At 71.8% G+C, this 57146-nt stretch carries 50 protein-coding genes and 2 pseudogenes (2 of these 52 cut by a window edge); 34 read left to right on the top strand and 18 right to left on the bottom strand.

The window, feature by feature from the left end; all coding sequences use genetic code 11:
* The 4 genes from ABZV06_RS09355 to ABZV06_RS09370 all read right to left on the bottom strand — a co-directional run.
* Positions 1–120, bottom strand: partial view of a hypothetical protein gene (locus tag ABZV06_RS09355; protein ID WP_355240854.1) — the 5' end (the start) only. It extends 291 nt beyond the left edge of the window; the window shows 120 of its 411 coding nt (coding positions 1–120); the start codon lies at positions 118–120; the stop codon falls past the left edge of the window.
* Positions 117–1262 carry an AAA family ATPase gene (locus ABZV06_RS09360; RefSeq protein WP_355620181.1) on the bottom strand — a complete coding sequence of 382 codons (1146 nt, stop codon included), beginning with the start codon at positions 1260–1262 and terminating at the stop codon, positions 117–119. The genes ABZV06_RS09355 and ABZV06_RS09360 overlap by 4 nt, the downstream gene beginning before the upstream one ends.
* 69 nt (positions 1263–1331) lie before the next feature.
* Positions 1332–2387 (bottom strand): SMP-30/gluconolactonase/LRE family protein, encoded by a 1056-nt coding sequence (locus ABZV06_RS09365; protein WP_355620057.1) that lies wholly within the window; start codon positions 2385–2387, stop codon positions 1332–1334.
* Positions 2388–2478: 91 nt separating this feature from the next.
* Positions 2479–3987 (bottom strand): family 43 glycosylhydrolase, encoded by a 1509-nt coding sequence (locus ABZV06_RS09370; RefSeq protein ID WP_355620060.1) that lies wholly within the window; start codon positions 3985–3987, stop codon positions 2479–2481.
* A 363-nt stretch (positions 3988–4350) separates the two neighbouring features.
* Between ABZV06_RS09370 and ABZV06_RS09375 the strand changes: the two genes are divergently transcribed.
* Both ABZV06_RS09375 and ABZV06_RS09380 read left to right on the top strand, forming a co-directional pair.
* Positions 4351–5058 (top strand): alpha/beta hydrolase, encoded by a 708-nt coding sequence (locus ABZV06_RS09375; protein WP_355620063.1) that lies wholly within the window; start codon positions 4351–4353, stop codon positions 5056–5058.
* Positions 5059–5113: 55 nt separating this feature from the next.
* The gene (locus tag ABZV06_RS09380; RefSeq protein ID WP_355620066.1) at positions 5114–5572 is read left to right on the top strand and encodes a GNAT family N-acetyltransferase; all 459 of its coding nucleotides are present in this window, start codon (positions 5114–5116) and stop codon (positions 5570–5572) included.
* Here ABZV06_RS09380 and ABZV06_RS09385 read toward each other — a convergent pair whose 3' ends face one another.
* Positions 5573–6922 (bottom strand): PLP-dependent aminotransferase family protein, encoded by a 1350-nt coding sequence (locus tag ABZV06_RS09385; RefSeq protein ID WP_355620069.1) that lies wholly within the window; start codon positions 6920–6922, stop codon positions 5573–5575.
* A gap of 412 nt (positions 6923–7334) precedes the next feature.
* On the opposite strand from ABZV06_RS09385, the gene ABZV06_RS09390 reads away from it, so the two are divergent.
* From ABZV06_RS09390 to ABZV06_RS09435, 10 genes and pseudogenes are all read left to right on the top strand, one after another.
* The gene (locus ABZV06_RS09390; protein WP_355620072.1) at positions 7335–8903 is read left to right on the top strand and encodes an anthranilate synthase component I family protein; all 1569 of its coding nucleotides are present in this window, start codon (positions 7335–7337) and stop codon (positions 8901–8903) included.
* A pseudogene (locus tag ABZV06_RS09395) lies at positions 8791–9354 on the top strand (aminodeoxychorismate/anthranilate synthase component II); the annotation flags it as partial. The gene ABZV06_RS09390 and the pseudogene ABZV06_RS09395, both read left to right, overlap by 113 nt.
* A gap of 125 nt (positions 9355–9479) precedes the next feature.
* Complete coding sequence (locus tag ABZV06_RS09400) at positions 9480–10268, top strand: phenylalanine--tRNA ligase beta subunit-related protein (protein WP_355240874.1); 789 nt, start codon at positions 9480–9482, stop codon at positions 10266–10268.
* A complete protein-coding gene (locus tag ABZV06_RS09405; protein WP_355620075.1) occupies positions 10265–11500 on the top strand; it encodes an ATP-grasp domain-containing protein in 1236 nt (411 codons plus the stop codon). The genes ABZV06_RS09400 and ABZV06_RS09405 overlap by 4 nt, the downstream gene beginning before the upstream one ends.
* Positions 11491–12711: an MFS transporter gene (locus ABZV06_RS09410; RefSeq protein WP_355620078.1), complete on the top strand. Its 1221-nt coding sequence runs from the start codon at positions 11491–11493 to the stop codon at positions 12709–12711. The genes ABZV06_RS09405 and ABZV06_RS09410 overlap by 10 nt, the downstream gene beginning before the upstream one ends.
* A gap of 25 nt (positions 12712–12736) precedes the next feature.
* Complete coding sequence (locus tag ABZV06_RS09415; RefSeq protein ID WP_355620081.1) at positions 12737–14041, top strand: TrpB-like pyridoxal phosphate-dependent enzyme; 1305 nt, start codon at positions 12737–12739, stop codon at positions 14039–14041.
* Between the two features lie 60 nt (positions 14042–14101).
* Positions 14102–14800 carry a flavodoxin family protein gene (locus ABZV06_RS09420; protein WP_355240886.1) on the top strand — a complete coding sequence of 233 codons (699 nt, stop codon included), beginning with the start codon at positions 14102–14104 and terminating at the stop codon, positions 14798–14800.
* Positions 14790–15137, top strand: a complete 348-nt coding sequence (locus ABZV06_RS09425) for a cupin domain-containing protein (protein WP_355240889.1) — start codon at positions 14790–14792, stop codon at positions 15135–15137. Before ABZV06_RS09420 ends, ABZV06_RS09425 begins: the two co-directional genes overlap by 11 nt.
* On the top strand, positions 15134–15502 hold the full coding sequence (locus tag ABZV06_RS09430; protein ID WP_355620084.1) for a chorismate mutase: 369 nt from the start codon (positions 15134–15136) through the stop codon (positions 15500–15502). Before ABZV06_RS09425 ends, ABZV06_RS09430 begins: the two co-directional genes overlap by 4 nt.
* On the top strand, positions 15499–16959 hold the full coding sequence (locus ABZV06_RS09435; RefSeq protein ID WP_355240895.1) for a UbiD family decarboxylase: 1461 nt from the start codon (positions 15499–15501) through the stop codon (positions 16957–16959). The genes ABZV06_RS09430 and ABZV06_RS09435 overlap by 4 nt, the downstream gene beginning before the upstream one ends.
* Here the strand turns inward: ABZV06_RS09435 and ABZV06_RS09440 are convergent.
* Positions 16904–18415, bottom strand: a complete 1512-nt coding sequence (locus ABZV06_RS09440) for a PLP-dependent aminotransferase family protein (protein WP_355620087.1) — start codon at positions 18413–18415, stop codon at positions 16904–16906. The genes ABZV06_RS09435 and ABZV06_RS09440 overlap by 56 nt on opposite strands.
* Positions 18416–18438: 23 nt before the next feature.
* A complete protein-coding gene (locus ABZV06_RS09445; protein WP_355240900.1) occupies positions 18439–18933 on the bottom strand; it encodes a MarR family transcriptional regulator in 495 nt (164 codons plus the stop codon).
* A 152-nt stretch (positions 18934–19085) separates the two neighbouring features.
* On the opposite strand from ABZV06_RS09445, the gene ABZV06_RS09450 reads away from it, so the two are divergent.
* Entirely contained in the window at positions 19086–19508 is a 423-nt protein-coding gene (locus tag ABZV06_RS09450; protein ID WP_355620090.1) for a DUF6069 family protein, read from the top strand.
* A 69-nt stretch (positions 19509–19577) separates the two neighbouring features.
* Here ABZV06_RS09450 and ABZV06_RS09455 read toward each other — a convergent pair whose 3' ends face one another.
* Entirely contained in the window at positions 19578–19961 is a 384-nt protein-coding gene (locus tag ABZV06_RS09455; RefSeq protein ID WP_355240905.1) for a DUF6223 family protein, read from the bottom strand.
* A 211-nt stretch (positions 19962–20172) separates the two neighbouring features.
* Between ABZV06_RS09455 and ABZV06_RS09460 the strand changes: the two genes are divergently transcribed.
* The 3 genes from ABZV06_RS09460 (at position 20173) to ABZV06_RS09470 (ending at position 22932) form a co-directional block, all read left to right on the top strand.
* Positions 20173–21291: a histidine kinase gene (locus ABZV06_RS09460; RefSeq protein ID WP_355240908.1), complete on the top strand. Its 1119-nt coding sequence runs from the start codon at positions 20173–20175 to the stop codon at positions 21289–21291.
* Positions 21288–21950, top strand: coding sequence for a response regulator transcription factor (locus ABZV06_RS09465; RefSeq protein WP_355620092.1), 663 nt, complete (start codon positions 21288–21290; stop codon positions 21948–21950). The genes ABZV06_RS09460 and ABZV06_RS09465 overlap by 4 nt, the downstream gene beginning before the upstream one ends.
* A 73-nt stretch (positions 21951–22023) precedes the next feature.
* Positions 22024–22932 carry a hypothetical protein gene (locus ABZV06_RS09470; protein ID WP_355240914.1) on the top strand — a complete coding sequence of 303 codons (909 nt, stop codon included), beginning with the start codon at positions 22024–22026 and terminating at the stop codon, positions 22930–22932.
* Positions 22933–23147: 215 nt separating this feature from the next.
* Here ABZV06_RS09470 and ABZV06_RS09475 read toward each other — a convergent pair.
* Positions 23148–23534 (bottom strand): annotated as a pseudogene (locus ABZV06_RS09475) (helix-turn-helix transcriptional regulator); the annotation flags it as partial.
* 349 nt (positions 23535–23883) lie between these two features.
* On the opposite strand from ABZV06_RS09475, the gene ABZV06_RS09480 reads away from it, so the two are divergent.
* The 7 genes from ABZV06_RS09480 to ABZV06_RS09510 all read left to right on the top strand — a co-directional run bounded on the left by ABZV06_RS09480 (position 23884) and on the right by ABZV06_RS09510 (position 34172).
* Entirely contained in the window at positions 23884–24702 is an 819-nt protein-coding gene (locus ABZV06_RS09480; protein WP_355620095.1) for a basic amino acid ABC transporter substrate-binding protein, read from the top strand.
* Positions 24703–24778: 76 nt separating this feature from the next.
* The gene (locus tag ABZV06_RS09485; protein ID WP_355240919.1) at positions 24779–25573 is read left to right on the top strand and encodes an amino acid ABC transporter permease; all 795 of its coding nucleotides are present in this window, start codon (positions 24779–24781) and stop codon (positions 25571–25573) included.
* Positions 25574–25578: 5 nt separating this feature from the next.
* On the top strand, positions 25579–26418 hold the full coding sequence (locus tag ABZV06_RS09490; RefSeq protein WP_355240922.1) for an amino acid ABC transporter ATP-binding protein: 840 nt from the start codon (positions 25579–25581) through the stop codon (positions 26416–26418).
* 232 nt (positions 26419–26650) lie between these two features.
* On the top strand, positions 26651–27655 hold the full coding sequence (locus ABZV06_RS09495) for a multicopper oxidase domain-containing protein (protein ID WP_355240925.1): 1005 nt from the start codon (positions 26651–26653) through the stop codon (positions 27653–27655).
* 18 nt (positions 27656–27673) lie between these two features.
* The gene (locus ABZV06_RS09500; RefSeq protein ID WP_355620098.1) at positions 27674–31624 is read left to right on the top strand and encodes a ThuA domain-containing protein; all 3951 of its coding nucleotides are present in this window, start codon (positions 27674–27676) and stop codon (positions 31622–31624) included.
* Between the two features lie 8 nt (positions 31625–31632).
* The gene (locus ABZV06_RS09505) at positions 31633–33162 is read left to right on the top strand and encodes a plastocyanin/azurin family copper-binding protein (protein WP_355240931.1); all 1530 of its coding nucleotides are present in this window, start codon (positions 31633–31635) and stop codon (positions 33160–33162) included.
* Between the two features lie 32 nt (positions 33163–33194).
* Positions 33195–34172, top strand: coding sequence for a hypothetical protein (locus ABZV06_RS09510; protein ID WP_355240934.1), 978 nt, complete (start codon positions 33195–33197; stop codon positions 34170–34172).
* 76 nt (positions 34173–34248) lie between these two features.
* Here ABZV06_RS09510 and ABZV06_RS09515 read toward each other — a convergent pair whose 3' ends face one another.
* Positions 34249–34929 (bottom strand): SDR family oxidoreductase, encoded by a 681-nt coding sequence (locus tag ABZV06_RS09515; RefSeq protein WP_355240937.1) that lies wholly within the window; start codon positions 34927–34929, stop codon positions 34249–34251.
* 404 nt (positions 34930–35333) lie between these two features.
* On the opposite strand from ABZV06_RS09515, the gene glsA reads away from it, so the two are divergent.
* From glsA to ABZV06_RS09535, 4 genes are all read left to right on the top strand, one after another.
* Positions 35334–36887: a glutaminase A gene (gene glsA / locus ABZV06_RS09520; protein ID WP_355620101.1), complete on the top strand. Its 1554-nt coding sequence runs from the start codon at positions 35334–35336 to the stop codon at positions 36885–36887.
* Between the two features lie 63 nt (positions 36888–36950).
* Positions 36951–37970 (top strand): glutamine synthetase, encoded by a 1020-nt coding sequence (gene glnII / locus ABZV06_RS09525; RefSeq protein ID WP_355240943.1) that lies wholly within the window; start codon positions 36951–36953, stop codon positions 37968–37970.
* An 80-nt stretch (positions 37971–38050) separates the two neighbouring features.
* On the top strand, positions 38051–39370 hold the full coding sequence (locus ABZV06_RS09530) for an ammonium transporter (RefSeq protein ID WP_355620104.1): 1320 nt from the start codon (positions 38051–38053) through the stop codon (positions 39368–39370).
* 184 nt (positions 39371–39554) lie between these two features.
* Positions 39555–39932, top strand: coding sequence for a MerR family transcriptional regulator (locus tag ABZV06_RS09535; RefSeq protein ID WP_355240948.1), 378 nt, complete (start codon positions 39555–39557; stop codon positions 39930–39932).
* Here the strand turns inward: ABZV06_RS09535 and ABZV06_RS09540 are convergent.
* A complete protein-coding gene (locus tag ABZV06_RS09540; protein ID WP_355620107.1) occupies positions 39908–41065 on the bottom strand; it encodes an ROK family protein in 1158 nt (385 codons plus the stop codon). The two genes, ABZV06_RS09535 and ABZV06_RS09540, sit on opposite strands and share 25 nt — an antisense overlap.
* Before the next feature lie 41 nt (positions 41066–41106).
* Between ABZV06_RS09540 and ABZV06_RS09545 the strand changes: the two genes are divergently transcribed.
* Complete coding sequence (locus tag ABZV06_RS09545) at positions 41107–42327, top strand: MFS transporter (protein ID WP_355620110.1); 1221 nt, start codon at positions 41107–41109, stop codon at positions 42325–42327.
* A gap of 16 nt (positions 42328–42343) precedes the next feature.
* Here ABZV06_RS09545 and ABZV06_RS09550 read toward each other — a convergent pair whose 3' ends face one another.
* On the bottom strand, positions 42344–43729 hold the full coding sequence (locus tag ABZV06_RS09550) for a serine hydrolase domain-containing protein (RefSeq protein ID WP_355620113.1): 1386 nt from the start codon (positions 43727–43729) through the stop codon (positions 42344–42346).
* A 227-nt stretch (positions 43730–43956) separates the two neighbouring features.
* On the opposite strand from ABZV06_RS09550, the gene ABZV06_RS09555 reads away from it, so the two are divergent.
* Positions 43957–45333, top strand: coding sequence for an FAD-dependent monooxygenase (locus ABZV06_RS09555; protein ID WP_355620116.1), 1377 nt, complete (start codon positions 43957–43959; stop codon positions 45331–45333).
* 51 nt (positions 45334–45384) lie between these two features.
* Here ABZV06_RS09555 and ABZV06_RS09560 read toward each other — a convergent pair whose 3' ends face one another.
* Both ABZV06_RS09560 and ABZV06_RS09565 read right to left on the bottom strand, forming a co-directional pair.
* Positions 45385–45861, bottom strand: a complete 477-nt coding sequence (locus tag ABZV06_RS09560; RefSeq protein ID WP_355240962.1) for a heme-degrading domain-containing protein — start codon at positions 45859–45861, stop codon at positions 45385–45387.
* 18 nt (positions 45862–45879) lie between these two features.
* Positions 45880–47325: an SDR family NAD(P)-dependent oxidoreductase gene (locus tag ABZV06_RS09565; protein WP_355240965.1), complete on the bottom strand. Its 1446-nt coding sequence runs from the start codon at positions 47323–47325 to the stop codon at positions 45880–45882.
* 151 nt (positions 47326–47476) lie between these two features.
* Between ABZV06_RS09565 and ABZV06_RS09570 the strand changes: the two genes are divergently transcribed.
* Positions 47477–50656 (top strand): BTAD domain-containing putative transcriptional regulator, encoded by a 3180-nt coding sequence (locus tag ABZV06_RS09570; RefSeq protein WP_355620119.1) that lies wholly within the window; start codon positions 47477–47479, stop codon positions 50654–50656.
* Positions 50657–50662: 6 nt separating this feature from the next.
* On the opposite strand, the gene ABZV06_RS09575 is transcribed toward ABZV06_RS09570, so the two are convergent.
* Together ABZV06_RS09575 and ABZV06_RS09580 are read right to left on the bottom strand one after the other, a co-directional pair.
* Positions 50663–51490, bottom strand: a complete 828-nt coding sequence (locus ABZV06_RS09575) for an ABC transporter permease (protein WP_355240971.1) — start codon at positions 51488–51490, stop codon at positions 50663–50665.
* Entirely contained in the window at positions 51487–52467 is a 981-nt protein-coding gene (locus ABZV06_RS09580; protein WP_355240974.1) for an ATP-binding cassette domain-containing protein, read from the bottom strand. The genes ABZV06_RS09575 and ABZV06_RS09580 overlap by 4 nt, the downstream gene beginning before the upstream one ends.
* A 277-nt stretch (positions 52468–52744) precedes the next feature.
* On the opposite strand from ABZV06_RS09580, the gene ABZV06_RS09585 reads away from it, so the two are divergent.
* From ABZV06_RS09585 to pdxY, 4 genes are all read left to right on the top strand, one after another.
* The gene (locus ABZV06_RS09585; protein WP_355620122.1) at positions 52745–53686 is read left to right on the top strand and encodes a hypothetical protein; all 942 of its coding nucleotides are present in this window, start codon (positions 52745–52747) and stop codon (positions 53684–53686) included.
* A gap of 152 nt (positions 53687–53838) precedes the next feature.
* Positions 53839–54051, top strand: coding sequence for a hypothetical protein (locus ABZV06_RS09590; protein ID WP_355620124.1), 213 nt, complete (start codon positions 53839–53841; stop codon positions 54049–54051).
* Positions 54052–54107: 56 nt separating this feature from the next.
* Complete coding sequence (locus ABZV06_RS09595; RefSeq protein WP_355240982.1) at positions 54108–54893, top strand: serine protease; 786 nt, start codon at positions 54108–54110, stop codon at positions 54891–54893.
* A gap of 160 nt (positions 54894–55053) precedes the next feature.
* A complete protein-coding gene (gene pdxY, locus ABZV06_RS09600) occupies positions 55054–55905 on the top strand; it encodes a pyridoxal kinase PdxY (RefSeq protein ID WP_355240985.1) in 852 nt (283 codons plus the stop codon).
* A gap of 25 nt (positions 55906–55930) precedes the next feature.
* On the opposite strand, the gene ABZV06_RS09605 is transcribed toward pdxY, so the two are convergent.
* Both ABZV06_RS09605 and ABZV06_RS09610 read right to left on the bottom strand, forming a co-directional pair.
* A complete protein-coding gene (locus ABZV06_RS09605; protein WP_355240987.1) occupies positions 55931–56857 on the bottom strand; it encodes an acetamidase/formamidase family protein in 927 nt (308 codons plus the stop codon).
* A 95-nt stretch (positions 56858–56952) separates the two neighbouring features.
* Positions 56953–57146 carry the final stretch of a hypothetical protein gene (locus tag ABZV06_RS09610; protein WP_355620127.1) on the bottom strand. 874 nt of this gene lie beyond the right edge of the window, so the window shows 194 of its 1068 coding nt (coding positions 875–1068); its start codon lies beyond the right edge, outside the window; its stop codon occupies positions 56953–56955.

Raw genomic sequence — 57146 nt, forward strand, 5'->3', positions numbered from 1 at the left:
CACCCGCAGCAGCGTGTCCGCGCGCAACCCGTCCACCACGGCGCCGGACGCGGCCACGGCCGCGGCCGGGAGCGGGACGTCGCGTCGTCGCCACCGTAGGGACAGCGCCTGTGCGCTCATGCGTTAATCGCGGCGACCAGGAGGCCACGGACGTCCCGGAGTGCCTGCGGGGCGTCGGCCAGCACGAACCCGGCGTCGATCTCCCGTAGCGTTCCCTCGACGCGCAGCCGCTCGTCGTGCCCCAGCGGCCCGGTGCCCACCTCGTCGAGCAGCCGACGGCCCGCCTCGACCAGCCGGGCCGCGCGGGCCTGCTGACCCCGGGCGAACTCCTCCGCCGCGTACACCAGGCTGCCGTTCCGTCCCGACTCCACCAGGTCCGCGAGCACGTCCCGGGCGGCGGCCTGGGCGTCGAGGGTCGGCGCGATCAGCGGGAGCACCCAGAGGTCGTCGGCGGAGGCCGTGGTGCGGCCGTCCAGCGCCGCCGCCGCGGACACCAGACGCTGCGAACGCACCGCCCGGCGGTCGCTCAGCGGTACGCCCGCCTGGCGCATCCGGCGGATCGCGGCGGCCAGCGGGCCCCGGACCGCGCCGAGATCACACGTGCGGGCCGCCTCCGACAGGCGATCCACCGTCGGCAGCAGCGCGCCCGCCGTTGGCGCCGGTCGGGAACCCGCGCCCCACCCCACCTCCAGCAGCTCGTCGAGCCGCCCGTCCGCGACCGGGGTGACGAAGACGCGCGCCAGGAAGCGGTCCGCGAACGCGGCGAGGGCCGGGTCGTCGGGCAGGGTGTTGGCGGCACCCACACACACCCGCAGTGGGCACGAGAGGCGCGTCGATCCGCGCCGGAACACCCGTTCGTTCAGAATCCCCAACAGGGTGTTGAGGACCGCCGTCGAACCGAGGAAGACCTCGTCGAGGAACGCCACCTCGGCCTCGGGCAGCATGCCTGCGGTCTCGAACTCCACCAGCCCCTCACGCAGCCGGCGCAGGTCCACCGGGCCGAAGATCTCACTCGGCTCGGTGAACCGTCCGAGCAGGTACTCGAAGTACCGGCCGCCGAGCTGGTCGGCCGTCCGGCGGACGGCCTCGGACTTGGCGGTGCCCGGCGCGCCGATGACGAGCACGTGCTCGCCGGCGACCGCGCACAGCACGACCACCTCGGCGACCACCTCCCGGTCGACGAGACCGGTTCGTGCCCGTGCGATGGCGTCCCGGAGGAGGGCGGCGTCCGTCGACAGGGTGACCGGCTGCGTGGAGATCATCTGCACCGGCGAAGTCTACGGACACCGCCCCGTCCGCCGCGTCCCGCTAACGTCCGGCCAGGGGCCGCGTCAGTACGGGTACCCCGGGATGTTGAGCCGCACGCTGTACAGGCCGGAGTCGCCCCACGGACCCGAGGTGATGTAGAGGGTCTGCCGGTCCGGCCCGCCGAAGGCCACGTTCGTCGTGCCGGAGAAGCCGGGCCGGATCGTGCCGAGCTGGGTGCCCGTGGGGGAGTAGACGTGGACCAGGGAGTCCGCGCCGGAGGTCCAGTACACGTTGCCGGCGCAGTCGATCGTGCCGCCGTCCGGGCCACCGATGTAGTTCACGAAGACGCTGCGCGCGCCGGTGCTGCCGTCGGGCTGGACGGCGTACTTGTAGATCTTGTTCTCGGAGTAGGCGCCCACGTAGAGGGTGCTTCCGTCCGGTGAGAGCGAGATGCCGTTGGGCTGGCGCAGTTGGTCGTCCACCAGGGACACCTGCCCGTTGACGACACGGAAGACGCTGGTGCGCCCGTACATCTGGTCCGGGCGGTTGCCGCGCTGGAAGTTGGGGTCGGTGAAGTAGGTGACGCCGTCCGAGCGGACCGCGACGTCGTTGGGCGAGTTGAACGCCCGACCCTGGTAGTTCGCCGCGACGGTGCTGCGGCTCCGGTCGCTCAGCCGGTACGCGGAGACGTTGCGCTGGTCGTGGGTGGCCGCGACGAGCTGCTGGCCGTCGGCGCTGAGCGCCACACCGTTGCTGCCGGAGTTGGCGATGAACGTGTCGAAGGTCGACGGCGGGGTGAACCGGCGGATCGTGGACGGCTGGACGTTGTACGGCCCGGTCCCGCCGGCCATGTCGGAGAAGAGCAGGTAGCCGCCGTCGGCGACCCAGACGGGCCCTTCGAGGAAGGTGAATCCGCTCCGGATCTTCGTCGCCGTCAGGGAGCTGGACGGCAGCGGCGAGCCGGACCCGGCCCCGGTGAGGCAGACTCCGGGCGGTGTGCCGGGCGGGCCGGCGAGCGCGGCGTGAGCGTTCACCTGGGCGGTGCCCGACATTCGGGCAGTCGCACCAGCGGGGACGGGCGCCGCGCTGACCGCGAGGCAGAGTCCGGCCAGGACGGAGATGGTGGTACGCCGGTTCATCGGATGCTCCAATCGGCGTCGACGGGTCGCGGGGACCCGGCCGACGGTGTCGAGAACGCGAGGCGGGCGCGGTGCGGCCCGTCCGGTTCGGCTATTCGAGGTGGAAGGTGGCGGAGCTGCGCTCGGCGGTCGAACTGACCGCCTCCAGGTAGAGCAGACTGTCGCGGTGGCGTACGTAGCGGCCCGGGTAGTTCTGTGACTCCAGCGAGAGTCCGGCGCTGTCGGCCAGGCCGGACCGGCGTTGGAAGCTCGCGTCGTTGGCGAAGATCGACGAACCGTCGTTCGGCGCGATGGACAGGGCGAAGCCGTAGTGGCGCAGGTAGTAGCCCGGGTAGTTGGTCGACTCCAACGACACGCTTCCGCCGCCGGCCAGGCCGTTGACGATGCGGAACTGGGAGTCGGCGAGGTTGGTGACGTTCGCCTCGACCCGTGCCCGGTAGTCGTAGTGCCGGATGTAGCTGGTGGTCAGGTCGTGCGACCGCAGCCGGACCGGGGTGGCCCCGTCGGGCACCGGGATGCCGAAGTTGGGGGTGCCGTCGGCGTTCCAGTAGACCTTCTGGAGTCTGGTGCGCCGGTTGGGGTCGTTCAGGGGGTCGCCGCTGATGTCGCGGTAGTTGCGGTCGTGGTAGACGAGGATGTCGCTCTGCCCGTCCTCGGAGACGGTGAACGAGTTGTGGCCGGGGCCGTACTGGCCGGTGGCGGCGTTGGTGGCGAAGACGGGGTTGGGGCTCTTGCTCCAGGACGCCGGGTCGAGCAGGTTCGCGGTGGCGGAGGCGCTCACCATCCCGAGGCAGTAGTTGGCGTCCGTGGCGCTGGCCGAGTAGGTCAGGAAGAGACGACCATTGCGCTGGATCACCGCCGGCCCCTCGGCGACCCGGTAGCCGCGGGTCTCCCAGGCGTACGTCGGTACGACGAGCCGGGCCACGGTGCCCGTGATCTGCCACGGGTTGGCGCCCATCCGGGCGAGGTAGACGTTCGAGTTGTTGGAGATGCCCGGCTCCTGCTGCGCCCAGGTCAGGTAGCGCACCCCGTTGGCGACGAAGGTCGAGGCGTCCAGGCTGAAGGTGTCCCAGGGTGTCGTGATCCGGCCGCGTTCGGTCCACGAGCCGGTGAGCGGGTTCGCGTTGGCGTTCTCCAGCACGTACATCCGGATGCGCCACACGTCGTCGGTCCGGCCGGCGGCGAAGTAGACGTACCAGCGGTCGTTGATGAAGTGGATCTCCGGGGCCCAGATGTGCGCGCCCATCTCTCCGCTGGTGTGCCGGTTCCAGATCGTCGTCTCCGCAGCCGTCGACAGCCCCTGCAGGGTGGTCGCACGGCGCAGGACGATCCGGTCGTACTGCGGCACGGTCGCGGTCATGTAGTAGTAGCCGTCGGTGTGGCGGAAGATGTGGGGATCGGCCCGCTGGTTGACCAGCGGGTTGGTGTAGTTCACGGCGGGCGCGGCCTGCGCGGGCCCGGCCATGGGCAGCCCGGCCGACACGGCGAGGAGCACCAGCATCGCGGCCAGGACGGACCGTCGGCGGACGCCGGGACCGGTACGCCCCGGGCCGGCCGCTCGGCGGGCGACGGCAACGCTTCGGTCCGGTGGCAGCGACATCTGTCCTCCGTGAGCTGTGTGCACGGCGCTGGTCGACGCTGCTGCGACGGCCAACCCGCTGCGGTGCCCGCCGAAGGCAGGAACGCCCGTGGGCAGGGGTGTGTGACGGGTGTGTTGCGCCCAGGTAACGGCCTAAGTGTTGGCGCTAACATCGACGAGTGTCAAGATGTTCCGGTAGGCCGCGTGCCCGGCGCCGCGAGCCGCGGTGGCAGCTCGGCGTCGAACGGTGGGGCCGGCCGAACCGAGGCCCCGGCACCCTGCCCCGGTCGCTTGGTAACGGATGTTTCACCATCGTGTGACGGGTACTCAGGCGCACCGGTGCGGCCGGTGGAACCAGTGTCACGAAGCGAGGGAGCGCCTGTCATGCCCGATTCGCAGCCCACCGTCGTCCTGGTGCACGGCGCGTTCGCCGAGTCGGCGAGCTGGAACGGCGTGATCGAGCGGCTGGGGTCCGCGTACGACGTCGTGGCCGTCGCCAACCCGCTGCGTGGCGTCGCCGGCGACGCCACGTACCTGCGGGACGTGATGCGGGGGATCGGCGGCCCGGTCGTCCTCGTCGGCCACTCGTACGGCGGCATGGTGATCACGCAGGCCGCGGCGGGCGACACGTCGGTGCGCGCCCTCGTCTACGTCAACGCGTTGTGCCCGGACACGGGTGAGTCGGCGCTCTCCCTGTCCGCGAAGTTCCCCGGCAGCACGCTCGCGGACACGCTCGTGCAGTACCCGGTGTCCACCGGCGGCAACGAGGTGGTGATCGGCCAGGACGCCTACCACGCCCAGTTCTGCGCCGACGTGTCGGACGACCTCGCCTCGTTGATGGCCCGCACCCAACGGCCGATCACCGAGCAGGCCCTGAGTGACGGTCTCACCGGAGAACCCGCCTGGCGGTCCCTGCCGAGTTGGTTCGTGTTCGGTGACGCCGACAAGAACATCCCGGTCGCCGTACACCGCTTCATGGCCGAGCGGGCCGCGCCGCGCGGGCAGCGCGAGGTGGCGGGCGGGTCGCACGCGATGGCGGCGGCCCGGCCGGGCGAGGTCGCCGAGACGATCATCGAAGCGGTCCGGGGCTGAGCGTCCGACCGGCGGCTCGACATGAGCGGAAAGCCGCCCGCGTAGCCTGCTGAGCGTGGGGGACTGGGAGCTTCGGCCGGCGCTGACGGCGGACGTCGAGGCGGTGGCCGAGTTGCGGTCCGTGGTGCTGCGCGCGGATCTGGAACGGCTCGGACGGTACGACGAGCAGCGGGTGCGGCAGCGACTGCGGGACGGGTTCTCGCCGGCGCACACCTGGCTGATCGAGATGGGCGGCGCGTTCGCGGGCTGCGTGTCCCTGCGGCCGGCCGAGGACGCCCACTGGCTGGAGCACTTCTACCTCGCGCCCCACCTGCAGGGTAATGGCGTCGGCGCGGCCGTGCTGCGCTCGCTGCTGGCGCGGTGTGACCGCGACGGCCTCCGCGTCCGGTTGAACGTGCTGCGCGGCAGCCCGGCCCGGCGGCTGTACGAGCGGCACGGGTTCACCCTCGAAGCCGAGGACCCGGTCGACGTGTTCATGGTGCGCGAGCCGACCCGGGCCGCGCCGGTCGACTGATCAAGCGACCCGTCCGGTCGTCTCCCGGTACGCCGCGGCGATCCCCGCCAGACCGCGGCCCAGCTCCGGGCCGCGTACCCCGGCGTAGCCCAGGACCAGGGCCGGCGGCCGGTCGTCCGGTCGCAGGGCGTAGGAGCGGCCACCGCGCACCAGCACCGAGCGCCGCCGGGCCGCGTGCACCAGCGCCTCCTCCGCGCATCGCTCCGGCAGCAGCAGGTACGCCTGGAGTCCGCTGGTCGCGCCGAAGAGGGTGACGTCGGGCAGGTGCGCGGCGACGAAGTCCCGGACCGTCTGGCGACGTTTCTGTACGTCCGCGCCGAGTCGGCGCAGGTGCCGGTCGAAGGCGCCGGTGTCGATCAGCCGGGCCAGGGCGAGCTGCTCCAGGCCGGAGCAGCCGATGTCCCAGCTGGCCCGGACCCGCTCGACCGGCGCGGTCAGGTCGGCCGGGGTGGCCAGCCAGCCGAGGCGCAGCGCCGGCGTGAGGACCTTGCTGGCGCTGCCGGCGTAGACCACCCGGTCCGGTGCGAGGCTCTGCAGGGCGGGCATCCGCTGTGCCGGCGCGACGAGGGCGGCGTCGAAGTCGTCCTCGATGACGTAGCCGTCCACCTCCTTCGCCCAGGCGGTGAGCTGCGCCCGCCGCTCCGCGCTGAGCGTGACTCCGGTCGGGAACTGGCTGGCCGGGGTGACCAGCACGGCGCGTACCCCGCTGCCTGCCAGCGCGTCCACCCGGAGGCCGTCGCGGTCCACCGGGATGCCCACCGGACGCAGTCCGGCCCCGGCGATGAACTCCCACTCGCCCGGGTGCCCCGGGTCCTCCACCCCGAGCGTGTCGTGGCCACGGTCCTGCAGCACCCGGCAGAGCAGCGCGAGGCCCTGCGCGAAGCCCGAGGTGACCATGACGCGGTCGGGTCGGGTCCGCACCCCGCGTACGCGACCGAGGTAACCGGCGAGGGTGTGCCGGACAACGGCAAGGCCGGACGGCGGGGCGTACGCCAGCTCGCGACGGCCCGCCGAGGTGACCACCGCGCTGACCGCCCGGATCCAGTCCTGGCGGGGGAACGTCGACGCGTGCGGGCTGCCGGTGCGCAGGTCGCAGACCGCCGGTGTGGGCGCGTGGTCGTCCGGGGTGAGCGCCGAGCCGACCTCGGGGCGTGCCGTCGCCGCCACGGAGGTGCCCGAGCCGTGTTGGGAGACGAGGTACCCCTCGGCGCAGAGCTGTTCGTACGCCTCGACGACCACACTCCGGGACACCCCGAGGTCGGCGGCGAGCTGCCGGCTCGACGGGACGCGGGTGCCGGGACGGAGCACACCCTCCTCGATCTGGGTCCGAAATGCGTTACGGAGCTGCACCGACAGTGTTCCGTGCGATTGACCATCTATTGACAGGCTTAGATTGAAGGACAAGTGGTCCGCTCCGCGATCGCCGAAGTGGTATGGACAGCGTGATCCGTGCCTGTGGAAAGTGTTGGTCGGGTACGCAACCGCCCGGTGACCGGCGAATCAGGGCGTACGTTCCGAGCGTGTCCAATGCGGACGCCTCCGCTGCCGGCATCGAGGCGTCCGTGCGAGTCCTTTCGCCTGGGGGAAGGGTCCGACCTGCCGTGTCGTCGGCGGGGTGAGCGCCAACGGCGGCGCGGAATCGGGCTGTTCAGAGGGGGTTCCGCAAGTGTCCCTATTGTCAACCGAACGCGCCACGTGGTCGATCTGGTCACATTCTTCGAGCGGTGCGCATACACCATTGGCGAACTCGATAGAGGTGGAAGTGACATCTGTCACACTGCCATCGATCGATCCGTTGTCGCTCTACGAGGCACTCACCGAAAGCCTTTCCCGCGACGATCTGTATCTGTTCGAAAGTCTGGACGGTCCTGCTCAGGACCGGTATGCCGCAGCCGTCGGCTGGGGCCTTCTCGCCGAGGTGCGATTCATCGCCGACCGCCTGGAGCTGACCGCCGACGGTCCGCTCGGCGACGCCCTGGCCGCCGTGCTCACCGCCATCCTGGGCGAGCCGGTCCGGCAGTCCGCCGCGCGGCGGGTCTGGCCGGTCCCCGGCCCGCCCGAGGTGTGGGCCGCCGTCCGGGCGGTACAGCGGGCGTTCGCCGTGCGCACGACCGTCCCCACCGACAGCTTCGCGTTCGGTTTCCTCACCACCCTGGCCTACGAGGCGGCGCGGGACATGGACGACCTCGGGGTCGACCGGGTGGTCGACGACATCCCCCGGTGCACCCTCGCGCTGTTCCGGCACACCGTCTGGTGGGATCTGCGCGCCGGCACGGTGCGGCAGCTCCGCGCCACCGGCCCGCACCTGCCACCGGACGACGCCCGGCTGCCGGAGCTGCCCGAGCGGCTGGCCGCTGACCACCCGCACGTGCCGGCCGCCCCGCCACCGAGCCTGATCCGGGACACCGTCGACGAGGAGATGTTCGCCGCCCGGGTGAAGCAGTGCCTGCGGCACATCGAGGTCGGGGACAGCTACCAGATCCAGATCGGCCACCGGATCGACGTGCAGACCACGCTCACGCCGCTGGAGGTCTACCAACGGTTGCGCCACCGCAACCCGTCGCCCTACATGTACCTGACCCCGTGGGCCGGCCGGACCGTCATCGGGGCGAGCCCGGAGCTGTTCCTGCGCATCGAACAGGGCCGGCTCTCGATGCGTCCGATCGCCGGCACCGCGCCCCGGGCCGCCGACCCGCAGGCCGACCGTCGGCGGGTGGCCGAACTGGCGGCGAGCGAGAAGGAGCGGGCCGAGCACGTCATGCTCGTCGACCTGTGCCGCAACGACATCGGCCGCGTCTGCGTGCCGGGGACGCTCAGCGTGGACGCCATGTTCGACGTCGAGCCGTTCGCGTACGTGCACCACCTGGTCTCGACCGTCTCGGGGCAGCTCGCCGACGACGCCGACGTGTGGGCCGCGATCTGCGCCACGTTCCCGGCCGGCACCATGACCGGCGCGCCGAAGCTGCGGGCCATGGAGATCATCGACGGCCTGGAGGACGAGCCCCGAGGCGTCTACGCCGGCGCGGTCGGGCTTGTCGACGTCCGCGGGTACGCGGTGCTCGCCCTCTGCATCCGCACCGCCGTGCACGACGACGGGCACTACCGCACCCAGGCCTCCGCCGGCGTCGTGGCCGACTCCACGCCGGGCGACGAGTGGCGCGAGACGCTGGCCAAGATGAGCGCCACCTACTGGGCCCTGACCGTTCGGAGCTGCTGCCGTGAGGGTCCTGCTCGTCGACGCGTACGACAGCTTCACCCACATCATCGACCAGTACCTGCGGACCCTCGGCGCGCGGACCGTGGTGGTCCGCTCCCGGACGCGGACCAGTGACCAGCTCGCGGCCCTGCGGCCCGACGCGGTGGTGCTCGGCCCCGGGCCGGGCCATCCGGCCGAGTCCGGGCACGTCGAGCTGGTGCACGCCTTCGCCGGCCTGGTCCCGCTGCTCGGGGTCTGCCTGGGCCACCAGGCGATCGGTCTCGCCTACGGCGGGACGGTCGCGGTCGCCCGGCACCTGATGCACGGCAAGACCAGCGTGGTCACCCACGACGGTCAGGGGATCTTCGAGGACGCGCCCGCCCCGCTCACCGTCACCCGCTACCACTCGCTCATCGTCGCCGATCCGGCCCCACCGGCCCTGCGGGTCACCGCCCGGTCGTCCGACGACGGCTACGTGATGGGCGTACGGCACCGGACGCTCGCGGTGCAGGGGGTGCAGTTCCACCCGGAGAGCGTGCTCACCGAGGCTGGGCTGCGGCTGTTCGACAATTTCCTGCGGCACGCCTCGGCGGCCGTGGACCGGCCACCCGGATTGGACTCACCGGATCACCCCGGATTGGCCACAACCGGTGGTCGTCCCGCTGCGTACGGTCGGGCGGACAATCGGACCCGACCCTCACGAGGATCACGATGACCCAGCTCAGCGACGGTGCGGCCACTCTCACCGTCCGCATCGACGACCGGGTGCTGACCGCGGTGCCCGACTACGTGCTCGGCGTGCTCGCCCTGCCGGTGGTCGAGGTCGCGCCGGCACCTCCCACCGTGTCGGCGCTGCTGACCGCCTCCGAGGACGCGCTGCACGCCGCCGGCCTGGACAAGGCCGGCGTGGCCGAGCTGCCGGGCATCGCGGCGTGGCGGGAGGCGTACCGGGCGGTGGGTGTCAACCCGAACCGGTTCCCGTGCGCCGCCGAGTCGATCGCACGGAGGGTGGCCAAGGGTGACCGGCTGCCCCGGATCAACGCCCTGGTCGACCTCTGCAACGCGGTGTCGCTCGGCGCGGCGCTGCCGGTGGCCTCGTGCGCGGTCGACGGTGTCACCGACCTCGTCGTGCGGCCGGCCGACGGCACCGAGACCTACCTGCCACTGGGCGCTCCCGATGCGCCCGAGCACCCCGAACCGGGCGAGGTCGTCTACGCCGACGCCGACGGGCGTGCCCACTCGCGGCGCTGGAACTGGCGGCAGGGTCACCTGGTCCGCACCGACCTGGGCCGGCACGCGCTGCTGCTCACCGTCGAGTCGGCCCACCCCGGCGGACGCGCGGAGGTGACGCAGGCGTTGGCCCGGCTCGGTGGCGTCCTCGACGAGATGACCGTCGGCGAACGGCAGGAGGCGGTGCTCGACCGCGACGCGACGAGCGCCGTCCTGCGTACCGCGGGACCGCTGAGCCCCGCGGGCAGCAACAATCGGAGCCGGCCGTGACCGGCGCGATCCTGGTGATCTACCGCCCGGTGGCCGGTCGGTACGCGGCCCAGTTCCGCGCCGTGGTCACCGCCGCCGCCGAGCGGGGTGTGGCCGCCGTCGCGCTGCTGCCGACCGGGCAGCCGTCCGCCGACGTCGCCGGTCTGCCCTGCTACCACGCCGACCTCGACGACCGCGAGGCCGTCCGATCGGTCGTCGCGACGATCGTCGCCGCCCACCCGGTGCGTCGCATCTTCCCGCTCTTCGAGGGTGACGTGCTCACCGCCGCCTACTGCCGGCGTGACCACGGCATCGACGGGCTCGACCCGGAGGGTGCGCTGACCTTCCGGGACAAGAACGTCATGCACCGGCGGGCCACCGAGTTGGGCGTGCCGGTGGCGCGCTCGTGCCGCCCCGAGACGGTGGGGGCGGTCGCCGAGTTCGCCGCCGAGGTGGGCTGGCCGGTGGTCGTCAAGCCGTACGCCGGCTGGGCCTGCGGCGACACCCACCGGGTGGACTCCGCCGAGGACCTGGCCCGGGTGTGGCCGCTGATCGCCGACGACCGGCACGACTACCGCGTGGAGGAGTACGTCCGCGGGGCCGAGTACCACGTCGACTCGCTGCTGCGCGACGGCGAGGTGGTCTTCGAGCAGCTCTCCCGTTACACGTACTCGGTGCTCGAGTTCCGCGACGAGCCCGGCGGCACGGTCTCCCGCAAGCACGACCTGACCACGGCGGAGCGGCACATCCTGACCGCCAGCGCGACAGTGCTGCGCGGCTTCGGGATGCGTACGGGCGTGGCGCACGTCGAGTTCTTCCTCCGCGACGACGGCGAGGTGATCTTCGGCGAGGCGGCTGCCCGGGCCGGCGGCGGCTCGATCGTCCCGGCCATCGAGGCCGGGCGCGGCATCAACCTCGCGGGGGAGTGGTGCCGCCTCGAACTCGACCCGGAGCACGTGCCCGCCGCTGCTCTGGGGCCGGAGATCGGCACCGAGTACCTGTGCTCCGACCGGTACGGCCGGATCACCGCGATCACGTCGGCACAGGACCTGCGGGCGCTCGACGCGGTGCGCGACGCGGACGTGTGGAAGAGCGTCGGCGACGTGCTCGCCGTGCCGACCGCCTCCAACGACGTGCTCGGCTGGTACGTCTGCGAGGGCCGGGACTTCGACGACGTCCGCGCCCGGTTCAAAGTCATCCGGGACTCCTTCGAGGTACGCACCGAGCCGGTGGGGGAGTCCTCATGTGGCTGACCCGGTTCCGCGCCCTGCCGCGCCCGCTGCGGATGCTGGTCTACGCGTCCTTCATCAACCGGGCCGGCATGTTCGTCTTCCCACTGCTGGCGGTCTACCTGGTGCAGAGCCGGCACCTCAGCACCGGCGAGGCGGGCGTGCTGATCTCCGTCGGCAGCACCGGTCTGCTCGCCGGCAGCCTGCTCAGCGGCCCGGTCTGCGCCCGGGCCGGGCGCCGCGCCGCGCTGGTGGCGAGCCTGCTGCTCAACGCCGCCGGCTATCTGGGCCTGGCTCTGGTCGACGGTCCCACCTGGACGTACGCGGTGCTGCTCTTCGTCGCGTTGGTCGGGATGGGCATGTTCTCCCCGGCGGCGAACACGCTGATCGCCGACCTGACCGAGTCGGGTGAGCGGCCCTTCGCGTACACGGTCAGCTACCTCGCCAACAACCTCGGCATGGGGGTCGGGCCGCTGCTCGGCGGGTTCGCGGCGGCCCTGTCGTACGAGCTGATGTTCGCCGGCAACATCCTGCTCGGTCTGCTCGCGGCGGCCACCATCTGGCTCTTCGTACCCGCCGACACCCGGCGCGCCCCCACGGCCGCGCCGGCCGTCACCACCCGGTGGGCCGGGCTGCGGCGGGACGTCGACGTGGCGCTGCTCGTACTGGTCTCGTTCTGCTACGTCGCCCCGCTGATCGGCCTGGAATACACGCTGCCCCTCGCGGTCACCACCGTGCTGCACTCGTCGGTGGCGGTGGTCGGCGCGGTCTACACCATCAACAGCGTCGTCGTGGTCAGCGCCAGCCTGCTGATCGAGAAGCGGATGAAGGCGTACTCCACCCGGGTCCTGCTGATGGTGGCCGGCCTGCTCTGGTCGGCCGGCATGGCCGTCCTGGTGTTCGCCTTCTCGCTGCCCGCGGTCCTGCTCTCCACTGTGGTCTGGACCCTCGGGGAGATCATCGCCTCGGTGGTGGTGCCCACCTACATCGCCGATCACGTGCAGGAGCGCCGGGTCAGCAGCTTCATGGCTTTGAACGCCTTCGTGCTCAGCTCCGCCCGGTTGGTCGTGCCGATGGGTCTCGGCTTCGTCTGGCAGACCCAGGGGCACCGACCGGTCCTTCTGATACTCCTGCTGACCCCGGTGGTCGGCGTGGTCGCGTTCGCGGCGCTGCGAATCCGACCGGCCGTCCGGCCCGTGCCGACGTCCGTCGAACCGGCCACCGCCAGTCCCTGACACCCACCCCTCATCGGAAGAGGCCATGACCACGTCGAAGTTCGTGCTGCCCGAGAGTGACATCCCGACGACCTGGTACAACGTGGTTCCCGACCTGCCCAAGGGCCTGCCCCCGATGCTGCACCCCGGCACCCGGGAACCCCTCACCCCGGCGGACCTCGCACCGCTCTTCGCCAGCGGCATGATCGAGCAGGAGTTCAGCACCGAACGGGACGTGGACATCCCCGGGCCGGTGCTCGACATCTACCGCCAGTGGCGGCCCAGCCCGCTCGTGCGCGCCCACCGCCTGGAGCGGGCCCTCGACACCCCAGCCCGGATCTACTTCAAGTACGAGGGGGTCAGCCCGTCCGGCAGCCACAAGCCGAACACCGCCGTGCCGCAGGCGTACTACAGCAAGCTCGACGGCGTGCAGCGGCTGACCACGGAGACCGGCGCCGGCCAGTGGGGCAGTTCGCTCTCGATGGCCTGCACGTACTTCGGCCTCGACTGCGAGGTCTTCATGGTGCGGGTCAGCTACGACCAGAAGCCGTACCGGCGCGGGCTGATGGAGACGTTCGGCGCGTCGGTCACGGCGAGCCCGAGCGATCGCACCGAGGCGGGCCGGGCGGCCCTCGCCGCCGACCCCGACTCCACCGGCAGCCTCGGGTTGGCCATCTCCGAGGCGGTGGAGGCGGCGATGCTCAGCGGCGGCACCGCCAAGTACGCCCTCGGCTCGGTGCTCAACCTGGTGCTGATGCACCAGACGATCATCGGCCAGGAGGCGCTGCTCCAGATCGCCATGGCCGACGACTACCCGGACGTCGTCATCGGCGCGGCCGGCGGCGGTTCCAACTTCGCCGGGTTGGCCCTGCCGTTCCTGCGCCGGCAACTGGGCGGCGGCCCGGCGGTGCGGTTCGTCGCGGTCGAACCGGCCTCCTGCCCGTCGCTGACCAGGGGCACCTACGACTACGACTTCGGCGACACCGCCGGCCTCACTCCGCTGACCAAGATGCACACCCTGGGCCACGACTTCCGGCCACCGGCCATCCACGCCGGTGGCCTGCGCTACCACGGCATGGCCCCCATCATCAGCGCGCTGCGGGACATCGACCTCATCGAGGCGCGGGCGGTGCCACAGAGCGCCTGCTTCGAGGCCGGTGTGCTGTTCGCCCGCAGCGAGGGCATCGTGCCGGCGCCGGAGTCCACCCACGCCGTCCGGGTCGCGGTGGACGAGGCCCTGCACTGCCGGGAGACCGGCGAGTCCAAGGCGATCGTCTTCTCCCTCTCCGGGCACGGCCACTTCGACATGCAGGCCTACATCGACTACTTCGCCGGAAAGCTGACGGACTGATCTCGCTGGGGGTGGACGCCGTCGTGGCGTCCGCCCCCGCGCCGAGCACCGGGGGTGCCAATGCACAGCGAAGCAGCGACCATCCTCGCCATCAACGGATCGGAACGGGCCGGGGGCAACACCGACCACGCCATCGCGTACGCCGGCCGCCTGATCGCCGAGCGCGGCGCGACCCTGCGCAGCATCGTGCTCCGTGAGCACCGCATCTCGCCGTGCAGCCCGTGCGGCGACTGCAACAGCCGCACGCTGCCCTGCGTGGTGGACGACGACGTCCCCGCCCTGGTGGAGCAGATGGCCGCCGCCGACGGGCTGATCTACGCGGCCCCGGTGCACGGCTTCGGCCTCGCCCATCTCATGCAGGTCTTCATCGAGCGGGCGGGCGTCGGCTATCTGCGGTTCACCCGCCCGCTGGCCGACAAGGTCGGCGGCATCATCGTCACCGGGCGTCGGTACAGCGACTCCTCGGTGCACAACCAGATCGTCAACAACCTGCTGCTCAACCGGATGATCCTGGTGGGCAGCGGATTCCCCGTCCTGCTGCGCAACACCACCGGCAGTCCCGGCCTGACCGACGCCGAGGGCGTCGACGCGCTCGAGCGGATGGTGCACCGGATGCTCGACATGGTGCAGCTGCTCAAGCGGCACCAGCGGGCCGACGGTGGTCCGGTCCTCCCGCGCCGGGACCGCAACGAACGCGTCCCGCGGCCCCGCCGCACCGAACCCGTCCAGAGCAGAGGAGATATCGAGAATGTCCACTGAGCAGGTCGCCGCGCCGGTCGGCATCGACTTCCCGGCAACCGAGTGGCAGAGGTGGGACAAGCCGGGCGCCGAGGGCCGGGTCAAGATGACCTTCGTGGGCGGTCAGCGTCTGCGCCTGTTGGAGCTGCCGCCCGGCTTCGACGAGCACCACTGGTGTCTGCGCGGGCACACCGGCTACGTGCTCCAGGGCGAGTTCACCATCCACTTCCGGGACCGGTCGGTGCCGTGCCGGCCCGGCATGGGCTTCGTCATCCCCGACGACGAGGAGCACCGCTCCCAGGGCAGCGACGCCGAGCCCACGGTCGTCTTCGTGGTCGACGAGGTGCCGCAGCCGTGAGCGACCAGCACCGTGTCGTGTCGCCGGCCGGGTCGACGGGGGCCGGCGACGCCGACGGGCCGGCGCGGATCGCCGAGCTGCGGGTCGCCATCGACGGGCTCGACCGGCAGATCATCGCCCTGCTGGCCGAGCGCACCCGCGTGGTGCGGGAGCTGACCGTGCACAAGACGGACGAGACGACCGTCCGCTCACCCGAGCGGGTGCGGCAGGTCCTCGACCGCGTACACGGCCTGGCCGTCGGGCACGGCATGCCGCCCGAGGTGGCCGTCGGCGCGTACCGAACCCTCATCGAGGAGCTGACCCTGATGCAGCTCGACATGTTGGCGGCCCGCCGCGCCGCCGCACCGCCGACGGACACCAGATGAGCCATCGCTCGCCGATCGACCTGCGGCACGCCCTGGCCAGCCTCGATCCGCTCCCCGGCGAGCTGGTGCGCGTCGCCACCGAACTGCCCGCCCGTTACGGCGTGTCCGCCCACTACGCCCGTTGGGCGGGTGCGCCCGCCGCCCCGCCCACGGGCGCCGGCCCGGCCGTGCTGTTCGACCGGGTACGCCCCGACGACGGGCCCACCCGTGCGGTGCTGATGGGCCTGTACGGCACCCGCCGCCGGGCTGCCGGGCTGCTCGGCTGCACGCCTGCCGAACTGCCGCACCGGCTGCTCGACGCGGTGGCAGCTCCCCGGCCGTCGGTGTCCTGCGCCGACCCGTCGCGCTGGCCCCGCGAGGGGCTGCCGCTGGATCTGACCGCGCTGCCGGTGCCGGTCCTCACCGACGAGGACGCCGGGCCCTATCTGACCCTCGGCGCGGTGCTCGCCACCGACCCGGACACCGGGGTCCGCAACCTCTCCGTGCACCGCATGTGCGTGCAGGGCCCCGACACGCTGACGATCTGGATGGTGCCGGGGCGCGACCTGGAACTCGCGTACCAGGCCGCCCTGCGCCGGGGCCGTCCGCTGCCGGTGGCGATCCACCTCGGCCTGAGCCCGGCGGTGCTGCTGTCCTCCTGCTGCCCGACGTCGCTGGTTCCGTCCGACCTCGACGAGCTGGCGGTGGCGGGTGCGCTCGCCGGTCAGGCGGTGGAGCTGCTGCCCTGCGCCACCGTGGACGCCGAGTTCATCGCCCACGCCGAGTACGTCATCGAGGGCGAGCTGCTGGCCGACCATGCGCCGGAGAGCGCGCACGGCACCGTGGCCACGCCGGAGTTCCTCGGCTACCAGGGTCGGGCACATCCGTCGCTGCCGCTGATCCGGGTCACCGCGATCACCGCCCGGGAGAGCCCGATCCTGCAGGCGGTCTCCGGGCCCGGCCACGAGCAGTCGGTGCTGCTCGGTTTCGGGATGGAGGCCGCCGTGCTGGACGTGCTGCGGCAGCGGGGGACACCGGCGCTCGCGGCGCACTGCCACACCTCCGGCGGAGGCCAGCTCATGGTGGTGCTCCAGTGGCCGGCCAAGCGCGGGCCCGACGACGACGTCGCGGTACGCGCCGCCGCCGAGGCGGTGCTGGAGCAGTTCCGGATGGCCAAGCTGGTGCTGTGCGTGGGCGAGGACGTCGACATCGAGTCCGACCAGGACCTGTGGTGGGCGATGGTCACCCGCTTCCAGGCCGACCAGGACCTCGTCGTGCTGCCCGACCGGGAGGGTTTTCCCCTCGACCCGAGCCAGCACACCGGCTACTCCCCGTCGCTCTCGGCCGACGGGCGCACGGCCAAGGCCGTGTTCGACTGCACCGTCCCGTACGCGCAGAGCGCCCGGTTCCACCGGCCCCGCTTCACCGAGCCGTCACGCCCCGCACCGCGGCGGCCAGCAGCGCCACTCCCTCGGTGATCCGTGCGGCGGGCAGTGCCGCGTACCCGATCAGGAAGGTCGGCTCGGTGGGCGGGCGGGTGACGAAGTAGCCCGAGGCGGGGTAGACCCGTACGCCTCGTGCGGCGGCGGCGCGCACGATCTCGGCCTCGTCGACGTCGGGCGCGCCGCCCAGGGTCACCAGGACGTGCAGCCCGGCCGCCGTGCCGGAGATCCGCACCCCGGCGCCGAAGTGCTCGTACAGCGCCTCCAGCAGCCGGGCCCGCCGTTGGCGGTAGAGGCGGTCCATCCGGCCGATGTGCCGGGCGTACGCGCCGGAGGAGATGAACTCGGCCAGCGCCTCCTGGTTCAACGTCGGGGTCAACCGGTCGGTGATCCACTTGACGCCCAGGAACGAGCGGACGAGGTGCGGCGGCAACACCGCGTACCCGATCCGCAGTGACGGGAAGAGGGTCTTGCTGAAGCTGCCGACGTAGACGACGTCCGCGTCCTGCGGGTCGGCGGCCAGCGACGGGAGCCGCTCCTCGGCGAAGGTGAACTCGTTGTGGTAGTCGTCCTCCAGCACCGTCGCCGCGTGTTCGCGGGCCCAGCGCAGCAGCGCCCGTCGTCGCCGCTCGGACATGATGAACCCGGTCGGGAACTGGTGCGACGGGGTGACGTAGACGAGGCGTACCCGGGCCGGGTCGAGGCCGTGCGCGCGGACCCGGCGGTCGATCTCGTCGACCCGCAGGCCCTCCTCGTCGACCGGCACCGGCACCACGGCGGCCCGCGAGTAGCCGAAGATCTGCCGCAGCACGGTGTGACTCGGGTCCTCGATGACCACCACGTCGTCCGGGCCGACGAGCAGCCGGACCAGGATGTCCATGGCCTGGGTCGCGCCGCTGGTCACGACCGTGTCCTCGCGGCGGGCGTCCAGTGCCCGGCTGCGCCGCAGCAGCGCGGTGATCTGGGTACGTAACGACGGGGAACCCTCCGCCGGGCCGTAGCCCAACGCCACCGCGTCAGCCCGGCTGACCGCGTCGGCGAGCGACTGCCGCCACCGGGTCACCGGAAAGCTGGCCAGCGCCGGTGTGCCGTGCCGGAAGTCGTACGTCCCGTCCGGCCGGTGCATCGGCGCCGGCTCCCAGGGCTTCCACAGTGGGCTTCCGGCGTCGGTGGGGAGCGGGGGCTCGGGTCGCAGGTGCGCGCGGGCGACGTGCGGGGCGGGTGGTGGTGAGCCGGCCAGGGCGGCGCTGATCCGCGTACCGGAACCGCGGCGCGCCGTGAGCACCCCGTTGGCCCGCAGCAGCTCGTAGGCGCGGGTCACCACCGTCCGGGAGACCCCGAGCTGGTGTGCCAGCTCGCGGCTGGGCGGCACCGTGTCACCGGGGCGCAGCCGGCCGGCGCGTACGGATGAGCTGATCTGGTCAGAGAGCTGCTGTTGCAGCGGCACCGGACTCGCGCGGTCCAGCGTGACGAGGAGCCGATCCGAACTCACCTGTCCATGCTCCCCGGTCGAGGTCAGGCTGCCCGGGAGGATCGCCTGCGGGCGGGACGCTCGGCCTGCACGAACGTCGACAGTCGGCCGTCCACCAGTTGCCCGAGCACGTCCAGGAAGGTCGTGCGGTCACGCGCCGGGATCGTGGCGAGGATGTCACCCTGCAGTCGCGTGACGATCTGCCGCGCCTCGGCGACCAACCGTTCGCCGTCGGGCGTGACGGTGACGATGCGGGCGCGTCGGTCGGTCGTCGAGGTGCGGCGTCCGACCAGGCCGGCGCGTTCCAGCTCGTCGAGGGTGACGACCATCGTCGTCTTGTCGATGCCGCACATCTCGCCCAGCTGACTCTGGGTGAACTCGCCGGTGCTGCCGCGGTCGAGCACGCAGTAGGCACGCGTCGAGACGCCCAGTCCGGAGAGGGCGGCGGCGTGCTCCTGCGCCAGCGCGTGGGTGGCCCAGGACATCAGAAACATCAGGTCGGGCGCTACGGCGTCGGCTCCCGAGGCTCGGGTGGTCATGGCGGCAGCCTAGCAATTGGTTCGTGATTCGAACTATCTCGTAGCGGAGCATCCCGATGCCGGCAACAAGTTAAGAACGAGATAGTTAAGAACAGAACCTTCTGGTACGGTTCGATCTCGGCACCCCATCCCTCCACTGAGGAGTCACCCTGATGTCTGCGGAAACCTCTGCCTCCCGGGCCGTCGACGGCGCTTCGCGCGTGCGAGACCGGTCCATCGCCTCCGTGGTCGCCGTGCTCGCCGCCGTGGCCGTGTGGTCGATCGCCACCCTCGCCGGCGCGCAGCTCACCGTCGACCAGGGCGCCGGCCCGCGGGACGTCACGGTGCTCGCCGTCGTCCTGAACGCAGCGGTGGCGGCGCTGCTCGGCTGGGGCCTGCTCGCGGTGCTCGAGCGGGTCTCGGCGCGCGCCACGACGATCTGGACGGGGATCGCCGTCGCCGTCCTCGTGCTGTCTCTCGTGCCCGCGTCCCTGGTCGACGCCACGGCCGGCACCAGGTTCGCCCTCGTCCTGATGCACCTGGTGGTGGGCGCGGTCGTGATCCTGGGCTTCCGCAGAGGCGCGCGGCACGCCTGACGACGGATGGTCCAACAGCCGCTGGTGATCGCCCGTCCTGCTCCCGCGCCGAGCAGGACGGGCGATTGCTCAACCGCGTACGCGGCTCAACGCCAGGCCGCCGAGACCCAGGGCGGCCAACCCCACCACCAGGGCCACGTACGCCCCGCCCCGCCCGTTGCCGGTGCCGATCCCGTTGTCGGAGGTCGCCACCACCAGCGCGCCGAGGCACACACCGAGCAGTCCCGACGTGAGGGCCACGGTGGCGCCGAGCATGCCGGTGCCGGTACCGACGCGACTTCTCGGTCGGGCCAGGGCCACCGCGCCGACGATCACCCCCGCCAGGGCCAGCAGACCACCCACGCTCGCCCCGAGCCGACCGGCGCTCATGGTGGTGACGGTGGCCGCCAACGGCTGTTCAGGGGCGGCGAACCCCTCGATCAGAGCGGACCTGGCAGCGGTGAACACCGACATGTGCTTCTCCCTCTCGTACGTCGTGTCGTTCGATCGTGTCGCCACGTCGGCCGCCGGTCGTCCGGCAGCCGGAGGCTCTTCGGGCTGCCACCATGGGCGCACTCGCCTGCCACGTACGGCGCGTGCGCCGCGTGTCTACCGCGAACGTGGTAGTCGCCGGTCGTTCGCGCGCAGGAGTCGCCGGGGGCGTACCTCGGGCTAGGGTGCGTCCATGAGCACAGGGCGTGCCGGTGTCCGGGACTGGACCATCGCCGTCGGCGTGGCGGTGGTGCTGGTGGTCGCCGGGCTGTCCGCGGAGCAGTCCACGATCGACGTCGACCTGCTCGGTTATCCGCTGCTGGCCGCCGGCGGTCTGGCGCTGGCGGTGCGCCGTCGGTGGCCGGTCGCCGTCCTGGCCGTCACCGGGCTGTGCGCCGTGGGCTACCAGGCGGTCGGTTTCGACGTGCCGGCCGTCGCCTTCCTGGTCGCGGTCTACACCGGTGTCCGGGCCGGCCACCGCGTCGTCACGGTCGTCGCCGCCGTGCTGATGCTCGTCGCGCTGCCCCTCACGGCACTCGCCCCGCCGCAGGACCTGCCGTTGGGCGAGGCGCTCGCACGGGCCCGGGGCGCGCTCGAGGTGGCGTGGCTGATCGCCGCCGGCGCCGCCGGTGAGGCGTTGCGGCAGGCCGAGCGACGGGCCGACGAGGCCGAGCGCACCCGGGAGGAGACCGCGCGTCGACGCGCCGACGAGGAACGGCTGCACATCGCCCGGGAGTTGCACGACTCGCTCACCCACCAGATTTCGATCATCAAGGTGCAGGCCGAGGTGGCCGTCCACGTGGCCCGTCGGCGTGGCGAGGCGGTACCGGAGGCGTTGCTGGCGATCCGCGAAGCCGGCCGTGAGGCCAGCCGTGAGCTGCGCGCGACCCTGGAGGCGCTGCGCGACGACGGCAGGAACCCGCCGCGCGGCCTCGACCACCTGCCGGAGCTGGTGCAGCGGGCGCGGATGGCCGGGTTGGACGCGACGTTGACGGTGCAGGGGCGACGGCAGGCCGTGCCCGTGGCCGTGGACCGGACCGCCTACCGGATCGTCCAGGAGTCGCTCACGAACGTCGCCCGGCACTCCGCCGCGGCCACCGCGTCGGTCCGCGTCGACTACCGTCCGGACGCCCTCGCGATCCGTGTCGACGACGACGGCACGGCCACACCGGCCGCCGTACCGACGCCCGGAGTCGGGCTGCTCGGCATGCGCGAACGGGTCACCGCCCTGGGTGGGCACCTGCACGCGGCGCCCCGCGACGAGGGTGGCTTCACCGTCCGCGCCGAACTGCCGGTCGGGCCGTCCGCGTGATCCGCGTCCTGCTGGTCGACGACCAGGCGCTCCTGCGCAGCGGCTTCCGCGCGCTCCTGGACATCGAGGACGACATCGAGGTGGTGGCCGAGGCCGCCGACGGCCGGGAGGGTGTGGCCCTCGCCCGTCGGCACCTACCCGACATCGCCCTCATCGACATCCAGATGCCGGTGCTGGACGGCATCGAGGCGACCCGGCTCATCGCCGCCGATCCAGCCCTGGCCGGAGTGCACGTCGTCATCCTGACCAACTACGGCCTCGACGAACACGTCTTCCACGCGCTGCGCGCCGGCGCTGCCGGGTTCCTGGTCAAGGACATCGAGCCGGAGGACTTCCTGCACGCCGTACGCGTCGCCGCGCGGGGTGACGCGCTGCTCGCGCCGTCGATCACGCGCCGGCTCATCGACCGGTACGTCGCCGAGCCACGCCATCTGCGTGCCCCGACCGGTCTCGGGGAGTTGACCAGCCGGGAACGCGAGGCCGTCGTCCTGGTCGCCCAGGGGCTGTCCAACGACGAGGTGGCGGCGCGCATGGTGATCAGCCCGTTGACCGCCAAGACCCACGTGAACCGGGCGATGACCAAGCTGCACGTCCGTGACCGTGCCCAGCTCGTGGTCGTCGCGTACGAGTCCGGTCTGGTGGCCCCACGGCACGACTGACCTCGGCTGCTCGGCGCGGCGGGCACGGCTGCGCGGCGCGGGGTCCGCCTCGGCGCGTGCCATGATTGCGCCCATGGGCAAGCAGCAGCACGTCGGCGGGGCCGACCGGAACAGCGGGTCAGGCACCACGACCGACCGTCCGACCGGTGATGGGGCGGACGCGCGGCTCGCCGTCGCACACGACCCCACAACGCCACAGATGACCCTCATCGACCTGGCGTCCGATGCGTCGGTCGCGGTTCGCAAGGCGGTCGCGGCGCGGCCGGACGCGCCCGCGCAGGCCCTGCGGTCGCTGACCCGCGACCATGATCGTCATGTCCGGGAAGCCGTGGCGCGCAATCCCGCGACCTCGGTCGGCAATCTCCTGCGTCTGGTCAAGGACGCGGACCGGTGGGTCCGGTGGGCCGTCGCCGGCAACCCGGCCTGCGACGAGTCGGTCCGCCGGGTGATGGTCGCCGCGCCTGACAAGGAGCTCCGGGGCCTGCTCGCCGAGACCCGCGACCTGGAGCCCGAGCTGGCCGCCCGCCTGGTCGACGACGTCTCACCCGAGGTGCGGGAACGCCTCGCCACGCACACCCAGGACCCCGACGTCATCGCCGCCCTGCTGGCCGATCGCACCGTCCGCGTCCGCAAGGGGCTCGCCCGCAACCCGCGGACCACCGCCGCGCAGCGCAGCGCTCTGGCCGGGGACCCGGCGGTCGACGTACGGGCCGCGCTGGTCCGCGCGCTGGAGCTGGACGAGGCGGATCTGGCGACCCTTGTCGACGACCGCTCGGTGCAGGTCCGGCTGGCGATGGCCACGTCCGAGATCGTCCCGGCGCACGTCCGGCAGACGCTCGAAGGCGATCCCGACGAGATGGTGGCCGCCGCGGCCCGGGACTTCCGCCCCGGAGCCGGCAGCTCACCTGTGGTGCGGGCTCCCCGCATCGGTTCCCGACGCTCCGGCACCGGTCCGGGCCGGCCAGGTCGCGCCACGCGCTGAGGTCGCCTGCGCCACGCGCTGAGGTCGCGCTGCGCCACGCGCTGAGGTCGCGCTGCGCCGCGCGCTGAGGTCGCGCTGCGCCGCGCGCTGATGCCGGCTGACTGTGCGGCGCTCGTCCGATCGGGCTACCGGCGCGGCGCGCCTGCCCGCGACGGGGATAGCGGGGTGGCGCCGGAGCCGTTTCTCGACGGCGACGACGCCTCGACCGGAAGGTCCCGTCCGGCGAGGCGGCGCAGGAGGTCCCGGATGTGGCGCTTGTCCGCAGCCGAGACCGTGTCGTCCAGCAACCGCCGACGGATGGAGACCATGTCCGTTTCGACCTCGGCCAGCACCCGGGGCGTCACTGACGCGTTCGGCATCGCGAGTGGCCGGATGGCGGCGGCGATGGAGAGATCGAGGGTGGCGCAGAGGCTACGGACCTTTGCCAGTTCCGGGTAACGCTGCCAGTCACCGGCGAGCCAGCGGAACAGCGTCGAGCGGCTCACCCCGGTGTGGTGTGCGATGTCGCCGACGGTCCAGCCGTGCTCCTCGCGGGCGTCGTCGACGGCTTGGCGGACGAACTGCGCGAAGGCCATCTGAGGTGTCGTGGGGTAGGTGTCCATCCTCAGGCCTGCCCTCCCATCCGGGATCGGATCTGCTCACCCTCTGGTGGCGGCGGTACCACTGATCGTCTATCAGCTTTCGTGGCGGCGCAGCGGTCGCCGGGGCGGTGGCCTACTCGTTCGGGGTGGCTCGGATACTCAAATGTCGATCGTCGCGGCTGGAGCAGCACATCGTCCCCTTCGGGGTCGACTGTCCTGTTCACGGACTGTGATGGTCGCCGCAGCACGTCGGCTACACCGCGTGACCTGAGTTACCGTTTCACGAATCAGGTACCGTCCCCTGTCACATCGTCTTCGTACCAACCTGGCTGCCCGTCACAAGGGGGAGCCGAACCGGAGGGACACACTCGTGAGGGTCCGTAGCGCAGTCCGCCAGGCCGGCCTCGTCGTGGCGATCGCCGCACTGGCGGTGACCGCCGGATGTGCCAAGAAGGACGACAGCGAGGTCCAGGCCAGCGGCGTCAAGCTGGTCGAGAGCGGCAAGCTGACCGTCTGCACCCACCTGCCCTACCCGCCCTTCCAGTCCAAGGACGCCAGCGGCAAGGTCACCGGGTTCGACGTCGACGTGATGGACCTCGTGGCAAAGGAGTTGGGCGTCGAGCAGACGATCATCGACACGCCCTTCGAGGGGATCAAGTCCGGTCAGGACCTGAACACGGGCAAGTGCGACGCGGCCGCCGCCGGCATGACCATCACCGCCGAACGGCAGAAGGTGATGAACTTCTCCGACCCGTACTTCGACGCGACGCAGGCGATGCTGGTCAAGACCGGCAAGCCGTACAAGTCGCTCGACGACCTGCGGGGCAAGAAGCTCGGCGTGCAGGCGGCCACCACCGGTCGTGACTACGCGCGCAAGTTCGAGAAGGAGAAGGGCCTGCAGCTGGTCGAGTTCGAGGACCTCGCCGGCCTGCAGCAGGCAGTGGCGAACGGTCAGGTCGAGGCCGCTGTCAACGACCTGCCGGTGTGGACCGAGTACCTCCGCAAGAACCCGGGTGGGTTCACGGTGACCGCCGAGTTCGACACCGGCGAGCAGTACGGGTTCTCGGTGAAGAAGGACGGCAACCCGGAGCTCCTCAAGAAGATCAACGAGACGCTGGCCAAGGCCAAGCAGGACGGCTCGTACGACACGATCTACTCCAAGTGGATCGGCAAGCGGCCGAACGCCTGATCGAAGCTCAGGAGGGAAGGGCGCGCGGGATGCGCGCCCTTCCCGTCAGCACACTCCGGGAAGGCAACGAGCCAACGTGAAGCTGCGCCGCCGCCAGCGGGAACGACTGTCCCTCGGTATCCAGTACCTGGTCTTCGCCGCGATCATCGTCGCGGTGCTCGCCGCCGCGGACTGGGGTCGACTGGCCGACGCGTTCTTCCGCGTCGACATCATCGAGTCGATGTTCCCGACGATCATCACCGTGGCGCTGCGCAACACGATCCTCTACACGCTTGGCGCGTTCGCGTTCGGTCTCGTGTTCGGCACCGTCCTCGCGCTCATGCGACTGTCCCGGGTGGCGCCGTACCGCTGGCTGGCGACCGCGTACATCGAGCTGTTCCGGGGTCTGCCGGCGCTGCTGGTCCTCTTCCTCGTCGGGTACGGCATCCCCATCGCCTTCCCGGAGCGGGAGATCCCCGGCGGCGTGTTCGGCGCGATCGCGATCGGTCTCGGACTGACCGCCGCGGCGTACATGGCCGAGACCATCCGGGCCGGCATCCAGGCCGTGCCGAAGGGGCAGATGGAGGCGGCCCGCACCCTCGGCATGTCGCACTTCACCGCCATGCGCACGATCGTCATCCCGCAGGCGTTCCGGATCGTCATCCCGCCGCTGACGAACGAGCTGATCCTGCTCACCAAGGACTCGTCGCTGGCGTACGTGCTGGGCGTGACGGCACAGACCATCGAGATCACCAAGTTCGGTCGGGACATGCTCAACGACCGGGTGAACGCCACCCCGCTGCTGGTGGCCGGCCTCGCCTACCTGGTCATCACCCTGCCGCTGTCCCAGGTGGTACGCCGCCTCGAACTCCGCTACGCCAAGGCCCGGTGACCCGCATGACGACCAGTCCGTCCCGCCCCGCCGTCGAGATCCGCGACCTGTACAAGTCCTTCGGCCCGATCGAGGTGCTCAAGGGCATCGACTTCGAGGTCGGTCAGGGCGAGGTGGTCTGCGTGATCGGGCCGTCCGGGTCCGGCAAGTCGACCCTGTTGCGGTGTGTGGACCTGTTGGAGGAACCGACCGCGGGCACGATCCGGGTCAACGGCGTGGAGATGACCGACCCGGACGTCGAGATCGACGCCGTGCGTCGGGGCATCGGCATGGTGTTCCAGTCGTTCAACCTGTTCCCGCACCTGACCGTGCTCAACAACCTCACGGTCGCGCAGCGCAAGGTGCTGCGGCGCGGCCGCGCCGAGGCCGAGCGGGTCGCGCGGGCCAACCTGGAGCGGGTCGGCCTGACCGACAAGGCCGACGCGTTCCCGGCGCAGCTCTCCGGTGGGCAGCAGCAGCGGGTCGCGATCGCCCGGTCGCTGTCGATGGAGCCGAAGCTGATGCTCTTCGACGAGCCGACCTCGGCGTTGGACCCTGAGCTGGTCGGTGACGTGCTCACCGTCATGCGCGGGCTGGCCGAGGACGGCATGACGATGATGGTGGTCACCCACGAGATGGCGTTCGCCCGGGACGTGGCGGACCGCGTCGTGTTCATGGACGGTGGCGTGGTCGTCGAGCAGGGGCCGCCGCAGGAGGTGCTGGGCGCGCCGAAGCACGAGCGGACGCGCGCCTTCCTCTCCCGGGTCCTCGACCCGACCCACGTGGCGCGGCTCGGTCAGCCCGAGCAGTCGCCCGCGCAGCCCGAAACCCCCAGCCTGCCGGCCGACGACCGACACGATCTCTGACCCTCCCGGGCCTCGTCGATAGATGGCCCTCGTGATGTCACGGTAATCTTCCTGCAATCAGACCCTGTACTTTCGTCGATGGATTACATAAGTTGGGTTCATCCATCGAAAGTTCTGAGTCTTCCGAGCGAAGTCCGCGACGATCCTCACCCCAGTCGTGCAGCCGCCTTGTGCTCGGCGGTCGATGCACCCTGCGCTCGTCGCGTCTTCGCCCGGTCGGGAACGGAGACCCATGGACGATCACGCCGTTGGCTCCCATCGCCACCTGTCCCGTCGATCACTGATCGCCACCGGGGCGCTCGCAGCCGGAGCGTTGGGCGCGTCCGCCCCCACGCTCGGTGGCGCGTTCGGAGGTAGCCCAGCCCAGGCCGCCGCCGGAGTGACCAGGAAGGTCACCATCTACGCCGAGCAGTTGCCCGGCGGGCTGTTCGGGTACGGCCTCGCGCCCGGCCAGGCCACCGTGCCCGGGCCGGTGCTGGAGATCTACGAGGGTGACACCCTGGAGATCACGCTGGTCAACACCACCACCCAGCGGCTGTCCATCCATCCGCACGGGGTGGACTACAGCACCGACTCGGACGGCAGCCCGTTCAACGACTCCTTCAACGACCCGGGCGAGACGCGGACGTACGTCTGGCGCTCGCACGAGATGGTCGCCGCGGCGGGACGCCGGTACATGCCGGGCAGCGCCGGCTACTGGCACTACCACGACCACGCCATGGGCACCGACCACGGCACCGCCGGAGTCGCGAAGGGCCTGTACGGCGCGCTGATCGTCCGACGTCGGGGCGACATCCTGCCGGAGAGGCAGTTCACCGTCGTGTTCCACGACATGACGATCAACAACCGGATGGCCCCGGACACGCCCATCTTCGAGGCGAACCTGGGCCAGCGGGTGGAGTGGCTCGCCATCGGGCACGGCAACCTCTTCCACACCTTCCACCTGCACGCGCACCGCTGGGCCGACAACCGCACCGGAATGCTCGAAGGGCCGGCCGACCCGAGCCTGGTCGTCGACAACAAGGACCTCAACCCGGGCAGCTCGTTCGGGTTCCAGGTGCTGGCCGGGGAGGGCGTCGGACCCGGCGCGTGGATGTACCACTGCCACGTGCAGAACCACTCGGACGGCGGCATGGCCGGCATCTTCCTGGTGCGCAACGCCGACGGCAGCATGCCCCCCGGCGCCGAGGAGGCGATCCACCGGTTCCAGGGCCACACCCACACGCACGGAAGCTGACCGAAAGTGGGGACGGGGATGACCAGAGACGTACGACGAGCCCTCGCCGCGATAGCGGCCTTCGCCACGCTGATCCCAGCCACGACCACGGCCGCGGCGGCGGCAGCCGCGCCGCGAGCGGTGACCGCGGCGCCAGCGCAGGCGCAGCAGACCAGGACGGCCGTGCTCGTGTTCCACGGGCCGGTGACCGAGCAGCAGGACCCGGTGGCCCGCGCCGTGGACACCATCCGACAGCTTGCGGTCAGTCATGACATCGATGTCACAGCCACCACGGACCCGGCTGTGTTCACCGCTGCCGGGCTGTCCGCGTACCGGAGCGTGGTCTTCCTGTCCGCGACGGGCGCCGCGCTCAACCGCGACCAGGAGTCGGCGCTGCAGGCCTACATGAAGGCCGGCGGCGGCTTCGTCGGCATCGCCGACGCCGCTCGCGCGCAGGTCGACTCGGCCTGGTTCACCGGCCTGATCGGTGCCCGCCCGGCGGGCGCGATCCCGGTGGCCGAGCCGGTGGCCCGGGTGACCGCCAGCGGCGAGAACCCGCCCACCGAGACCAAGGAGAAGCTGACCGACGGCGACGCCAACACCAAGTGGCTGGTCCGCACCCCGACCGCGTGGGTGACGTACGAGCTGGCCGCGCCGAAACGGATCACCGGGTACGCGCTGACGTCCGCCAACGACTTCGTCGGGCGGGACCCGAAGGACTGGACCCTCCAGGGCTCCACCGACGGTCAGAACTGGTCCGATCTGGACCAGCGCACCAACCAGAGCTTCGCGGAACGGTTCCAGACCCGCCGGTTCGACATCGCCACGCCGCAGGAGTTCACCCGCTACCGGCTGACCATCACGGCCAACAGCGGTGAGCCGCTGATCCAGCTCGCCGACCTGCGCCTGTTCACCGGCGCGGCCACCGCGCCGCCGCCGACCCCCGTGAACCGGGCGGTGGTCGACATCCTGGACCGCAAACACCCGGCCACCGCGTCGCTGCCGCTGACCCTCACCCGCTCGGACCGCTGGGACAACTGGGACCCGAACCCACTCGGCTCGGTGCACACCCTCGCCCAGGTGCAGGAGCGGCACTACGACCCGGGCCCCGGCGCCAACGGCCCGTTCCACCCGGTGTCCTGGTGCCGGGACTACGACGGCGGTCGGTCCTTCTACACCGGCATGGGCCACACCGAGGGCAGCTACGGCGAGGAGGCGTTCCGCGCGCACCTGACCGGGGCGCTGAACTGGACCACCGGCCGCGTACGCGGCGACTGCCAGGCGACGATCGCCGCGAACTACAAGGTGGAGCGACTCACCGCCGCGAACCAGACCGGGCAGCTCGACCAGATCGGCGAGCCGCACGGACTCACCATCGCGCCCGACGGCACCGTCTTCTACGTCGGCAAGGCGGCCTGCCCGAGCGGTCCGATCGAGGACTGGAACGACCCGAACGTCGGCAAGGGCTGCGGCACCATCCACGCCTGGGACCCGCGCACCAAGCAGGCCAAGCTGCTCACCACCCTGGAGGTGATGGGCAACCGGGGCAGCGGCTCCGAGTTGGTGAAGAACGAGGAGGGGCTGCTCGGCATCGTGCCCGACCCGACGTTCGCCGAGAACGGCTGGCTCTACGTCTACTGGATGCCGCACGAGTCGATCGACCGGGTGAAGCGGATCGGGCAGCGCACCGTCTCCCGCTTCACGTACGACCGTCAGGCGCAGACCATCGACCAGGGCACCCGCAAGGACCTGTTGCAGTTCCCGGTGCAGATCCACAGCTGCTGTCACGCCGGCGGCGGCATGGCGTTCGACGCGAAGGGCAACCTCTACGTCGGCTCCGGCGACAACAACTCCTCCGAGGGGTCGCAGGGATACTCCGGCAACAACTGGACGCAGGAGTACCAGGGGACCTCGTTCCAGGACGCGCGCCGCACGTCGGGTAACACCAACGACCTCGCCGGCAAGATCATCCGGATCCACCCGGAGTCGGACGGCACGTACACCATCCCGGAGGGCAACCTCTTCCCACCGGGCACCGAGAAGACCCGGCCGGAGATCTACGTGATGGGCGTCCGCAACATCGCCCGCCTCCAGATCGACCCGGTGCACCAGTGGCTGACCGCCGGCTGGGTCGGCCCCGACGCCCCGTCGCCCAGCCCGACCCTCGGCCCGGCGAAGTACGAGACGGCCACCATCATCACCTCGGCCGGGAACCAGGGCTGGCCGTACTGCATGGGTGACCGACAGCCGTACCGGGACCGCAGCAACACCGACGCCACCGTGCTGACCGGCTGGTACGACTGCGACAACCTGACGAACACCTCGCCGCGCAACACGGGCCTGGTGGACATCCCCGCCGCCCGGGACAACATGATCTGGTACTCACCCGACGGCGGCGGTCCGGTCTTCCCGAAGCGGACCGACGGCAGCGGCCTGCCCACCTACGTCGCCGCCGACGCCACCTACACCCAGCCGTACCTGCGCGGCGGCGGGCAGGCCATCATGTCCGGGCCCACCTACCACCGCAGCCTCGTCGACACCGACAGTGGCGTCGCGTGGCCGGAGCACTGGGACGGCAAGTGGCTCATCGGCGACCAGTCGAACGCGGCCAACCGGGTCGCGGTCACCGTCGACGAGGCCGGCGTGCCGCAGGCCGCCCCGCCGGTGTACGCCGAGTCGCTGCGGGCGATCATCCCCAGCGGCAACGGCGACAACCGGTTGCAGAGCTGGATGGACGCCAAGTTCGGCCCGGACGGCGCGCTCTACCTGCTCGACTACGGAGGCGGGTTCTTCAGCCTGCACCCCAACCAGAAGCTGATCCGGATCAGCTACACCGGTGGCGCGCCCACCCCGGCGCCGGCCGCGACCTCGGTGGCCGTGCAGAACAAGCCGTTGACGATCGCGTTCACTGGCTCGAAGTCCGGCGGCGTCAGCCACCGCTGGGAGTTCGGCGACGGCGCCACGTCGACCGAGGCCGACCCCCGACACACGTACGCCAAGGTCGGCACCTACACCGCGAAGCTCACCGTCACGTACGCCGACGGCGAGACGGCGACGGTGCGGACCACGGTCACGGTCGGCTGCGCGGTGCCCGACGCCCGGGGCACGGTGTGGCTCGGGGACACGGACACCGGCGTGCCCAGTCGTACGGTCGGGCAGGGCTGCACGATCAACGACCTCATCGACGACGAGAGCACCTGGCCCGACCACAACGCCTTCGTCCGGCACGTCAGCGCGGTGACCCGCACGTTGCAGGACGACGGTCTGCTCAACGCCCGTGAGTCGGGCACGCTCACCCGCCTGGCCGCCGCGTCCGACATCGGCCGGGACGGTCGCACCGGGTACGAGCCGCTCTACGACGGCACCGCCGAGTCGCTGCGCGGTTGGCAGCAGGCGCCGACGGGGTCGTTCAGCATCCAGCCCGACGGGGCACTGCGTTCCAGCGGGGGGCTCGGCATGCTCTGGCACACCAAGGAGCTGGGCGACTTCTCGCTGAAGGTGCAGTTCAAGGACATCGCACCGGGCACCAACCGGGCCAACACCGGTGTCTTCATCCGGTTCCCGGACCTGCGGGTTCCGTTGGAGCAGCGGCCACCGGGCAGTTGCGGAACCATCGGGTCGGCACGGACCTCGACGGCCTGGATGGCGATCTACTGCGGACACGAGATCCAGATCTACGACGGTGACAGCGGCGAGCCGCAGAAGACCGGCTCGGTCTACAACTTCGACCCGGTGTCACTCGCCGAGGCCCGCGTCACGCCGAAGAACGTGTGGAACGACTACGAGATCCGGGTGGTCGGGCAGCACTACACGATGATCCGCAACGGCGTGGTGATCAACGAGTTCGACAACACGCCGGGCAAGCAGTCGTCCCGGGCCGGCGACCCGCCGACCGACCTGCGGCAGCTTCTGCGCGGCTTCATCGGCCTGCAGAACCACGGTGACAACGACCTGACCGAGTTCCGCAACATCCGCGTGCGGGAACTCTAGGAGAGACGATGATTCGACGACTCACGGCAGCGCTGGCGGCGTTCATGCTCTTGGCCGCACCATTGGCCGCGCCGCCCGCGTCCGCCGCGCCGCGCGCCGCCGCGGACCAGGTGCTGACCTGGACCGCCGACGACAACACCACGCGCTACAAGTCCACGCCCACCACGGCGGTGGCCGGCGCGACGACGATCATCTGGGAGAACAGCGCGGCCACCGGCAACACCACCGGCATGCCGCACACGCTGACCTTCGACACGTCCACCGAGGGCTACAACCACGACGTCACACTCAACATCCTGGCCAGCCCGTTCGACGCCAACGACGGCCGCCACCAGGCGACCGTCACGCTGACCCCGGGCCGGTACCGCTACTTCTGCTCGATCCCCGGCCACAGCCAGATGGTCGGCGAGCTGGTGGTCACCGACGGCGGGGGAGGCGGCGACACCACGCCACCGACCGTCACCGCCGCCGTGTCCGGTGACCGTGACGGCGACGGCAACTACGTCGGCGCGGCGACGGTGACCGTCACGGCCACCGACGCCGACTCCGGCGTGGGGACAGTCGAATACCAGGTCGACGACACCAGTTTCCAGCCGTACACCCAGCCCGTGCAGGTCAGCGCGGTCGGCGACCACTCGGTGCAGTTCCGCGCCACCGACCAGGCCGGCAACACCAGCGCGGTCGGCTCGGTGTCGTTCCGGGTCGTCGAGCCGACCGAGGAGGACACCACCGCGCCGGTGGTCACGGCCGCGCTGGCCGGCGACCGCGACGGCGACGGCAACTACGTCGGTACGGCCACCGCCACGTTGACCGCCACCGACGCCGGCTCGGGGGTCGCCACCATCGAGTACGCCCTCGACGACGCCGCCTTCACGGCGTACACGAACCCGATCGTGGTGACCGCCGCCGGGATGCACATGCTGCACTACCGGGCCACCGACGTCGCCGGCAACACCTCGGCCGAGCAGATGGCCCACTTCACGGTCGTCGCGCCGCCGGCCGAGGACACCACAGCACCCACCGTCACGGCCACGGTGGCCGGCGACCGCGACGGCGACGGCGCGTACGTCGGCGCGGCGACCGTGACCGTCACGGCCACCGACGCCGACTCGGGTGTGGCGAAGATCGAGTACGCCCTCGACGCGGGCGCGTGGACCGCGTACACCGCTCCGGTCACCGTCCGCACCGTGGGGGCGCACACCCTGCGCTACCGGGCGACCGACACCGCGCAGAACACCTCCGCCGAGCAGTCGGCGACGTTCACGGTGGTGGCCGACGGCACCGATGCCTGCCCCGCGTCCGACACCCGCGACACGGTGGTCATCGACGGCGCCGACACCGGAGTCGCCAACGTCGACACCGGCGACGGCTGCACCATCAACGATCTGATCGACGAGCACGCCGACTACCCCGGCCACGCCGACTTCGTCCGGCACGTCGAGGCGGTCACCGCCGCGCTGGTGACCGCCGGAACGCTCAACAAGCGCCAGCAGGGCGCCATCGTCCGGGCCGCGGCCCGATCGGACGTCGGCGCATGAGCACCCGAATCCCATCGAGAGGGAGTACCACGATGCCCGGACGTACCGTCGCCAAGCTGGCCACCGTGAGCGCCGTCATCGCCGCCTCGGTGCTGGCCGTGGCGCCCACCGCCCACGCCGACCTGGTCACCCACTGCATCGGCACGGGCGGTGCGGTGACCGTGCCCAACGACCTGCTCGTCCCGGCCGGCGAGTCCTGCGCGCTGACCGGCACCACCATCACCGGGAACGTCACGGTCGCTGCCGGCGCCAACCTGGTGGTGACCGGCGGCCGGGTCAGCGGCGAGGTACGCGTCGCCGCCGACGGCTACCTCGACGCCACCGACACGACAGTCGACGGCCAGGTGGTGGTGGCCGCCGGTGGCTACGGCCTCTTCCTGAAGAACGCGCAGACCGGTGCGCTGACCGTCCGGCCGAAGGGCTCGGCGACCATCGACAGTTTCCTGTTCGCCGAGGCGTCGACGATCGGCGGCAACGTCACCGTCGGCGCCGGCGAGGTACGCCTCGACGACGGCACGCAGGTGACGCGCAACCTCAGCAGCACCGGCACCTACTACACCGACGTGCACGACTCGTTCGTCGACGGCACCCTGTCGGTGCTCAACAGCGCCACCGGCAGCGTCGTGTGCGGCAGTGCCGTCCGGGGCAGGGCCACCTTCGCCGGCAACCTCGGCGGCGTCCAGCTCGGGCCGAACGGCGCCCTCGACAGTTGCGCCTCGGGCGGCTACTGGGGCACGGACGTCAGCGTCACCAGCACCACCGGTGGCGTCACCGTCGACGACAACATCATCAACGGTCAGTTGACCGTGACGGGTAACAACCCGGCCGCGCAGGTGGCCGCGAACAACCGCATCCGGGGCGGTGTGACGGGCGACCAGGCCGCGCCGAGCGCCAACCGGGCGGCCCGGATGGCCGCGGCCGACCGGGAGGACGCGGGCGACCAGCGGGCCGAGGTTCGTCGTACCTCGGCGGTGCGGGAGGCCGCCGAGGCGGGCGCCGCGAAGCTCTGACGGTCAGGTCACGGCGGCGGCCGGTCACCCCCGGATCCGGGGAGACCGGCCGTTGTCGTGGCGGCCCCGGCAGGGGCTACGCGCGCCCGGCGTCGAGGGTGAGGTTGACGCCGTTGGCAGCCGCGTTCTCCAGCAGGAAGACGCATCCGTCGACGATCTGCCGCATGGTGGGCAGCTCCCCGGTCAGGGAGATCCTGCGCAGCGGGTCGAGGACGGCCTGCTTGTCCACCCACGCGGGACTGTCGGTGACCGCGCCCGGGTGGATCGAGTTGACCCGTGCCGGGGCGAGTTCCACGCTCAGGGTGCGCACCAGGCCCACCACCCCGGCATTGACACTGGACAGCACGGTGGAGCCGGGGTACGGGTGATCCTTCGCCATCCCACCGAACAGCAGCACGGCGGCACCCGGTGCGAGGCGGTCGCGGAGGGCGGCCGCCACCGCCGCATAGCCGACGATCTTGGTGGTCGCGAGTGCCACCGCCTCCGCCACCGAGAAGGACGCTACGGTGTTCCGGTCCCGGATCATGCCGGCGACGGCGACCCGGTCCACTCGCTCCACACTCCTGAGCGCCTCCGCGACCGACTCCGGGTGGGACAGGTCGAGCGCCAGTCCGGACACCGGGCCCCCGGTCTCGGTGGCGAGTCGCTTCGCCTCGACACCGGCCCGTTCCGCCGCCCGTCCGGTAATAATCACCTCATTGCCCCGCCTGGCGTACTCGGCGGCCAATTCGCGGCCAATGCCCTGTGTGGCGCCCACCACAACGATTCTCACAACCTGCTCACTCTCTCTGGTGTGCGGGAAATCACCGTACCGGTAAGGAATTCGGCCAGCGAAGGTGCGCCGCCGCCCCAATTCACTCACATGTCCCGGCACCCGCGATGGTGCGGATGCCGGGACCAGTCGCCGGTAAGTCGAAATCCAGCGGCCGTACACCGGCCCTTCCTAGTCTTTCGAAGGTGGGTGGGTCGACTGCCACCAGAGCGGGACTGCCGCGTCATGGCGTCGCCACCACGCCGTCACCGACAATTACGGAGTAGTTGAAACACGCTATGCCCGCGACCAGGAAAACCAGAGCCGCGCCACGTCGTCCCGATCAGGCGTGGTCCCACGGCCTTGAGCCGTCCGGCTTCGACGATTTCGCAGCCGCGGAGTACGGGAAGTTGTTCGGATCTTTCGCGGTCGACGACGACGGAACGATCGCGGTGCGGGAACTTGTCGACCGGCTGCGAGCCGCAGGCATCTCCGAGACGGACCCGCGCCTGGTCGAGGTGCGGTCCGTCACCAGCGGCGTCGGTCCGACACGCATCGACATGTCTCGCTTCATCGCGTGGTGCAGGACGAGTGGCGGTGTCATCGAAAGGTCACTTCGCGGGGACCTCGTCATTCCGGACTTCGCCGCATTGCAGGCGGAGATCTTCTCGATCTACGAGGGCCTCAGGGGTGTCGACGGGGGGCAGGTCGCCGATTACATCCCGCAGCTCGGCCGCGTCGATCCGGAGAATTTCGGGATCGCGCTGTGCACCACCGACGGGCAGCGCTTCGCGGTGGGGGATGCGGAGACCCCGTTCTGCGTCCAGTCGGTCTGCAAGCCGATCAACTATTGTCTCGCGCTGGAGCAGCACGGTGCCGAACAGGTTCACCGGCACGTGGGACGGGAGCCCAGCGGTCGCGGGTTCAACGAGCTGACATTGAACAACGAGGGCCTTCCGCACAACCCGATGATCAATTCTGGCGCGATCATGTGCTGCTCGCTGCTGCGCCCGAGTTGGGAGATGGCCGACCGTTTCGACCACGTCGCCGAGACATGGCGCAGATTGGCCGGCGGCGGGACGGTCGGCTTCAACAATGCCATCTATCTCTCGGAACGGCGTACGGCGGATCGGAACTTCGCTCTCGGGTACTTCATGCGCGAACACCGGGCCTTTCCGGACGGCACCGACCTCACCGAGACGCTGGAGTTCTACTTCCAGTGCTGTTCCATCGAGGTCGACGCGCGGTCGCTGTCGGTCGTTGCCGCGTCGCTCGCCAACGGTGGTGTCAACCCCCTGACCCGGGAGCGGATCTTCTCCGCCGACACCGCGCGCAAGTGCCTGTCGCTGATGTCGTCGTGCGGGATGTACGACTACTCGGGGGAGTTCGCCTTCACGATCGGTCTGCCGGCCAAGAGCGGTGTCTCCGGCGGACTGATGATCGTGGTTCCCGGCGTGATGGGCGTCTGCGTCTGGTCGCCCCGCCTCGACGCGCTCGGCAACTCCGTCCGGGGAGTCGCGTTCTGCAAGGAACTCATCAACCGGTTCAACTTCCACGTCTACGACTCGTTGGCCGCCGGCGAGGACTCCGGCAAACGCGACCCGCGTCGTGGCAGGAACGAGGACGAGGTGGCGTCGACCACGCGGTTGCTCTGGGCCGCCAGTCACGGCGATCTGGAGTACGTCCGGCTCGCGCTGGCCGCGGGGAAGGATCCGAACTCCGCTGACTACGACCGGCGGACCGCGCTGCACCTGGCTGCCTCCGACGGAAACCTCGACGTGGTCCAGTACCTCCTGGACCGCGGAGCCGATCCAACGCTGCGGGACCGCTGGGGAGGCACTGCGCTCTCCGACGCCGAACGCGGAGCACACGACAACGTTGTCGCGCTGCTCGGGTCGACGCTGGGCGAGAGCCAGGCGTCAGCCACCCCCGTGCGAACCGACGCGCCGCTCGCGGCGGTCTGAACCGTCGGTTCCACCGATCACGATTTCGTGGGCCATCCGGCCCGTTCACAGGAGAAGAGACCCATGGCGTACAAGGCTGAATACATCTGGATCGACGGCACCGCGCCGACCGCGAAGCTCCGGTCGAAGACGAAGATCATCGAGGACGGCGTCGCACCGGGCACGTGGGGCTTCGACGGCTCCAGCACCAACCAGGCCGAGGGCAGCAGCTCCGACCGCGTCCTCGAGCCGGTCGCCACCTACGCCGACCCCATCCGCGGTGGGGCGCACCTGCTGGTGCTCTGCGAGGTGTTCAACACCGACGGCACCCCGCACGAGTCCAACACGCGGGCGCTGCTGCGCCCGGTGGCGGAGCAGTTCGCCGCCCAGGAGTCGCTGTTCGGCATCGAGCAGGAGTACACGTTCTTCAAGGGCTCCCGCCCGCTCGGCTTCCCGGACGGCGGCTACCCGGCTCCGCAGGGTGGCTACTACTGCGGCGTCGGCGCGGACGAGATCTACGGCCGCGCGGTGGTCGAGAAGCACCTGGACAACTGCCTCGCCGCGGGCCTGTCCCTCTCCGGCATCAACGCCGAGGTCATGCCCGGCCAGTGGGAGTTCCAGGTCGGTCCGCTGTCCCCGCTGGAGGTCTCCGACCAGCTGTGGATCGCCCGCTGGCTCCTGCACCGCACGGCCGAGGACTTCGGTATCTCCGCGACCCTGGAGCCGAAGCCCGCGCGGGGTGACTGGAACGGCGCCGGCGCCCACACCAACTTCTCGACGCGCGCCATGCGCGAGAACTACCCGGCGATCATCGAGGCCTGCGAGGCCCTCGGTCGGGGCGACAAGCCCGCGGAGCACATCCGCAACTACGGCGCCGGCGTCGAGGCCCGCCTGACCGGCGCACACGAGACGGCGCCCTGGAACGAGTACAGCTACGGCGTCTCCGACCGCGGTGCTTCCGTCCGCATCCCGTGGCAGGTGGAGATCGACAAGAAGGGCTACATCGAGGACCGTCGGCCCAACGCCAACGTCGACCCGTACACCGTCACCCGCCTCATCGTCGACACCTGCTGCAGCGCGCTGGAGGCCGCCGACCTCGTGTGAGGCACGCGGACCACGGTCCGCGGACGACATTCACCACGCCGCACTGCTGCGGCAGCTACCACGACATGGAGTGCATCTCGATGCCAGACGGCTTCGACGCGGGGGATACCGCATTCGTTCTGATCAGCGCCGCGTTGGTCATGCTGATGACCCCGGGCCTGGCGTTCTTCTACGGCGGCATGGTTCGCGTGAAGAGCGTTCTCAACATGCTGCTGATGAGCTTCATCAGCCTGGGCATCGTCAGCGTGCTCTGGGTGACCTACGGATACTCGCTCGCCTTCGGCGATGACGTCGGTGGACGCGGACTCGTCGGTGACCTGGGCAACGTGGGCATGAGCGGGATCTCGGACACCACGTTGACGGGCAGCATTCCGGTGCTCGCCTTCGCGGTCTTCCAGATGATGTTCGCCGTCATCACGCCCGCGCTGATCAGCGGGGCGATCGCCGACCGTGCCAAGTTCGGCGCGTGGATGCTGTTCGTCGCGCTCTGGGTGACCGTGGTGTATTTCCCGGTGGCCCACTGGGTGTGGCAGGCCGACGGTTGGATCTTCAAGCTCGGCGTGAAGGACTTCGCCGGAGGCACGGCGGTCCACATCAACGCCGGTATGGCCGCCCTCGGCGCGCTCCTCGTCCTCGGCAACCGGGTCGGCTTCAGGCGTGAGTCGATGCGGGCGCACAGCCTGCCGCTCGTGATGCTCGGCTCGGGCCTGCTGTGGTTCGGGTGGTTCGGGTTCAACGCCGGTTCGGCTCTCGCCGCCAACGGCACCGCCAGCGTCGCCTTCATGAACACCCAGGTGGCGGCCGGTGCCGGCATGATCGGATGGCTTCTCTGGGAGCGCGTACGCAAGGGTGGTTTCACCTCCCTGGGCGCCGCGTCGGGCGCGGTCGCCGGCCTGGTGGCCATCACCCCCGCCTGTGCGGTCGTGAACACCTGGGGTGCGATCGCCATCGGTGTCATCGCCGGTGTCGTCTGCGCCTTGGCCGTCGGCCTCAAGGACCGCTTCGGCTACGACGACACGCTGGACGTCGTGGCGGTTCACGCGGTCGGTGGTTTCGTCGGCACGCTGCTCATCGGAGTGTTCGACACGACCGACGGCCTCGTCGCCGGTGCCGGTGCCGGGCAACTGGGGAAGCAGGCGGTCGGCGCCCTCGCCGTCGCCGCGTATTCGGTGGCGCTGACCTGGCTGCTCGTCAAGATCATTGATATGACGATCGGCTTCCGGGTGCCGCGATCGGACGAGGTCACCGGCATCGACCAGGTTCTGCACGCGGAGAGCGCCTACGACTTCGACGCGAGCAGGGGGCAGGCCGCCCCTGCCGACTCGACAGGCGACTGGGCGCAGGGCAGGACCGCCCAGCACCCGACAGCGGGCGTCGTCAACGGCCCGTACACCCGCTGACCGACTGCGACGAACGTCGCAGTGGTCCGGACCGGGAGGGGTACGCCAACCCTCCCGGTCCGCAGGCGTACGGGTGCGTGCGTCGGCAGGAACCGCCCCGCGCCGGCAGCCCCTGAACCACGCTGGAATCTGACGCTGACGTGAGAGGTAGTATCGTCGGCGTCGCCAGGTGAGGGGAGGGGTCGTGCGGATCGGAGAGCTCGCCGCCAGCACGGGTGTGTCGGTGCGTGCCCTGCGCTACTACGAGGAACAGTCGCTGCTGATCCCCGGGCGCAGCGGCGGCGGCCAGCGCCACTACGACCAGGACGCGGTCGACCGCGTCCAGCTCATCCAGACGCTGTACGCCGCGGGCCTGTCCAGCAGGACGATCCTGGATCTGCTGCCCTGTGTCGACGCGAAGGTCAACACTCCGCAGTCCCGTGCCCTGCTGAACGCCGAACGTGACCGCATCACCCGGCAGATCGGCCAACTCGCCCAGGTCAGGGACCGGCTCGACGCGGTGATCAGCGCCAGCGAGGCCCCGGGCAACGGCTGCGTCTACACGGACGCCGCACCGCGGTAGTCGCCCGTGGGGCGGTGCTGTCGCACGGTCGTGGGCGGGGTGCCGAGGGTGAGGTCGGGGATGCCGTAGAGCTGGTCCAGGACCTGCATCGCGGCGCCGGCGGCGATCACGTCCGCGCCCAGGCTGGACAGGGTCACCGTCGGGGCCAGCCAGTCCGTGCGCTGCACGTCCGTGCGGACGGCCTGCTCGACCGCCGCGCGGTAGACCTCCGCGTGGCGTAGCAGATCCGCACCGGCCAGCACCACGTGGGCGAGGTCGAGGGTCTGGAGCAGGTTGACGACGCCGATCGCCAGGACGCGGGCCGCACGAGCGATGTCCCCCGCCTCGGTGGCGCGCAGGTGGACGACCTCCAGGCAGCCGTGCCGTCCGCAGACGCAGCCCGGCCCGTCCAGGGCGACGACCGTGTGCCCGAACTCACCGGCGTTGGTGTGCGCGCCCCGGTGGGCGGCGCCGCCCAGCCAGAAGCCACCGCCGATGCCGGATTCGACCATGATGAGCGCCGCGTCACCGAACGCCGCACCCTGCCGCCACGCCTCGGCCGTGATCCCGGCGGTCACGTCCTTGTCCAGGTGCACCGGCAGCCCCAGCCGCGCCTCGGCCAACGCGCGCAGCGGTACGTCGTGCCAGTGCCGCAGGCCGTGTGCGTCGCGGACCAGCCCGTTCGCGTGGTCGAGTGGCCCGATCATGCCGAGACCCACCCCGGTCAGGCGGCTCCGCGGCGCGGTGTCGGCGGTGATCGCGTCGATGCCGGCGCTCAGGGCGTCGAGGAGCTGCTCCGGGGTGAAGTCCTCCGGCAGCGGGCTGACCGTCGAGTGGCGCACGACGCCGGCCAGGTCGACCAGGACCAGTCGCAGCGTGCGCCGGGCGACGTGCGCGCCGATCGCGTACCGGCTGTCGGGGACCAACTCGTAGACGACCGCGGGTTTGCCGATGCCGGGGCGTCGGACGCCGGCGGGGCGGATCAGCCCGTCGGCGGTCAGGCGGGCGATGACCTTGGAGACCGCCTGCGGCGTCAGGCCGGTGGCGGCGACGACAGTCGACCGCTCGAACGTCCGCGCGGTGCGCCCCACGGCCATGACGAGCGCCTGGTTGTATCCGCGCAGGAACGTCACGTCGGCTGTGGTGCGCGTCATCTCGCCAGCCTATTACGCAACGCTGTTGCTAAATTCGCTCGGTGAACGGACTGAGCAGAGGTCAGCGCCTCGCGGCGCTGGCGGCCCTGGCACTGGGCGGCGTGGCGGTCGGCCTGACGGAGTTCGTGGCGATGGGCCTGCTGCCCGAGATGGCACGCGACCTGCTCGCCCAGGACTACGCCCGATCCTCGTCGGACGCCGTCGCCACGGCAGGCTGGATGATCACGGCGTACGCGCTGGGCGTCGTCGTGGGCGCTCCACTGATCGCCGCGCTCAGCGCGCGCCTGCCCCGCCGCAGGCTCGTGCTCGGACTGCTCGTCCTCTTCGCCGTCGGCACGATCGCCTCCGCGACCGCCCCGAACTTCGAGCTGGTGCTCGTCGCGCGGTTCGTCGCCGCGCTGCCGCACGGCGCGTACTTCGGCGCTGCCGGCCTGCTCGCGGCGACCCTGATGGGCCCCGGCAACGAGGCGCGGGGCTTCGCCACCGTGCTCGGTGGCCTGACCGTGAGCAACGTGGTGGGCGTACCACTGATCACCCGGCTCGGGCAGGCAGCCGGCTGGCGGACGGCGTACCTGGTCATCGCCGGGGTCTTCCTGCTCACGCTGCTGGCGGTCCTGGCGGTCGTCCCGGAGGTGGCCGCGGCGGCGGACGGCTCGCCGGCCGCCGAACTGCGCGCGCTGCGGACCTCGCAGGTCTGGCTGGTCGCGGCCACCGGCGCGATCGGCTTCGCCGGGTTCTTCGCGGTCGACTCCTACATCGCGCCGGTCACCACCGACGTCGCCGGCCTCTCCGCCGCGACAGTGCCCTGGGTGCTGGTCGCGGTCGGCCTCGGCATGACCGTCGGCAACGCCCTGGGCGGCTGGCTCGCCGACCGGGACCTGCGTCGCAGCCAGCTGATCGGCTTCGTCGCGATGATCGCCAGCATCGGCGTGTTCAGTCTCGTCGCGTCGCATCCGGTGGGTCTGTTCGTGGGCGCGTTCCTGGTCGGCGCGACGAGTCTCTACCTCGGTCCGGTCCTGCAGGCACGCCTCATCACGGTCGCTCCCGGCGCCCAGTTGATGGGTGCCGCCCTCAACCAGTCCGCCATGAACATCGCGAACAGCCTGGGCGCGGCCCTGGGCAGCGTGGCCATCGCCGCCGGGCTCGGTTACCTCGCGCCGGCCCGGGTGGGACTGGTCCTGGCGGTCGTCGGGCTGGGCGTGGGAATCGTCAGCTACGCGGGGCGTCGCCGGGACCGGGAACCGGCCGCCGTGGGGGGCTGACTCCTGGCAGTCCGGCTCAGCTGACCGACGAGGCGAGGAGGTCGCCGACGGCCGCCCGGACCGGATCGGGGTTCGCCCAGGACCAGTTGGGGTGGGCCCGGTTGGTGAGCAGGGCCAGGACCAGCTTGCGGCCCGGGTCGACCAGCAGCGAGGGGCCGGCGAAGCCGGTGTGGCCGAAGGTGCTCACCGACGCGAGCCGGCCCATGAACCACGGCTGGTCGAGGACGACGCCGAGACCGTGGGCGGCCGTGCGCTGCGGGCGCTCGGGGTCGACGGCCGGCTTGCCCGCGTTGTGGTCGGTCAGCATCCGGCGCACCGTACCGGCGGCGAGGACCCGCCGGCCCTGGTAGGTGCCACCGTCGAGGAGCATCTGGCCGACGGCCGCGAGATCGCTGGCACTGGCGAACACACCCGCGTGACCGGCGACGCCCCCGAGGTTGTTGGCGACGTCGTCGTGCACGGTGCCGCGGAGCAGGCCGCGGGACGAGCGGGCGTCGGTGGCGACCATCCGGGCCGACCTGTCGGTGGCCGACAGCCAGGTCGTGGGGTTGAAGCCGGTGTCGCGCAGGCCGAGGGGACCGGTGAGATTCGCCTTGAGCGCCTGGTCGAGGCGGCTGCCGGTGACCTTCTCGACGATCTTGCCGGCGGTCATGACGCCGACGCTGGAGTAGCGGAACGTGTCGCCGGGCACCGCGCCCGAGACCAGCGGGGTGGCGAGGACCGCCTTCCAGCGGGCGGCGTTGTCGGACAGGCCGGTGACCTTGGCGCCGACGGGGAGGCCGCTGGTGTGGGTGAGCAGCATCTCGACGGTGATGCGGTCCTTGCCCGTGCCGGTGAACGCCGGCAGGTAGTCGCGCACCGGGGCGTCCAGGTCGACGCGGCCCTTGTCGACCTGCTGGAGCAGCAGGATGGCGGTGTAGACCTTGGTGACCGAGGCGAGATCGAAGATCGAGTCCGGGCGCATCGCGACCCGGCTCTTCGCCGTGAGCAGTTTCGGGCCGGCCGCGTAGCGCAGGGCCTCCCCGACGGCGGTGTGCACTGTCACCTTCCCGTTGACCAGCACGACGGCGACCGCACCGGGAAAACCGTGGTGCGTGACGGTCTGCGGTGAGGCGGGCAGGTGCCGCCTCAGCAGCGCGGTCACGTCCGCGGCGTACCGGGCCTGGTTGCCCGCCGCGCCCGCGCCGGCCGTGGGGGAGGTGCTCGGCGTACCCGACGAGGAGGCCGCCGGTTTCCCGGCGGCGCCGAACCCCACCCTGTTCCCCGCCGCGTCGGTGGCGGTCACCGTGCCGCCCGGGTCGGCCCCGCCCGGCGACTCACCGCCGCCGTCGCCGCAGCCGGTGAGGGCGGAGGCCGCAGCGGCCAAGCCAACCCCGAGCAGGGTACGACGAGCGACAGGCATGCCGGTGATGCTGACAGACCCGAACTGGTACGCCAACCCCGATCACCCGTACGCCGGTGGCGTCCAGCGTTCTGGCCGGTTTCCGACAACCGAGCGGGCCGTACGGGCGACCGTGACCGCCTGTGCAACGATCGTCGGGCATCCTGTCGACTGGCCGGCGCCGCCGGTCTGTCCGTGCGGCAGACCCGGGGGAGGGTGCCCCGCCTCGTACTCCTTTGGAGAGCACCATGTCCCTCTCCCCCGTTCGGGCCTTCGCCGCACTGAACGCCGTGCGGCTCCCCGAGCAGCCGAACCCGATCCTGGGCAAGGCGGTGGTGGTCGGCGGCAGCGTCGCCGGCCTGCTCGCCGCCCGGGTCCTGTCCGATCACGCCGAGAGCGTGGTCCTCATCGACCGCGACGACCCGCAGGTCAGCGGCGCGCGGCCCGGCGTGCCCCAGGGCACCCAACTGCACGCGCTGCTGCCCGGCGGTCTCCTGCAGTTGGAGCAGTTGTTTCCCGGGTTCCGCCAGCACGCGTTGGCTCACGGCGCGGTCGAGGCGCCACCCGCCACCCGACGCAGCTACCTCGACGGTCGCCGCAAGGTGGTCGTACCCGACGACGACGACAGCCTGGCGGGCAGCCGGCCGCTGCTGGAGGGGCTGATCCGTCAGCAGGTGCTCCGACTGCCAAACGTCAAGACGGTCACGGCCCGCGCCACCGGGCTCGCCGTCGACGGCGACGCGGTCACCGGCGTGCGCTGTGAGGTCAACGGGGTAGCCGGCGTCGAGGGCGGCGACCTGGTGGTCGACGCCATGGGCCGGTCCAGCCGGCTCTCGGACTGGCTGGAGCAGACCGGCTGGGAGCGCCCCGCCACCCGCCGGATGCCCGTGCACCTCAACTACGCGACCGCGCTGTTCCGGCGCCCGGAGCAGAGCCCGCAGACCCGTGTCGTCATGGCCCTGCACACCCCGGGCACGATGACGGACGTCGCCGGCGCCGCCTTCTTCGCCATCGAGGACGACCGGTGGATGGCCATGATGGCCGGCTACGGCGACGACCGGCCCGGACGTACCGCGCAGGACTTCGTCCGGCGGCTGCGCGAGCAGTTCCCACCCGAGTTCGGCGAGCTCGCCGATCAGGAGATGCTCGGCGACGTGCAGACCTACCACCACGCCGACAGCCGGCGACGGGACTTCCACGCGCTGGCGCGCTTCCCGGCGCGGCTCGTCAGCGTCGGCGACGCCGTGGCGTCGTTCAACCCGGTCTACGGGCAGGGCATGACGGCGGCGGCCCTGCACGCGGCCTGCCTGTCGGCGTACCTGCGCTCCGGGCCCGACCTGAGCGTCCCCGCCCGGCACTTCCTCGACCTGCAGAAGGTCGTGGTCGACGCCGCCTGGTCGACGTCCACCTCCGCCGACCTGGCGCTGCCGCACGTCGACGGGCCCTACCCGCGCGGCTACCGGGTCACCAGCTGGGCGAGCCGGCAGATCCTCACGGCGACCGTCACGGACGTGGCGATCGCGCGCCGGTTCAACGAGGTCGTCTCCATGCGCGCGCACCCGCTGTCGCTGGCCACCCCCGGCGTGATCCTCGGCGCCGTGCGCGCCAACCGACGCGCGGGCTGACCGATGCGCCCCGCCGCCCGCCAGGAGCCTGGTGGGCGGCGGGTTCGCCGACTACTGCGCGGCTTTGCGCAGGACGTCGACGACGAAGCGGTGATCCTCCACCTGCGGAAGCCCCGACACGCCCATCCAACCCACCACGCCGGTGCCGCGTACGCGCAGCGGCAGCGCGCCTCCGGCGGCCGCGTACCGGGCGGCCGGCAGGCCGTAGCGCTCGGTCAGCGTCACGTTCCTGTCCCGGCAGAGTCGGGCCATGTAGAGCGAGGAGTGCTCGAACCGCATCACCACCCGTCCCTTGCGGCGCAGCCAGGCGTCGTTGTCCTGCGTCGAGCCGGGCAGGCCACAGTGGAACAACTGTCGCCCCGCCCGCCACACGCCCACCGCGACCGGCAGTCCCCGCTCGCTCGCGGCGGCCACGGCGCGCATCCCCAGCTCGTACGCGTCGGTCTCGGACAGGCCGGTACGCTCCAGCTCCTCCTCCTCGCGCAGCAGCTCGTCCAGCGTCGGCCAGGACTCGTTGTCAGTTGGCATGGGTGTCTCCTCGTCGTCTCACCAGGCGCATGGCGCGTAGTCCTTCAGGAAGCAGCCGTACAGGTCCTCGCCCTGCTCGCCGCGCACGATCGGGTCGTACACCCGCGCCGCGCCGTCGACCAGGTCCAACGGTGCGTGGAACCCCTCGTCGGCCATTCGCATCTTCGTCGGGTGCGGCCGCTCGTCGGTGATCCAACCCGTGTCGACGCTGGTCATCAGGATGCCGTCGGTCAGCATCTCCTGGGCGCTGGTGCGGGTCAGCATGTTCAACGCGGCCTTGGCCATGTTGGTGTGCGGGTGCCCCGGACCCTTGTAGCCGCGACCGAACTGACCCTCCATCGCGGAGACGTTCACCACGTACTTGCGGCGGGCCGACGCGGCGGCCATCGCCGAACGTAGCCGGCTGACCAGCACGAACGGTGCGGTGACGTTGCACAACTGCACTTCCAGCAGCTCGACCGGGTCGACCTCCTGCACCCGCTGCACCCAGCTGTTGACCGGGTCGAGGTCCGGCACGAGCCCACCGGCGTCGATGGCGGTGGACGCCGCGATCCGCTCCGGTGAGGCGGAACGACTGGTCAACGCCAGTGCGGTGAGCGCGTGCGGGGTGAGGGCGGACGACCCGGCCGTGAGGCTGCCGCCTGGACCGCTCGGCTTGGTGAACGTGATCAGCTCCGGCAGGGGACCGTCCGGCAGGGCTGCGGCCTCGGCGGCGGCGAGCTGGGCGTACGCCCCGGGCGACCGGCGGACCGTCTGCGCCGCGTTGTTGATCAGGATGTCGAGAGGGCCCTGGCTGCTGACCGAGTCGGCGAGGGCGATCACCTGTGCCGGGTCCCGCAGGTCGATACCGACGACCCGCAGGCGGTGCAGCCAGTCCGCGCTGTCGGGCATCGCGGCGAACCGGCGGACCGCGTCGTGCGGGAACCGGGTCGTCACCGTCGTGTGCGCGCCGTCGCGCAGCAGCCGCAGCGCGATGTACATGCCGATCTTCGCGCGCCCGCCGGTGAGCAGGGCGCGCCGGCCGCTCAGGTCGGTACGGGCGTCCCGGCGCTCCCGGTTCAGCGCGGCGCAGGACGGGCAGAGCTGGTGGTAGAAGGCGTCCACCTCGCGGTAGCGCTGCTTGCAGATGTAGCAGCCGCGCGGGTTGTGCAGGAGCCCCGCCGTCGTGCCGGTGGTGGGGGAGGCGAGGGGGATGCCCTGCGTCTCGTCGTCGATCCGGCCCGGAGCGCCGGTGGCCGTGGCCTCCGTCACCGCCCGGTCGGCCGCCAGGATGGCGTCGCGCCGCTCCTCACGACGCCGCTGCTTGATCACCTTGTAGAGCCGTGCGGTGGCCCGCTGCACCCGCACCACGTCGGGGTGGTCGGGAGGAAGGGCCTCCAACGCCTCGAAGACGCTCAGGCAGGTCTCCAGCCGGTTCCGGTCGATGCCGCCCTGAGCGTTGTCGGGAATGTTGTCCACCGTCATGCGTCGTTGTCTCGTCCCGTTTCCTGTGCCGGATTTCGCCGGCCCACCCCAAGTCCGACCCGAAACTGTACGCACCGCGGCGTCCCGGCCGCACCCCGCGCCGTCGGGCACCCTGCACGGCTCTGTGGTGCGCGTGAGGGATGCTGGTCCCGTGCAGATCACCATCCTCGGTCCCCTCGCCGTCGACGGCCGGCCGGTCCGGGGCGAGCGGTTGGCCGCGGTGCTCCGCGCGCTCGTGGACGCGCGTGGCCGGGCGGTCTCCACCAGCCTGCTCGTGGACGCGGTCTGGGCTGGTGCCCCGCCGGACGACGCGACCGGCGCCGTGCAGGCGCTCGTGTCCCGCGTACGCCGGCTCGGGCTGCCCGTGGTGGCCGTACCGGGGGGATACCGCCTGCCCCCCGAGCAGGTTACCGTCGACGCCGTCGAGGCACGGGCGCTCGTCGACCATGGTCGGGCCGCCCTGCGGACCGGCGACGCACGCGCGGCCCGCGACTCGGCCGACCGGGCCCGCGCCCTGTTCCCCGAGGTGCCGGAGATCGTCAGTGCGGACGACACGCGCCTGTTCGCCGACGTCGCCGCGCTGCGCGCCGAGGCGGCGCTCGTCGGCGCGGGGCCGTACGACGAGGCCGACCTGCGCCGGCTGGCCGCGCGGACGCCCCCGGACGAGCCGTCGGCCGCCCTGCTCGTGCGGGTGCTCGCCGTCCAGGGGCGGGAGGCGGAGGCGCTGGAGGTGGTCGAGCGTCTCCGCGACGAGCTGGCCGACCGCTACGGGACCGACCCGTCCCCGGTGATCACACAGGTCCACCTGGCCCTCCTGCGCGGCGAACTCACCGCGCCGGCCGTCGTCGCACCACCCCGTCCGCCGGCGCGCGTCGTCCTGCCCGCCGCGTGGCGCCGGCCGATGACCGCCCTGCTGGGCCGCGAGCGGGACGTCGAGGCCCTGGACGCGGCGCTCGACGAGTCGGCGCTCGTGACGATCGTGGCGACCGGCGGCGCGGGCAAGACCCGCCTCGCCGCCGAGGTAACCCGGCGCGCGGCGGCGGCCGGGCAGGGGGTACGGGTGGTCGAGCTGGCCGGTCTGCGCTCGCCCGACGAGGTGCTGCCCACCGTGCTCGCGGCGCTCGGCGGCGCGGACACCTCGTCCACCGGCGGCAACCTGGGCCTCGAACGCCGGGTGCTCAGTCCCGAGGAGCGGATGCGTGCCGTGGCGCCGGACCTCGACGGCCTGATCGTGGTGGACAACTGCGAGCACGTCCTCGACGCGGTGGCCACCGTCGTCGCCGACCTGCTCGCGGTGACGTCACCGGAGGTCGCGGTGCTCGCCACCAGCCGTGCCCCGCTGGGCCTGGCCGGTGAGCGGGTCCACCGACTGACCGCCCTGCCGGACTCCGACGCGCTCGGGCTGGTCGAGTCCCGGGCGCGGGCCGGTGGCGCGGTCCCGACCTGGGACACCGCCCGGGTTCTCGCGCTCTGCAACCGGCTCGACAACCTGCCGCTGGCCCTCGAACTGGCCGCCGCGCGGCTGCGGCACATGCCGATCGACGACGTGCTCGCCGGGCTGACCGACCGGTTCGCCCTGCTCGACGACGCGCTGCGGGGTCTGCCGGAACGCCACGCGAGCCTGTGGGCGATGGTCGACTGGAGCCGGGAACTGCTCGCGCCCGACGACCGTGCGCTGCTGGAGCGGGTCGCGGTCATCCCCGCGCCGTTCACCGCCGACCTCGCCGCCGCGGTCGCGCGGACCCCCGACGTACGACGAGGTCTGGCGAGGCTCGTCGAACAGTCCCTGCTGACCCTGGTCGAGGGGGACGGGCCGCCCCGCTACCGGATGCTGGAGACCGTCCGCGAGTACGGCGAGGCCCGGCTCGGTGCGTCCGGCGACCGGGACGCGGCGATGGCCGGCCTGGCGGGGTGGTGCCGGGACGAGGCCGTCGCGCTCGGCGACCGTTTCGTCGGCCCCGACCAGGTGGAGGCGCTCGACCGTTGCGCCGCCGAGCAGGACAACCTGGTCGCCGGCCTGCGGTGGGCGCTGGGTCAGGACGACGAGCCGGCAGCCGTCGACGTCGCCACCGCGCTGCTGCACCTCTGGACGGTGCGCGGCCTGCACCTGGAAGTCCTCGCCTGGGCACGCTGGATGCTGCACGTCGACGAGCCGCACCGGCGTCGACGCTCGGCGATCCTGCGGGGCCGGGCCAGCGGCCGGCCCCTGCCGCACGGGGACCGACTCGCCTGGACGTGCCTGTTGATCAGCGCGAACGGCGGCATCAGCGCCGACCTGCGGATTGCCGTGCTCGCGCGACGCGCCCTGCGCACGCTGCTCGCGGAGCGGCCCGCCGAGGTGTCGCCGCGGCTGACCGCGTTCGCGGTGGCGTTGCCCGGCTTCGACGAGGCCGACCCGGAGAAGAGCCTGAAGGCCGCGACCGAGTTGATCGCGAATCCGGACCCGTACGTCCAGGCGCTCGGCCTGATCGCGCGCGCGGCGGTACGGGAGAACAGCGGCCTGCCGGAGGCGTCGATCGATGACGCCGAGCAGGCGTACCACCGCTTCGAGGTCGCGGGCGACCAGTGGGGCATGGCGATGGCCGCGGGCGCCGTCGGGCAGTTCCTGCTCCCTGGCAGGGAGGGGCGGTCGGCCGAGTGGCTGGCGCGCAGCGTCCGGCACATGGAGATGATCGGCGCACAGCAGGACGCCCGGTCGATCCGGGTGCGGCTGGACGTGCAGCTCGCCCTGACCGGCGACGCGGACGCGGAACGGCGGCTGGGTGAGACGGCGACGCGGGGCCAGGCCGAGCAGATGGACGTCGCGCAGGCGCTTCTCGGCCTGGCGCACCTCGCTTGGCAGCGCGAGCGCTATGACGAGGCGCTGGCCCACGCCGACGAGGTGAACCGCACTCTCGCCGGCTGGACCGGCCCGCCACCGCAGCCGCGGGTGATGCTGCGGGCCTCGGTGGCGGTCCTGTACCTGCGGGTGGCCGAGGCGCGGGGGGTGTCGGGCGCCGACGCCGCCGCCCAGGCGGCCACGTTGTTGGCGCTCGCCCGCGACGACGCGCTCAATTCGAAGGACCTGCCGGTGATCGGGGCGTGGGCGTCGGGCGGCGCGGACCTCGCCGCGTACCGGGACGACATCGCCACCACCCGCGAGCTGTCCGCGCTCGCGAGGCGGCTCGGGACGCACATGGAGCTGTTCTTCCCGAGCGAACGCAGCGAACGACTCGACGCCGCCCTCGGGAACGAGGAGCAGCGTGAGTCGTTGCTGGCCGTCTGGCGTGCCCGGCCGGTGGCCGCGGCCGTCACCCGGGTCCGTGAGCTGATGGAGGACCTGCTCGCCTAGCCCGGGTCAGACCTTCTTGCGGTAGGCGCGCAGCGCCATCGGCATGAACACCGCCACGAAGCCGGCGCACCAGGCGAGGGTCCACCACACGTGCGCGTCGAGCGGGGTGCCGAGGAACAGGCCGCGTACCGATGCCACCAGATGGGTCATCGGGTTGACCTTCACGAAGGCCTGCATCCAGCCGGGCAGGGTGTCGGTGCCGACGAACACGTTCGATCCGAAGCTCAGCGGCATGATCAGGGCGAACATCAGTCCCTGCACGGCGCCGGGGGTGCGCACCTTCATCGCCACCCAGACCGGCAGCCAGCTCAGGCAGAGCGCGAACAGCACCGCGAGCACGCAGCCCGCGATGGCCCGGAACGGGTCGGTGTCGATCCGGAAACCCATCAGGTAGCCGATCGCGAGGGTCGAGACCGTGACGATCACGTACCGGACGACGTCGCCGAGGACCGCGCCGACCAGCGGTGCGGAGCGGGGGACCGGCAGTGACCGGAACCGGTCGAAGATGCCCTTGGCGATGTCGGTGTTGAGGTTGACGCCGATCGCGATGGCCCCGGTGGCGATCGTCTGCGCCAGGATTCCGGGTAGCAGGAACTGCAGGTAGTCGTGGGTGGAGCCGGCGACCGCGCCGCCGAAGATGTAGACGAAGATGACCAGGAACAGCACCGGTTGCAGCGTGACGTCGATAAGCGCCTCGGGCGTACGCCAGGTCTTGATGAGGCTGCGTTTGGCGAGTGCCAGCGAGTGCCGCACGAGCCGGAACGGTCGTGGGTTCACCGCCGCCGTCGACGGCGTGGAGTTCGGTGTGGGTGGTGCGCCGACCAGGGTGCTCATGCCGCTACCTCCGTGCGCGAAGTGGTGTCGTCCTCGGCTGCCGTACGCCCGGTGAGGGTGAAGAACACCTCGTCCAGGCTCGGCAGGTGCAGGGACAGTTCGGTGACCGCGATGCCGGCGGTGGCGAAACGAGCGACGCTCTCGGTCAGCGCCGTGTCGTCGGCGACCGGCACCGCGAGGACGCCCCTGCGGATCTCGTCGGCCTGCCCGCCCGAGCCGACCTCGGTCAGGATCGCCGCGGTCCGGGAGAGCTGCGCCGGGTCGGACGGCCGGACTTCGAGGGTCTGCCCGCCGACGATCCGCTTGAGCCCGTCGGGCGTGTCGTGCGCGATGACCCGGCCGTGGTCGATCACCGTGATCGCGTCGGCCAGCGCGTCGGCCTCCTCCAGGTACTGCGTGGTGAGCAGCACCGTCGAGCCGTTGGTCACCAGCGACCGGACCACGTCCCACATGTCCTCGCGCTTGGCCGGGTCCAGTCCGGTCGTCGGTTCGTCCAGGAAGATCACCTCCGGCGAGCCCACGAGGCTGGCGGCCAGGTCGAGCCGTCGGCGCATACCTCCGGAGTACGTCTTGGCGGGCCGGTTGGCGGCCTCGGTCAGGTCGAACCAGTCGAGCAGTTCGGTGGCCCGCCGCCGGGCGCCGGCGCGACCGAGGTCCAGCAGCGTGCCGAACAGCTCCAGGTTCTGCCGACCGGTCAGGTCCTCGTCGACCGACGCGTACTGACCGGTGAGGCCGATACGCTGCCGGACCCGCCCGGCGTCGCGGACGACGTCGAAGCCGGCGATGCGGGCGCTGCCGGCGTCCGGGGTCAGCAGGGTGGAGAGGATGCGGACGGCTGTGGTCTTGCCGGCGCCGTTGGGGCCGAGCACCCCGAGCACCGTTCCCCGGGGTACGGCGAGGTCCACGCCCTGCAGGGCCCTCGTCTTCCCGAACGTCTTGACGAGGCCCTCGGCCTCGATCACCAGATCGCTTGTCATGCCGACCAGCGTGCGCCGCGCGCCTGACACGCCTCCGACACGCCGCTGACAGCCGCGCCGACGCGGGCTGACACCACGGCGTCGCGAGGGCCGCCCCGGGCGCGGGGTCACGATATGCTGACGGCGGCAGAGCGCCTGCCCGCGCCCGATGTGGTGGCCCACGCCCGACCACATGCCAGGGGCCAAGAGTCGCCGACTCCGCGCGGTCGTGTCGATTCTCGGCGTGCCGGTCACGCCGCCCGCTCCGTGGAGCGCGTGGGGCTGCACCGGAGGCGTCATGTCCGATCACCCGTCCCGCCGTACCCCCGTTTCGGGCCGCGCCCGCAGGCGCGCCATCCGGGAGCAGGCGGCCCGCAGCGGCGTCGCCTACTCGGTGGCCGCCCGGCACCTCGACTCGGCCGGTCTGACGCCCGGCGAAACTCTCGCCACGTACGGCCGGACGATCTATCCGACCGGCGTCGACCCGTACCGTCAGGCCCTCGTCGACCACCGCGATCGGCGCTCGTTCGGCGAACGGGTGGCAGACACGCGCCGCGCGGCGACCCTGCCGGAGGGCCGCGCCGCTCACCTCGTCGAGCGATTCCCACCCAGCCGTGGGCCGGCCGGCTCCGGCGTCGGTCGGCTCTATCACGGCGAGGGTCGGCAGGAGTTGCTCGCCATGCTGTACCTCGTGGTCGCGGCCGAGTCGCCGGGACTGCTGCCCGAGGTGGGGGACGTCGCCTGGATCGCGGAGCTGGGCGAGGACACGGCGGTCGACACGGCCTGCGCCGACGTCGACCGTGAGGCCCGCCGGCTGCTCGAGGAGACGCCGACGCGACTCTGGTCGGCGATCGAGGAGGCGTTGGCCGTCGTCGAGGCCGGCGTCGACGGGCAGCTCCGGCACGCGGCGGTCCGCCAGGCAGCGCTGCTGCGCACGATGATGACGCCGCGCCTGGGGTACGCGGACGAGCCGTACGTGCCGGGACTACCCACCACCGGCGTACGGCAGATCCTCGACGCGCTGCTCATCGTGGCCGACGACGGGCATGCGCCGGGCACCCGGGTACGACGTGTCACGGGGGCGGCCGACGTCCGCCTGGCCACGATCGTCGGAGCGCGGTGGGGGTCGGCGGGGCCGCCGGTGGGCTACCTCGTCTGGCCCGACGGCGCGACGGCCCCCGTGTCCGTCGTGGCCGACGACCTGGTGGTGCTTGCCGGGCAGGAGTCCGTTCCGCGGTGAGCGGGCCAGCGTCGGGTCCAGGGGCCGGAATTCGGGGTTGGTGGCCTCGCCGGCCGCTGCCATACTGACGGTGGCGCCCGTCGATGTCGGTTGGGCCCGGGGGAAGCCCTCCGCAAGGCGCGGACGGTGGGGGTCGAAACCCGGAGGCCGCGATGGACCTTGTCCCCGACGCTACCGCCCTCTCCAGCCTGGTCGACCTGCTCGGCGCGGTGCTGCAACTGGCCGCCGCCGTGGTCAGCCTCCTGGCGGTCGCCACCGCTCGCGGGCGTCGCGGCCGGCGGGACCGCGACGTCCAGCGGTTCCATAACTCCGAGGTACGACCCAGCGGGGATGACGCGCAACATCCATGCAAATCAATACGATGACCGCTATCTCGATCAGGTGCGCTCACGAGGCGTGCCGTACCGAAGCGGAGGAATGCATGGTTCGCTGGCGTACCCTCACCGGCCTGGTGGCCGCCGCGCTGGCCGCGGCCAGCCTCACCCTCGCGGCGCCCGCCGCCGCGGCCGACAACCCCGTCACGCCGAACGTGGTTGGCGGCACCCGCGCCACCCAGGGCGAGTTCCCGTTCATGGTGCGGCTCTCGATGGGCTGCGGCGGAGCCCTCTACAGCTCCCGGCTGGTGCTCACCGCCGCACACTGCGTGGGCGCGACCGGCACCAACACCAGCATCACCGCGACGCTCGGCGTCGTCGACCTCCAGTCGTCCAGCCGGATCACCGTCCGGTCCAACTACGTCTACCGCGCGCCCGGCTACAACGGGTCCGGCAAGGACTGGGCGCTCATCCGGCTGGCCACCCCCGTCACCGGGCTGAGCACGTTGAAGATCGCCACCACGACCGCGTACGACAGTGGCACCTTCACGGTCGCCGGCTGGGGCGCGGCCCGTGAGGGTGGCGCGCAGCAGCGGTACCTGCTCAAGGCCACCGTGCCGTTCGTCAGCGACTCCACCTGCAACTCCAACTACGGAGGCGATCTCATCCCCGCCGAGGAGATCTGCGCCGGCTACGCCAGCGGCGGCACGGACACCTGCCAGGGCGACTCGGGCGGCCCGATGTTCCGCCGCGACGCCGCCAACGCCTGGGTCCAGGTCGGCATCGTCAGCTGGGGCAACGGCTGCGCCCGACCCAACTACCCGGGCGTCTACACGCAGGTGAGCTACTTCGCCTCGTCGATCGCCTCGGCTGCGGCGAGCCTCGGCGGCTGACCGTACGCCATCTCGGGCGGCCCGGACGACGGCGGTCCGGGCCGCCCGCTCGTGCCCAGCGTCCCTGGCGCTCCGGTGGGCTCACCCCGGCGCAGTGGGCCAGTCGACAGAAACAGTGGGCCGCGTGCCCGGTCCCGCCGCCGGCGACCATGATGGGTCCGTGCAGATCCTGTCCATCCAGTCGTCGGTCGCCTACGGCCACGTCGGCAACTCGGCCGCCGTCTTCCCCCTCCAGCGCCTCGGGCACGAGGTGTGGCCGGTGTTGACCGTCCACTTCTCCAACCACACCGGGTACGGCGCATGGCGCGGCCCGATGCTGGCTGCCGCCGACGTGGCCGAGGTGATCGCGGGCATCGCCGACCGGGGCGTCCTCGGCAGCGCCGACGCGGTGCTGTCCGGCTACCAGGGTGACCCGGCGATGGGTGCCGTGATCCTGGACGCCGTGGCCCAGGTCAAGGCCGCCAACCCGGCCGCCGTCTACTGCTGCGACCCGGTGATGGGCGACGTCGGCCGGGGGATGTTCGTCCGGCCCGGTATCCCGGAGTACCTGCGCGACACCGTCGTGCCGCGCGCCGACATCATCACGCCGAACCACTTCGAGCTGGACTTCCTCGCCGGCCGCACCACGACGACCCTCGCGCAGGTGCTGGACGCGGTCGACGTCGTCCGGGCCACCGGGCCGCGGCACGTCCTGGTGACCAGCGTGCTGCACGACGACGCGCCGGCGGGCTCGCTGGAGGTGGTGGCGGTCTCCGACGAGGGCGCCTGGGCGGTGACCACCCCGCTGCTGCCCATCAACCCGAACGGCGGGGGCGACGTGACCGCCGCGCTGTACCTGGCGCACCTGTCGACAACCGGCTCACCGGCCACCGCGCTGGAGCGTACCGTCGCCTCCGTCTTCACCGTCCTCGAAGCGACAGTCGCGGCGGGCACCCGGGAGATCCAACTGATCGCGGCGCAGGACGCCATCGCCGAGCCGCCGGCCCGGTTCACCGCCCGCCGGCTGCGCTGACGACGCTCCGGGCCGACGGGCCGCCTCAGCGCAGCGCGTCGTCGCGTAGCACCGCGTGCGCGCCGACGGTCTCGTTGACGATCTGGGTCACCCGTACGTCGACGAGGACGCTGGCCAGCGCCGCCGCGTCCGATCGGCTGAGGCCGTGCAGCCGTTGCAGCAGGGTCAGCATCTCCTCCAGGGCCCGGAACGTCGCCTCGTCGAGGGATGCCCCCAGGCCCAGCGTCAGCCAGGCGTCGGCGGTACGGGCCACCGGGCCGGTGACCGGGAAGTCGTCGCGCACGTCGAAGGTCAGCGTCACCTCGTCCATCGGGCACTCGATCGCCGTGCCGCCGACCTCGCCGTCGCCCTGCGCGGCGTGCCCGTCCCCGACCGAGAACAGCGCTCCGTCTACCGGGATCGGCAGCAGCAGCGTGCTGCCGGCCGTCAGGTCCTTGCAGTCGAGGTTGCCACCACACTCGCGAGGCGGGGTGGTGGAGTGCCGTCCCGGCTCCGCCGGCGGCATGCCGAGCACCCCCATGAAGGGGCGCAGCGTCACCGTGTGACCGTGCTGGTTGCGGCCCGTCATCGTCACCGGGTCCAACTCCCAGGCGTGCACCACCTGCGTCGACTCGACGTCGTACCGCTTGTTGAAGGCGCTCGGCCACCCGCCGGCCACCGTCGTACCCCAGGTGCCCGGGACGATCGCGTCGACGCGTACCGCGAGGGTCTGGCCGGCGCGAGCGCCGCGGACCGCGACCGGCCCGATGAGCGCGTGCCCGTCCTCCGGCCGGCGCTGCGGGACCCGGGGGCGGTCCCGGTTCGCGCCGCCCGGGTACGGGCCGGCCGACCACCAGCAGTCCAGCGTGCGGTAGGTGACGCTGTCGCCGGAATCGATCGTGAGCACCGGCGTGAGGTCGGGGGAGAAGTGACCGTGCAGGGTCGTGTCGTCCGGTGCGAGGGTGTGTCGCATCTGCGCAGGCTACGTGTCGATCCGGCGTGACGCGACCGCCGCCGGGATGTGGGTGCGCGGCCGAACGGGTCGGCCGCGCACCTTCGCGGATCGGGTCAGTCGACGGTCGGCGGTGCCGTCCGGGCCGCCTCGGCCAGCGCGGCGGCGGCGGTGGCGTACGGGTTGTAGCTGTAGGTGCGCGCCAACCCGGCCGGAACGGTGAAGTACTCGACCGACAGCTTCGCCGGGTCACTCGCCAACTCGCCACGGGCGGGGACGTCGTTGCCGTCGTCCCAGCCCCACGGCGCGT

This window comes from Micromonospora sp. NPDC005172, from assembly GCF_040608555.1.
Taxonomy (GTDB): Bacteria; Actinomycetota; Actinomycetes; order Mycobacteriales; family Micromonosporaceae; genus Micromonospora.

Excerpts from the sequence above, each read along its gene's own strand:
- ABZV06_RS09530 (WP_355620104.1), top strand. The coding sequence starts at position 38,051 with ATGCCAGACGGCTTCGACGCGGGGGATACCGCATTCGTTCTGATCAGC.
- ABZV06_RS09605 (WP_355240987.1), bottom strand. The coding sequence starts at position 56,857 with ATGCGACACACCCTCGCACCGGACGACACGACCCTGCACGGTCACTTC.
- ABZV06_RS09585 (WP_355620122.1), top strand. The coding sequence starts at position 52,745 with ATGTCCGATCACCCGTCCCGCCGTACCCCCGTTTCGGGCCGCGCCCGC.
- ABZV06_RS09590 (WP_355620124.1), top strand. The coding sequence starts at position 53,839 with ATGGACCTTGTCCCCGACGCTACCGCCCTCTCCAGCCTGGTCGACCTG.
- ABZV06_RS09420 (WP_355240886.1), top strand. The coding sequence starts at position 14,102 with ATGCACAGCGAAGCAGCGACCATCCTCGCCATCAACGGATCGGAACGG.
- ABZV06_RS09500 (WP_355620098.1), top strand. The coding sequence starts at position 27,674 with ATGACCAGAGACGTACGACGAGCCCTCGCCGCGATAGCGGCCTTCGCC.
- ABZV06_RS09505 (WP_355240931.1), top strand. The coding sequence starts at position 31,633 with ATGATTCGACGACTCACGGCAGCGCTGGCGGCGTTCATGCTCTTGGCC.
- ABZV06_RS09450 (WP_355620090.1), top strand. The coding sequence starts at position 19,086 with ATGTCTGCGGAAACCTCTGCCTCCCGGGCCGTCGACGGCGCTTCGCGC.
- ABZV06_RS09425 (WP_355240889.1), top strand. The coding sequence starts at position 14,790 with ATGTCCACTGAGCAGGTCGCCGCGCCGGTCGGCATCGACTTCCCGGCA.
- glnII (WP_355240943.1), top strand. The coding sequence starts at position 36,951 with ATGGCGTACAAGGCTGAATACATCTGGATCGACGGCACCGCGCCGACC.
- ABZV06_RS09495 (WP_355240925.1), top strand. The coding sequence starts at position 26,651 with ATGGACGATCACGCCGTTGGCTCCCATCGCCACCTGTCCCGTCGATCA.
- ABZV06_RS09550 (WP_355620113.1), bottom strand. The coding sequence starts at position 43,729 with ATGCCTGTCGCTCGTCGTACCCTGCTCGGGGTTGGCTTGGCCGCTGCG.
- ABZV06_RS09445 (WP_355240900.1), bottom strand. The coding sequence starts at position 18,933 with ATGACCACCCGAGCCTCGGGAGCCGACGCCGTAGCGCCCGACCTGATG.
- ABZV06_RS09375 (WP_355620063.1), top strand. The coding sequence starts at position 4,351 with ATGCCCGATTCGCAGCCCACCGTCGTCCTGGTGCACGGCGCGTTCGCC.
- ABZV06_RS09565 (WP_355240965.1), bottom strand. The coding sequence starts at position 47,325 with ATGACGGTGGACAACATTCCCGACAACGCTCAGGGCGGCATCGACCGG.
- ABZV06_RS09540 (WP_355620107.1), bottom strand. The coding sequence starts at position 41,065 with ATGACGCGCACCACAGCCGACGTGACGTTCCTGCGCGGATACAACCAG.
- ABZV06_RS09455 (WP_355240905.1), bottom strand. The coding sequence starts at position 19,961 with ATGTCGGTGTTCACCGCTGCCAGGTCCGCTCTGATCGAGGGGTTCGCC.
- ABZV06_RS09555 (WP_355620116.1), top strand. The coding sequence starts at position 43,957 with ATGTCCCTCTCCCCCGTTCGGGCCTTCGCCGCACTGAACGCCGTGCGG.
- ABZV06_RS09460 (WP_355240908.1), top strand. The coding sequence starts at position 20,173 with ATGAGCACAGGGCGTGCCGGTGTCCGGGACTGGACCATCGCCGTCGGC.
- ABZV06_RS09400 (WP_355240874.1), top strand. The coding sequence starts at position 9,480 with ATGACCCAGCTCAGCGACGGTGCGGCCACTCTCACCGTCCGCATCGAC.
- ABZV06_RS09580 (WP_355240974.1), bottom strand. The coding sequence starts at position 52,467 with ATGACAAGCGATCTGGTGATCGAGGCCGAGGGCCTCGTCAAGACGTTC.
- ABZV06_RS09470 (WP_355240914.1), top strand. The coding sequence starts at position 22,024 with ATGGGCAAGCAGCAGCACGTCGGCGGGGCCGACCGGAACAGCGGGTCA.
- ABZV06_RS09510 (WP_355240934.1), top strand. The coding sequence starts at position 33,195 with ATGCCCGGACGTACCGTCGCCAAGCTGGCCACCGTGAGCGCCGTCATC.
- ABZV06_RS09360 (WP_355620181.1), bottom strand. The coding sequence starts at position 1,262 with ATGATCTCCACGCAGCCGGTCACCCTGTCGACGGACGCCGCCCTCCTC.
- ABZV06_RS09595 (WP_355240982.1), top strand. The coding sequence starts at position 54,108 with ATGGTTCGCTGGCGTACCCTCACCGGCCTGGTGGCCGCCGCGCTGGCC.
- ABZV06_RS09410 (WP_355620078.1), top strand. The coding sequence starts at position 11,491 with ATGTGGCTGACCCGGTTCCGCGCCCTGCCGCGCCCGCTGCGGATGCTG.
- ABZV06_RS09490 (WP_355240922.1), top strand. The coding sequence starts at position 25,579 with ATGACGACCAGTCCGTCCCGCCCCGCCGTCGAGATCCGCGACCTGTAC.
- ABZV06_RS09365 (WP_355620057.1), bottom strand. The coding sequence starts at position 2,387 with ATGAACCGGCGTACCACCATCTCCGTCCTGGCCGGACTCTGCCTCGCG.
- ABZV06_RS09435 (WP_355240895.1), top strand. The coding sequence starts at position 15,499 with ATGAGCCATCGCTCGCCGATCGACCTGCGGCACGCCCTGGCCAGCCTC.
- ABZV06_RS09415 (WP_355620081.1), top strand. The coding sequence starts at position 12,737 with ATGACCACGTCGAAGTTCGTGCTGCCCGAGAGTGACATCCCGACGACC.
- ABZV06_RS09370 (WP_355620060.1), bottom strand. The coding sequence starts at position 3,987 with ATGTCGCTGCCACCGGACCGAAGCGTTGCCGTCGCCCGCCGAGCGGCC.
- ABZV06_RS09575 (WP_355240971.1), bottom strand. The coding sequence starts at position 51,490 with ATGAGCACCCTGGTCGGCGCACCACCCACACCGAACTCCACGCCGTCG.
- ABZV06_RS09560 (WP_355240962.1), bottom strand. The coding sequence starts at position 45,861 with ATGCCAACTGACAACGAGTCCTGGCCGACGCTGGACGAGCTGCTGCGC.